Here is a 57,529-nt window from a genome sequence, read left to right on the forward strand (position 1 = left end):
AGCCGCCGTCAGGTAGTAATAAAAGGGGAGGGGTCAGTTGGCCAGGGCGTGGGCCACGGACACGGCTTCGTAGCCGAACGCCTCGGCGACGTTGTCGTTCGTGACATGCCCATTGTGGATGTTGAGGCCGCGAGCCAGGGCCGCATCGTTCGACAGCGCCTTATGCCACCCCTGATCGGCGATCTTCACGGCAAACGGCAGAGTCGCATTCGTCAGCGCCGCCGTGGCCGTGTTCGGCACGGCACCGGGCATGTTCGCCACGCAGTAGTAGACCGAATTATGGACGGTGAAGGTCGGATCATCGTGCGTCGTCGGTCGCGAGTTCTCGAAGCAGCCGCCCTGATCGATGGCGATATCAACGAGGACGGAGCCCGGCTTCATCCCGGAAACCATGTCATCGGTGACGAGCTTCGGCGCCTTTTTGCCCGGGATCAGCACAGAACCGATCACGAGATCGGCCGAAGCCAGAGACTTCGTGATCTCGTACTTGTTCGACACCTTCGTGCCGATGGCACCGGCGAAGGTCTCATCGATCTGCCGCAGACGCGGAATGTTGATGTCGATGACCTCGACGCTCGCGCCGAGACCGAGGGCCATGCGGGCGGCATTCGTCCCGGCCACACCGGCACCGATGACGACGACATTGGCCCGCTCGACGCCGGGGACGCCGGAGAGCAGAATGCCGCGACCACCATTGGCCTTGAGCAGGCTGTGCGCGCCGACCTGAGTCGACAGGCGACCGGCGATCTCACTCATCGGCGCCAGCAGCGGAAGACCGCCGCTGTCGGGCTGGACGGTCTCGTAGGCGATGGCGGTGGTCCCGGCCTCCATCAGAGCCTTCGTGAGTGCCTCATCGGCGGCGAGGTGGAGGTAGGTGAAGAGGATGAGATCCTTGCGCAGGAACCCGTATTCCTGGGCGATCGGCTCCTTGACCTTGAGCACGAGATCGCCGGCGGCCCAAGTGGAGGCCGCGTCGGGGGCGATCGTCGCTCCGGCTGCTTCGTATTCGGCGTCGATGATGAAGGAGCCTTCGCCGGCTCCCGCCTGGACGGTGACCTCATGGCCGTGGGCGACGAGTTCGTTGACACCGGCAGCGGTGATGGCGACTCGGAATTCGTTGTTCTTGACCTCGGTGGGCACTGAAATGCGCATGGTGTGTCCTTCTCTCCTGGTGATGAGCCGCAACGGCGGAGGCGGCCGACCACTCCGTCGACCGTCGATGGTGCCAACTCTATTCCTTTGAAGGTTTGGAGAGCAAACCTTTAAGTCTGTTTCCGTCCTCCCAATTGCGAAATCAGTGTGTGTGAGTGCCAGATGCCGCGGAAACCATGGTTCCAGACGGTGAAGGAGTGCACCGGAGGTATCAGGAGCCGCAGTTCCTGGCATTGAGCGGCAGGTGCCGCCAGTTCTCCTCGTGAAACGGTAAGCTGAAAGTGTCAATGCAGAACCCCGCCGAGGAGAGAGGGCTCGCTATGGGACTCTACGAAGATATCGACGACCCGAACTCGAAGTACTACTTCAACCTCGAGACGAACACCGTCGAAAAGGGCCTGGTCAGCGATTGGACCCATCGCATGGGGCCATACGAGACCGAGGAAGTCGCCCGCGCCGCGCTGGAGAAGGCACGTGAGCGCAATCAGAAGTGGGACGAAGACGACGAGAAGTGGAACGGCTGAACCGATGTCGCGTCAGGAGGAATTCGTTCTCAGGACAGTCGAGGATCGTGAAGTGCGATTCATCCGACTCTGGTTCACCGATGTCCTCGGACAGCTGAAGTCCGTGGCCATCGTTCCCGCCGAACTCGAAGGCGCCTTCTCCGAAGGCATCGGGTTCGACGGTTCGGCAGTCGAGGGGCTGTCACGGGTCTTCGAGGCCGATATGGTCCTCAAGCCCGATCCTTCGACGTTCTCCCTGCTGCCCTGGCGCGGGGAGATCGAGCCGACCGGGAGGATGTTCTGCGACGTCCACGTCCCCGGGGGAGAACCGGCGCCGGCTGACCCGCGCAACGTCCTCAAGCGCACCTTGGCCAAAGCCGCCGAACGCGGCTTCACCTTCTACGTGCATCCGGAGATTGAGTTCTATCTGTTCAAGACCGACAACCTCGATCCCGTCTCCGGGATCAGCGATGGCACAGCGCCGAAGCCCGTCGACACGGCAGGCTACTTCGACCATGTCAACGGCGGAACGGCCAACGACTTCCGGCGGGAAGCCGTCACCATGCTCGAAGCCATGGGCCTGTCGGTGGAATTCTCCCACCATGAGGCCGGACCCGGTCAGAACGAGATCGATCTGCGCTATGCCGACGCGCTGACGATGGCCGACAACGTCATGACGTTCCGGTCTGTGATCAAAGAGGTCGCGATCTCTCAGGGTGTCTACGCCTCATTCATGCCCAAGCCGATGGCCGAGCACCCGGGCAATGGGATGCACACGCATGTCTCCCTGTTCGAGGGCGAGAACAATGCCTTCTTCGAACCGGGTGCTGAGTACCAGCTGTCGAAGACCGGTCGCCAGTTCATCGCTGGACTGCTCACCCACGCCGCTGAGATCTCCGCGGTGACCAACCAGCACGTGAACTCGTACAAACGCCTGTGGACCGGGCACGAAGCCCCGTCGTACATCTCGTGGGGCCATCGCAACCGTTCGGCGCTCGTGCGAGTCCCGCAGTACAACTCAGGGAAGTCCTCATCCGCACGGGTCGAATACCGTGCTCTCGACTCCTCGGCCAACCCATACCTGTCCTATGCGCTTATGCTCGCAGCGGGGCTCAAGGGAATCGAGGAGGGGTACGAACTGCCTGACGAGGCCGAGGACAACGTCTGGCTGCTCTCATCCACTGAACGTCGAGCGATGGGCATCGAAGCGCTGCCGCGCAGCCTCTCCCACGCCCTGGAGCTGATGGAAGGCTCGGACCTCGTCGCAGAGACGCTGGGCGAGGAAGTGTTCGACTTCTTCCTGCGCAACAAACGGCAGGAATGGACCGACTACCGTGCACAGGTGACTCCGTACGAAATCGCCAAGCACTTCACCTCGATGTGATGGCCGCAGTCACTTCACGCACCACCAGCATCCCGGATGCCACTGCCCGCTTCCTCCGCGAGCTCGATGAACTGCTCGGTGCGCCTCTGGCCACTGACTCGCGGTTCGTCGATCTGCTCATGGCCGCACCGGATCCGCACGGGGCGGCGCTCGGTCTGCTGCGCGTAGTCGAGGCCGCAGAAGAGGATTCCGGGGCGCTGCTGGACGCGGTGAGGTCGGGGACGAAGAGCGACCTGGCCGAGGACGAACTCAATCGTCCGCTCCTGGCTCGACTGCTCGCGGTCGTCGGCACGTCGGAGGCGATGGTCGATCACCTCGTCCGACATCCCGACTCCCTGCCGTTGCTGCTCGCCCCGGACCCGTTCCTGCTGATCTCCACGCCTGCCGCCTCGGCGGCGTCCCTGCGCGCCGAGATGCTCTCGGCCCTCGGCGCTGACCCCGGCGATCCGGCTCCGCGTGCGAAGGTGACCGGAGACGAAGGAATCAAGGCACTGCGACGAAACTACCGTGATGCTGTGCTTCGCCTCGTCGCCGACGACCTGTCGGCGGAGTCCCCGGGCGAGATCGTCGACCAGGTCATGGCCGTCCTGTCGGATCTGGCGGCGGCCGCACTCGACGCGGCCCTGGCCATTGCGCGTGCCGAGCTCGATGAGGCGGCCCACATCCGCCTGGCGGTCATCGCCCTGGGCAAGACCGGGGCCCGAGAGCTCAACTACGTCTCCGATGTCGACGTCGTCTTCGTCCTCGACTCCGCTGAGACCGAGGGGGCCAGGAACCTGGCCACCGATCTCGCCCAACGCATGCGCAGCATCCTCTCGGACGCCGGAGGAGAGCCTGCCCTGTGGGAGGTCGACACGGCGCTGCGTCCCGAAGGCAAAGCCGGAGCGCTCGTGCGGACGCTGTCGGAGTTCGAACACTATTACGCCGAGATCGCCGAGAACTGGGAATTCCAGGCCCTTCTCAAGGCCCGACCGGTGGCCGGCGACGTCGAGGTGGGGGAGGCGTTCTCCGCTTCGCTTCTGCCCCTGGTCTGGCAGGCGGCCAGCCGTCCAGGCTTCATCGATGGGATCCGGGCGATGCGTCGACGCGTCGTCGACCTCATCCCGGCAGTCGAAGCCCCACGCCAGATCAAACTGGGGCGCGGGGGACTGCGAGACGTCGAATTCTCCGCCCAGATGCTCCAGCTCGTCCACGGACGCAATGATGAGGACATCCGCACCCCGAACACCCTCGTCGCACTCGAAGAGCTCGGAGAGCATGGATACATCGGCCAACAGGACGCGTCCGTGTTCTCGACCGCATACCGGTTCATGCGGGTCGTCGAACACCGAGTCCAGATCCCGAGGATGATGCGCAACGCGCTCATCCCCGACGATGAGACCAAGCTGCGAATGCTGGCCCGCTCCGTCTTCCGCTCCGGGTCACGGACCGGGGACCGCCTCGAAGAGGTCCGCCGTGACTATGCGAAACAGGTCACCCGCCTTCATGAGCAGATCTTCTATCGGCCCATCCTCGAGGCGGCCGTCGGAGTCCACGGTGCCGTCGTGGATGCTCAGAAGCGAGGCACGAGCCTGCAGGCGGCCGCCGATCGCCTCCAGGCCTTCGGATATGTCGACCCGCAGGGAGCATTGAGCCACATCAAGGCCCTGACCACAGGCATGTCGCGGACCGCATTGGTCATCAAACAGGTGCTTCCGGCCCTGCTCGACTGGTTCTCCGATGGTGTCGAACCCGACCGAGCTCTGCTGGCCTTCCGACGGCTCAGCGAATCGCTGGCATCGTCGGGGTGGTTCCTCAAGATGCTCCGGGACTCCGGTCTGGCCGCCAAATCGGTGGCCGAGGTGCTTTCCCTGTCCGGGTATGCGACGGAACTTCTGCAGCGCCAGCCTGCTGCTGTCGCCTGGCTGGATCGCTATGAGAACCTCGAGGCCCGTGACCTGGAGATCCTCAACGCCGAGGTGGACGGACTGCTCCGTCGCCACGGGGCCGACGCGGTCACTCCGATCCGTGAGACCTACAGCCGTGAGCTGCTGCGCATCGCTCTGCGCGACGTCCTCGACGTCGGAGACCGGGCCGAGATACCCGGCGATCTCTCCGATCTCATGGACCTGGCGGTCCGCGGTGCCCTGGAGGCGGTCCGAACCGACTTGGACGGGCCAGAGACTCCGGACTACGAATTCGGGATCATCGCGATGGGCCGCTGGGGCGGACGGGAGATCGGCTACTTCTCCGACGCCGATGCGATGTTCGTCTACCGGCCCTTGAGCGACGATCTCGACGCCGAAACGCGTGGGAAGCTGAGCAAACATGTGACGAAGGTGGCCCTCCAACTGTCAACGCGCCTCAAGGCGAGCGAAGGTGCTCAGGGCGTCGACCTCGACGCGGATCTGCGTCCGGAGGGCAAGAACGGACCGTTGGTGCGCAGCTTCTCGTCCTACCAGGCCTACTATGCGAAGTGGTCCCAACCGTGGGAGGCACAGGCACTCCTCCGGGCACGTCCGGTGGCCGGCGACGAGGGACTCATCGCCGATTACCTGGCACTCATCGATCCGCTGCGCTACCCCGTGGAGATGCCGCAGAAGGCGCTGACGCAGGTGCGCACGCTCAAGGCCCGGATGGAAGATGAACGTCTGCCGCGCAGCGCCGATAAGCGTCGACATCTCAAACTCGGTCGAGGCAGCCTCTCCGATGTCGAATGGACCGTCCAGCTCCTCCAGCTCCAACACGGGCATCGCCTGGAAGGTCTGCGCACGACCTCGACTCTGCCGGCACTCAAAGTCGCCTCGAACGAAGATCTGCTGCCCGCCGAGGATGCCGAACAGCTGGCGGCGGCATGGCAGCTGGCCACCGATGTGCGTTCGGCCGTGATGCTCTTCCGCGGTCGCACCGCCGAATCGCTGCCGGCCGATCACACCGAACTCGAGGCCACGGCCCGTCTGCTCGGCTATCCGGCAGGGGCGGGCCATGACCTCGAAGACGATTACCTGCGCACCACCAGGCACGCACGGTCCGTGATGGAGCACCGCTTCTACGACTTCTGAGGCACTGGCTGCGGCAGATCGCCGAGGTGAGAATTCCCCCGGGCGCCAGCTGAGTCAGATTTCGGTCGACGGGTCAGTCGGCGAATTCGAGCCCGAGCAGGGCATTCTCGATCACCTCGGGCAGAGCCGGGTGGATCCAATACTGCCCGGTGGCCACCTCGTCGGCCTTCTGGCCGAAGGCCATAGCCTGGATGAGAGGTTGGATGAGTATCGAGGCCTCATGCCCGACGATATGCGCGCCGAGGATGTGCCGGGTTCGGCGATCGGCGATGATCTTCACGATTCCCGGATCATCGGCCATCGCCCAGCCGTAGGCGACGTCGGAGAACTTCTGAACCTTGACAGTGACGTCATGTCCGGCCTCCGTCGCCTGGTCCTCGGTCATGCCCACAAAGGCGACCTGAGGGGAGGAGAAGACGGCGCCGGGCACGGCATGATGGTTGACGGCAGTGAGGTCAGCGGTCCGTGCACTGCCCGGCGCTCCTGCCGCGACATCTGCATCCAGGTTGCGTCCGACGATCTTCGCCTCGTGGTTGGCGACGTGTTTGAGCTGGTGAGGCGAGGAGATGTCGCCGAGCGCGAACACTCCGGGTACCGGCAGACCTGAGGAGAGGACACGCTGGAACTCATCGACGGAGAGGCGCTTGCCGTCGGTGACGTCGAAACCGGCGGTCTCGACGTCGAGCTCGGCGGTGTTGGGGACCCGTCCCGTGGCCACGAGCACGCCGTCGGCGGTGATCGTCTCGGGCAGGTCCACCTCGGCGAGGCGCCCGCTGGGTTCGAGGGTCAGCGTGACCTCGCCGTCGGCGACGTCGATCTGCTTCGCCTGGGCCCCGTGGAGGACGGTGTGGGAGGAGTCGAAGATCCGGGTGAACTCGTCGGCGGCCTCCTCGTCGATATTGCTCAGGAGGCGGGGGCCGCGGGCCAGGACGGTCACCTCCGTGCCGAGAGCGGCGAAGACGTGGGCGAACTCCATGGCCACGATCCCGGAGCCGATGATGACCAGGCGACGCGGCTGTTCGGCGCGGCGCATCACCGTGTTCGAGGTGAACACCGGGTAGTCATCGGTGTCGATGCGGGCGATGTCGATCCCGGCGATGTCGGGGATGAACGGGTGGGCGCCGGCGGCGATGACGATGCGATCGGCGGTGATCTCCTCGCCGGAAGCAGTGCGCACGGTCTTCGCCCCGGTGAAATGAACGTGTTCGGGCACGACTGTGACGTTGGGTTGGCGGTCGCTGCTGCGGTATTCGCGTCCTCCGGACTCGATGGCGTCGATGCGGGAGAAGATGCGTTCCTGGAGGCCTGCCCAATCGACTTCGGGGCGGGTGGAGGTCAGATTGTAGCGATCGGCGTGGGCGGCCTGCTCGGCCAGAGTGGCGGGGTAGACGAACATCTTCGTCGGGATGCACCCGACGTTGAGGCAGGTGCCGCCGAAGTGCCATTCCTCGGCGATGGCGGTCTTCAGACCCGCGAATCGCTTGTCGAGGAACATATTTCCCGAACCGGTGCCGATGAGCAGCAGGTCATAATGCGTCAAAGTCCATCCCTCCGATGGTGCGTGATCCGACCGGCCGCGTGGGCGGCCGCAGAGCCGAAAGGGCGCCACGGGTGAAAACCCGTGACGCCCTCACTCTATTCCACTCGGCTGCGGGATCTCAGTTCGTCTGGGATCCGCTATCAACGCCGATCAGAGTGCGTAGTAGAGCTCGAACTCCGTCGGTGTCGGACGCAGGCGAGCGACATCGAGTTCGTTCTCACGCTTGATGCGGATCCATGTCTCGATGAGGTCGGGGGTGAATACGTCCCCGGCGGTGAGGAAGTCGTGGTCCTTCTCGAGCTCGATGAGAGCCTCGTCGAGGGTGCCGGGGACGAGCTTGATGTCCTTGGCCTCCTCCGGCGGGAGCTCGTAGAGGTCCTTGTCGATGGGCTCCGGGGGCTCGATGCGGTTGCGGATGCCGTCGAGTCCGGCCATGAGCTGCGCCGAGAACGCGAGGTAGGGGTTCGACGAGGGGTCGGGCACACGGAACTCGAGGCGCTTGGCCTTCGGCGAGGTACCGGTGACAGGAATGCGGATCGCGGCCGAACGGTTGCGGGCGGAGTAGACGAGGTTGACCGGTGCCTCATAGCCGGGCACGAGTCGACGGTAGGAGTTGATCGTCGGGTTCGTGAAGGCGAGCACGGCGCCGGCGTGCTCGATGAGGCCGCCGATGTACCAGCGGGCGAGGTCGGAGAGCCCGCCGTAGCCGTTCTCGTCATAGAACAGGGGCTCGCCGTTCTTCCACAGCGACTGGTGGCAGTGCATTCCCGAACCGTTGTCGTCGAACATCGGCTTGGGCATGAAGGTCGCAGACTTGCCGTTGGCGAACGCAGTGTTCTTGATGACGTACTTGAAGTCGAGCAGCTGGTCGGCGGCGTGCTGGAGGGTGTTGAACTTGTAGTTGATCTCCTGCTGGCCCGCGGTGCCGACCTCGTGGTGGGCCCGTTCCATCTCGAAGCCGATCTGCTCGAGCGTCAGCGACATCTCGTCTCGAATATCAGCGAAGTGGTCCTGCGGAGAGACGGGGAAGTACCCGCTCTTGTGCGGGGTCTTGTAGCCGAGATTGCCGCCGGCCTCATCGGCGCCGGTGTTCCACGCTGCTTCCTCGGAGTCGATGCGGTAGAAGCTGTTGCCGGGAGTGTTCTCGTACTGGATGGAGTCGAAGAGGTAGAACTCCGCCTCGGCGCCGTAGAAAGCGGTGTCGGCGATGCCGGTGCTCTGCAGGTAGGCCTCGGCTTTGGCCGCGACCTGCCGAGGATCGCGCGAGTACGGCTCGTCGGTGAACGGATCGACGATCGAATGCGTGACGACCAGAGTCTTCGCCTCACGGAATGGATCGATGTAGGCGGAGGTGACATCGGCGAGCAGTTTCATGTCGGACTCGTGGATGCCCTGGAAGCCTGTGATGGAGGACCCGTCGAAGAGCAGACCTTCGGTGATCTCCTCCGTGCCGTATGAGGCGGCGGGGAGGTTGAAGTGCTGGACCACACCGGGCAGGTCGCAGAACCGGACATCGACGAATTTGACGTCGTTGTCCGAAATGAAATTGACGAGTTCTTCAGCAGACGAGAACACTTAGGTCTCCTAGTTCGTGTACGGTGGCCGTTTGTCCTGACCGCAGTCGATTCTAGTCGCAGAAGAATGAAGTGGTGATGTCGGTCATGTTTCGGGCATGTTTCCTGAGGATCCATTCAGCTCGGATTCCGTAGGCTGGGGGAGTGATCAATCGTGACGACCTTGGTTCCTGGCTCGAAGGACCCCGGTTCGACAGGGAAGACGACGACTGGCCCGGAAAACGGCTCGGTCTGCCTGTCAACGGCTCGCATTCTCTGGCCCCCGCGTGGAAGCGCATCCTCGCCCTGCTCGTCGACTGGCTGATGTGTCTGGCGATCGCCAATCTCATCGATCCGGCGAATCCGGTCCTGGCTCCAGCCATCTTCGCACTCGAGAATTTTGTGCTCGTGGGAACTCTCGGCTACTCGGTGGGGCATCGCCTCTTCGGCATCGAGGTCCGCCGTCTCGACGGCCATGTGCCGGGATTGCTCAAGTCGCTCATCCGCGCGCTCCTCGTTGTGCTCGTCATCCCCGCCCTCATCTTCAACCGGGACAACCGCGGAGTCCACGACCTCGCTGCCGGAACCGTCATCCTCCGCCGCTGACCTCCTTGTTGCTACCTGACGGCGGCCCAGCAACCTCGCGCGAGGTTGCTGGGCCGCCGTCAGGTAGCAACAAGGGGTGGTGGGATGGGAGCGGCGCCGACTCGGATCGAGTCGGCGCCGCTGCTTCGTCTTTGCTGGGTATCTGCGGATCAGCGTCCGCGCATGGCCTTGTGGTTCGGGCGGGCCTTGTTCGGGTCGATTCCCTTCGGGATCGGCGGGCGCGAACCCTGAGTGCCGAGTGCGGCAAGACGGTTGCGCACGGCCAGCACCTCGGCGCGGTTGAGTTTGCGCGGCAGCTTCTGCACGGCCGGAACGACCTGCTTCATCGTCAGCTGGCCGTCTTCCTTGCCACCCTGGAAGGTGTGAACCGGGACGTTGGGGAGGATGCGCTCGTGACGTTTCTTCTCCTTGGCCAGCAGCTTCGCACTGCGACCCTTCGGCCCTTCGCTCAGCAGCACGACGCCGGCACGGCCGGTCGAGCGGAACACGAGATCGCGGCTCTTCGGGTCGACAGCGATGGGCTTCTCGTCCATGAGGTAGCCGCGACGAGCGGTGTTGAGGACGGCCCCGAAGGCTCCCGGCTGTCCGTCCATCTGAGCGAATGCGGCGGTCTCGGCGAAGCGCCCGAGCATGAACATGCCCAACAGCAGACCGACCATGAAGCCGAGGATCGTCGTGAAGATCGCGGTGGTGCCGCCGATGAGCAGACCGATCATGAGACCGATGAGCGTGCACCCGAGGATCGCCGCAGCCAACAGCCACGGTGTCGCTTTGTTGTGTTTGGCGGACAGCTCATAGACCTGACGCATCTGCGCCAGACGGCCGGGCTTCTTGTTCGGATCTTTGGGCTTGCGCCGGAAGAGTCCCTTACGCGGTTCTTCGCTCATTCTCTCACTTGCTCTTGAGGGGCGTTGCGGCGTCGCCTCCCGAAATCAGGGGAGGCCGACGCTCATTGCTCAGCAGTCAAGTCTACCTCTTCGCCGGGGCCGAAGGTATCCACAACCGCCTGCGCCTCCTGTTTGGCAGGCGTGTGCTTGTCCAGGTGCGCCAGATGCGACGGGATCTCCTCGCCACGGCGACGCATGGCGGTGGCCCACAGGCGACCGGCACGGTAGGACGAACGCACGAGCGGACCCGACATCACACCGAGGAAGCCGATCTCCTCGGCCGCATCGCGCAGCATCACGAAGTCGGCAGGCTTGACCCACCGGGTGACGGGGTGGTGGCGCGGGGAGGGACGCAGGTACTGCGTGATCGTGATGAGGTCGCATCCGGCATCGTGCAGGTCCTGCAGCGCGGAGATGATCTCGTCGTTCGTCTCACCCATGCCGAGGATGAGGTTCGACTTCGTCACCAGACCGGCTTCGCGGGCCTGCGTGATCACCGACAGGGAACGCTCGTAGCGGAACGCGGGGCGGATCCGCTTGAAGATGCGCGGCACCGTTTCGACATTGTGCGCGAGCACCTCGGGACGCGAGGAGAACACCTCGGCGAGCTGATCCGGTTTGGCATTGAAATCGGGGATGAGCAGTTCGACGCCGGTGCCGCGACCGTCGACGTAGGACAGGTCGTGGATCTGGCGCACGGTCTCCGCGTAGAGCCAGGCGCCGCCGTCGTCGAGGTCGTCACGGGCCACACCGGTGATCGTCGAGTAGCGCAGGCCCATCTCCGCCACCGAGGCGGCCACGCGGCGCGGCTCGTCAGCGTCGAATTCGGCCGGTCGGCCGGTGTCGATCTGGCAGAAGTCACAGCGTCGGGTGCACTGTTCGCCGCCGATGAGGAAGGTCGCTTCGCGATCTTCCCAGCATTCGAAGATGTTCGGGCATCCGGCCTCTTCGCAGACCGTGTGCAGCTCCTGCTTGCGCACGAGCGACTTCAGTGCCGTGTACTCGGGACCGATATGGGCCTTCGCCTTGATCCAGGCCGGCTTGTCCTCGATCGGGGTCTCGGAGTTGCGGGCCTCGACGCGGAGCATGCGGCGGCCCTCTGGTGCGATCGTCATCTGAGTTCTCCTATGCGGTGATGGTCTCGTGCAGGATCTCGTCGAGTCGCGATGCCACGTCCTCGGGAGTGACCGTGCGGCCGAGCTCGGCACTGATTGTCGTGGTGTCTGCGTCGGTGATCCCGCAGGGGATGATGGATTCGTAGGCGCCGAGGTCGTTGCTGCAGTTGAGCGCCAGACCGTGCATCGTCACGCCTTCGTGGATGCGGACGCCGATGGCGCCGATCTTGCGGTCGCGCCGGAGACCGTCGGCCGGCAGCCAGACGCCGGCACGTCCCTCGATCGTGGTCGCTTCGATCCCGTACTCGCAGAGCAGTCGGATCATCGCGTCCTCGAGCTGGGACACGAAGAGGCGGACTTCTTTGGGATCGTTGAGCTTGTAGATGCAGTAGGCGACCAACTGTCCGGGTCCGTGCCAGGTGATCTTCCCGCCGCGGTCGACGTCGATGACATCGGTGCCGTCGGTGGGCCGCTCGAAGTCCTCGGTGCGCTTGCCGGCCGTGTAGACCGGTGAATGCTCGAGGAGCAGGATCGTCGAAGGACGGTCACCTGCGAGCACGTCGTCGTGGTACTTCTTCTGCAATTCCCAAGTCTGCCGATAGTCCGAGAGGATTGGGGCGAACCCGAGCGTTTCTGTGGCCAGGGGCATGGCTCCACACTATGACTCTTGCCGTCGGTGTTCAATTTGTTCCCACTCGCATCTGCAGGCCGTCACCGAGGCTGTGGCCCTTGACACAGAATGACTTCACCGAGCATCATTAAACGACAATAAACTGCACCCAGATTCATCAACGGAGATGATGAACGATGACATGGGAGTTCCAAGCAACGATCGCGGACGATATCCATCGTGTCCGCGATTCCGACGGTCGCAGTGCGTGGGGCGTCGTGCACAGAGAATTCGATGCCGATCATCCCCGTGTTCTCGCCCTCGCCGAGGTGGCACTTCCGAACGGCCCCCGTTCCCTTCTCATCGTCCCCGCTTCACCCGGTGGGCTCGTCCTCGACGTCGTCCGCGCCTATCAGGGTCTGACCGAGCCCGAGCTGTGCACGCTGTTCCTCGGCATAGTCGAACAACTGCGGGTCTGCACGCGCCCGGAGGAGCGTCTGGCTCTGTCGTCCTTCGCCCTCGATGCCGAAGGCCGGCCGGTGATCATTCCCGGCGTCCGCGCGCCGAGAGCGACGACGCCGCGGCGGGCCGTGGGGGAGATGATCTACCATGCCGTCTTCGGGAGGCCATGGGCCGAGGCTCTGCTGCCGGTGGACCTGGCACTGGCCGAATCATCGTCGGCCCTGCGATCGCTCGTCGCCGGTCTCCTCGACGACGCGGCGTCCGATGTCGGGTTGGAAACCGCCCTCGCCGAGGCGGCCGAGTCGCTGCGTAGCCTCGACCGACCCGCTGCGCTGCCGCTGGTTCCGGCCGAGAGTGCAACGGCACCCGAATCGGCGCTCACGGCACGTCTGCGTGTGGCCTCCGGACTCAGGCCGAGTCGGGGTTCGACGGGGGATATCGAGTCGAACCTCGGGTCTCCGGCTCCGCCTCTGCGCGGCGGAGGAGTCTCACCGCTGCGTGCTGGGGCGAAGAGCTCGCGGCGTTCGAGGCGGAAGCGAGCGGAGGCACGAAGAAGACTGCTGACTCAGATCCTGGGTGCTCTGGATTCACTGCGGTCACGGCTGAGGGCCATGGCCCTGTCGCGAGTACTGGGACGCAGCACGCTGTTAATCGGCCTCGCCGTGTCTCTGACGCTGCTCGGCGGAATCGTCGTCTGGTCATCATGGTCGTCCAGCGTGTCCTCGATCCGGGAGGAAACGTCGTCCGGCCAGGGGTCCGGCCCGTCACCCGAGCAGGCGTCGTCTCTCGGCGTCGACGAGGTCACCGGTGTTCTCACGGATCTGTGTGAGTCCCGAGCAGCCGCGCTCAGCGACGGCGATAGCGAAGCTCTGCAGGCGCTGACGGTCCCCGAGTCCGCTGCCGCGGCGGCGGATGAGCTCATCGATCCATCGGCATATGCCGACTCGGACTATTCGATCGATATCGAGGACGTGACGATCGTTGCCGCCGACGATGACCGGGTGGTCGCCTCGGCGCTCATGCGTTCGAGCGCGGGCAGCGGTGACGCTCTGCAGGAGTTCGCCGCCCAGTCGGTCGAATTCGAGCTGGCGAAGGTCGAGGGAAGATGGCTCGTTGCAGAGGTCCGCGAGATCACCGAGCCGTGAATGCCCCGAGGGGCCGACCATGCGTGGTCGGCCCCTCGAAAGGTGTGTGGAAGAGGCAGGTTCAGAGGTCGAGATCGGCCTCGAAATTGCCTTCTTCCAGACGTGCCTTGATCGTCTGCAGGAAACGTCCCGCATCCGCACCGTCGACCAGCTGGTGGTTGTAAGTCAACGGCAGGTACACCATGTCACGGATGGCGATCGCCTCGTCGCCGTCGGCCGTCTTCACGGCGATGGGGCGACGCACGATCGCACCCGTGCCGATGATGCCCATCTGCGGCTGGTTGATGATCGGCGTGTCGAACAGCGCGCCGACGGAACCGATGTTGGTCACCGTGAACGTTCCGCCCGAGAGCTCATCCGGCATGATCTTGTTGCTGCGGGTCCGGTCAGCGACATCGTCGATGGCCTTGGACAGGCCCGCCACGCTGAGGTCACCGGCATCCTTGATCACGGGAACGAGCAGTCCGCGCGGAGTGTCGACCGCGACGGCCAGGTGCTCGTGATCGAAGTAGGTGATCTGCTGCGACTCGAGATCGTACTGCGCGTTGACCTTCGGGTGCACCTGAAGCGCCTCGACGATGGCCTTCGCGAAGAACGGCAGATAGGTCAGCTTCGAACCGTGCTTGGCCTGGAATGCCTCCTTGTTGGCCTTGCGCAGCTTCACGACGCGAGACATATCCACTTCGATGACCTGCGTAAGCTGAGCAGAGACATCGAGGGACTCGCTCATGCGCTTGGCGATGGTCTGGCGGATGCGCGAAGCCTTCTCCGTGGTGCCGCGCAGCTTCGCGACCTCCTCGGGGATCTCGACCTTGAACGGAGCCTTGGACGCTGCGGCCGGTGCGCCGGACTGTGCAGCGGGGGCCGCGGCGGGAGCGCTCTTCGCGGCCGCCTCGACATCCTGCTTGCGGATGCGTCCGCCCACTCCGGTGCCGGTGACCTGCGAGAGGTCGACACCCTTCTCGCGGGCCAGGCGGCGCACGAGCGGTGTGACGTAGGCGGCGTTCTCGCCCACGGTGTCGGCGGCGGCAGGGGCCTGAGCCGCGGCGTCGACAGGCTCTTCGGCCTGAGCGGCGGAAGCCGACTGCGCCGATGCGGCTGCGGCCGGCTTGGGAGCCGACTCCTGCTTCGGGGCCTCCTCCTTGGGGGCTTCCTGCTTCGGTGCCTCGTCGGCAGGAGCGTCCTCCTTGGGAGCCTCCTGCTTCGGGGCAGCCTCGGCGGGAGCTTCGTCCTTGGGGGCTTCCTCGGCCGGCGCGGATTCGGACGGGGCACCGGAACCGATGCGAGCCAGAGGCGCGCCGACCTCGACGGTGTCGTCCTCGTCCGCGAGGTGAGCCTGGACGACTCCGGCGACGGGGGAGGGGACCTCGGTGTCGACCTTGTCGGTGGAGACCTCGAGCAGAGGTTCGTCGACCTCGACCTCTTCGCCGACTTCCTTGAGCCAACGGGTCACGGTGCCTTCGGTGACGGACTCGCCGAGCGCGGGCATCGTGATCTCGGTGCCTTCGGAGGAACCGGAATCAGAAGCGGCAGGAGCGGATTCCTCCGTCGGTGCCTCATCCGCTGCCGGTGCTTCGTCAGCGGGAGCCTCTTCAGCAGGGGCTTCTTCGGCAGGTGCCTCAGCAGGCTCCTCGGCCGGTGCTTCCTCGTCGGAGGACGTACCGCTGCCGTCGCCGATGTAGGCGAGGTCGCCGCCGACCTCGACCACGTCATCTTCTTCGGCGAGGATCTTCTCGAGGGTGCCGGCATACGGGCTGGGGATCTCCGTGTCGACCTTGTCGGTCGACACTTCGAGCAACGGCTCGTCTACCTCGACCTCTTCGCCCACTTCCTTGAGCCAGCGAGTGACAGTGCCCTCGGTGACCGACTCTCCGAGAGCCGGCATCTGAACGGAATTCGACATGAGTTTTCGTCTCCTCGGATCTTATGAGTGGAAGTGCAGGGGTTTTCCGGCCAGGGCCAGGTGGGCCTCGCCGAGCGCTTCGTTCTGCGTGGGGTGCGCGTGGATGAGCTGCGCGACTTCCTCGGGGAATGCTTCCCAATTGACGATGAGCTGTGCCTCACCGGCCTGCTCGGACAGACGCGCGCCGATGCCGTGCACGCCCACTACCGGACCGTCCTTTTCGCGGATGACCTTGATCAGGCCGGTCGTGTTCAGGATCACGGACTTGCCGTTGCCGCCGAGGTTGTACTCGAGGGCTTCGACCTGATCCTTGCCGTACTTCTCTTCGGCCTGAGCCGACGAGAGCCCGACGGAGAAGATCTCGGGTTCGCAGTAGGTCACGCGCGGGATGCCGGATTCGACGACCGGTGCCGGGTTGAGGCCGGCGATCTCCTCGGCGATGAAGATGCCCTGACCGAAGGCGCGGTGGGCCAGCTGGAGTCCGGGGACGATATCGCCGCAGGCGTAGATGTTCCCGACGCCGGTGTGGAGACGTTCGTTGGCCAGGACGAATCCGCGATCCATCGGGATGCCCTGCTCTTCGAAGCCGAAGCCCTCGGTGACCGGACCGCGGCCGACGGCCACGAGGAGGTACTCGGCTTCGAGCGTCGAACCGTCTTCGAGGGTGACCTTGACACCGTCAGCGGTCTCTTCGACGCCCTTGAACATGACTCCGAGCTTGAAGTTGATCTTGCGCTTCTTGAAGGCGCGCTCGAGGTTCTTCGAGATGGTCTCGTCCTCGTTGGCGACGAGGTGCTTGAGGCCTTCGACGATTGTGACGTCGGCTCCGAAGGAGTTCCAGACGCTGGCGAACTCGACGCCGATGACGCCGCCGCCGAGCACGATGGCGGAGTTCGGGACCTTGTCGAGTTCGAGAGCCTCGGTGCTCGTGATCACGCGGTCGGTGATCTCGAGTCCGATGGTCTTCGACGTCGAACCGGTCGAGAGCAGAACATTCGTTCCCTTGACGGTGTGGTTGCCGTCTTCGCCGGTAACCTCGACGGTGTCCTTGCCGACGAGCTTGCCGGTGCCGAAGTACGTGTCGATTCCGCGAGCCTTGACCAGACCCTGCAGACCCTTGTAGTTGCGGGTGATGACGCCGTCTTTGTACTCGAGCACCTTGGCGATGTCGATCCCCTTGAACTCGGCTTCGATGCCGAAGGTCTCGGACTGCTTGGCGGAGTCGGCGACTTCTGCGGCGTGCAGAAGAGCCTTCGTCGGCACGCAGCCGCGGTGCAGGCAGGTGCCTCCCACCTTGTCGCGTTCGATCAAAGCGACCTTCATGTCGAGCTCCGCGGCTCGCAGAGCAGCGGCATAGCCACCGGTTCCGCCGCCCAGAACGACAAGGTCGTAGGTCAATTCGTCACTCACGGATTTCTCCTCGTAGCTGTGAATAAGCCTGCAGTACGCAGCTTTCAGTCATATCTTTCCACTTTTCTTTGCCGGGGCGAAGAAAAACGCTGTCTGATTGGACACAGGTGGGCATCATCACGTTGCCCTCGACAGCGTGTAGAACCATTGTGCTCAGGCCTGTGCCTTCGCGATTTCGATGAGGGTGCGCACCGCGGCTCCGGTTGCGGCCTTCGGCGTGTAGCCGAAGGGTGCGGACCCGTTGAAGCTCGGTCCGGCGATATCGATATGCGCCCAGTTCGCATCCTCACCGACGAACTCCCGCAGGAACGCGGCTGCGGCGAGCATGCCGCCGGGGCGCGGTCCGGAGTTCGTGAGATCGGCGGCGGTGGAGTCGAACCCGGAGAGCATCTCCTCGGGGATCGGCATCGCCCACATCTGCTCACCGGCCACGGACGCCGAGGCGATGACCTCCGCCCGTGCGGTTTCGGAGCCCATGACGCCGGAGGTGCGTTCGCCGAGTGCGACGATCTGCGCACCGGTGAGGGTGGCCACGTCGATGAGCAGGTCCGGGTTCTCCTCCCCGGCGTCGGTGAGTGCATCGGCGAGGACGAGTCGGCCCTCGGCATCGGTGTTCGTGACCTCGACGGTCTTGCCGCTGCGCATTTTCAGCACATCGCTGGGACGCTGCGCCGAGGATCCGGGCATGTTCTCGGCCAGCGGCAGCCACGCGGTGACCCGCACGGGCAGTTTGAGGTCGGCGATGCCGAAGAGCGCCTGCACGACGGCCGCGGAACCGGCCATATCGGACTTCATGTCCTCCATGCTCTTCGCGGGCTTGAGCGAGATTCCGCCGGAGTCGAAGGTGATGCCCTTGCCGACGAAGCTGAGATGGCGCTTCGCCCCACGCGGGGCGTATTCGACCTTGACGAGTCGAGGCCCGCGGGTCGAACCCTGGCCGACGCCGATGATTCCGCCGTAGCCTCCGGCCCTGAGTTCCTTCTCACCGAGGACGGTGACCTTGAGCTTGCGGTCCTTGGCCTGGTCCTTGACGATCTCTGCGTAGGACTCGGGGTAGAGATCCAGCGGGGGAGTGTTGACGAGGTCGCGTGCCCTGTTCGTCGCTGCGGCGATGACTTCGCCGGCGTCATGGGCCGCGGCGAAGGTCTTGCCCTTCGGGCCGATGACGGTGATGGCTCCCGGCGTCCTGTCTTCGCTGCGGTAGTCGAGGAAGCGGTAGGCGCCGAGTCCGGCGCCGACTGTGACCGCTTCGACTTCGGCCGGAGTGGCGGCGGGCAGGGCCAGCGCGATCGACTCGACTCCATCCAGCGCACGCAGTGCGGCACCCGCGCCTCGGCGCAGCGATTCGGCCGTGGCGGCGACATCGGAGTCGTCGGCATCGTAATCGCCGAGTCCCACGAGCAGCACGGAGTCCGCGGCGATACCCTTCGGAGCGGGAACCCGAGCGGTGGATCCGGCCTTTCCGCTGAACCCGATGGCCTGCGCGGCGTCGTCGAGGGCGGTCTTCGCCGCCTTCGCGCCTGCGAGCCCGAGGACCGTCGAATCTGCTGCCGCCAACACCAGCACGGAGGCGGTGGCCTTCGCCGGTGAGGTCGTGGAGTAGCTGCTGAGGGTGGATGCACCAGCCATGAGTTCCCTTTCAGTCGTCGTTGAACGTTGGTTCGATCCTAATGCCTAACACGCCGACTTGCTGAAGCGGTGCGGCACGCGCCTGCTGATGCTGTGAGGGACTCTGACATATTCTGGAGTGCGTGTACTCATTGATCTTCAGACTCCTCTTCGTCCCGATGGATGCCGAACGGGCCCATCACCTCTCGTTCTCCGCTCTGCGGCTCCTGGACTCCGTTCCTCTGCTCGGGCGTCTGCTCCGGTTCGTCTGCGCCCGCGGCACCGTCCGGCCCATCGAGGTGATGGGACTGCCCTTCGCCAACCGCGTCGGCCTGGCCGCCGGTTTCGACAAGAACGGGGTGGGAGTCCGCGCGTTGTCGGCGTTGGGCTTCGGCCATATCGAGGTGGGAACGATCACCGCGCATGCTCAGCCGGGCAATGATCGTCCGCGGCTGTTCCGTCTGCGGCAGAACCTCGCCCTGCTCAATCGGATGGGGTTCAACAACGACGGAGCCCGGCAGGCATCGTTCAACATCGCCGCCGAACGGGCGAAGATCGAATCCCTCCCGCAGCGCCTGCGTCCCATCGTGGGCATCAACATCGGCAAGACGAAGGTCGTCGAGGCGGCCGACGCGGTGTCCGACTACGCCGCTTCGACCCGGGCACTGGCTCCATTGGCCGACTACCTCGTGATCAATGTCAGTTCGCCGAACACCCCAGGTCTGCGCGACCTGCAGTCCGTGGGCAGCCTGGAGCCGATCATCACCGCTGTCCGAGACACCGCCGCCGAGGTGGTGGGCAGTCCGCGCTCATCGCTGGGTCATGTGCCGCTGCTGGTCAAGATCGCCCCGGATCTCGCCGATGAGGATGTCGCTGAGATCTGCGACCTCGCCCTGCGCACCGGCGTCGACGGGCTCATCACGACCAATACGACGATCGACCGGTCCGTGCTGACCGGTGCCGAGGCGGAATTCGCCGAAGGTCAGGCCGGCGGCATCTCCGGACGTCCGGTGGCCGCACGCTCACTCGAGGTGCTGCGTCTGGTGAAGAGGCATGTGGGCGATGAGCTCACCGTCATCTCCGTCGGGGGAGTCGCGGATGCGAAAGACGCCCGGGCACGACTGGCCGCGGGCGCCGATCTGGTTCAGGTCTATTCGGAGATGATCTACTCCGGTCCGTCCTTCCCCGGCCGCATCGTCCGCGGCCTCGAGCCGAGCAGACTGCTCACTCGGGGTACTGACGGCGCTTGACCTGCGGTTTGGGCATGCGCAGCGGGCGCAGCTGGATGCTGCGCATGACCGCATAGAAGGTGATTCCCCGTTCGACTTCTCCGAACTTGTTGCGCAGTCGGTTCTTGAGGATGTAGTTGAGCACGAACCCGTCGAGGATGATCAGTGCGATGAGGCCCCAGACGGCATACGTGAAGTACTGCTGAATCTGCACCGGCAGCGTGAACGCGATGACGAGGATGAGGATCGCGGCGGGGATGAAGATCTCCCCGACCGAGAAGCGGGCATCGATGTAGTCACGGATGTACCGGCGCTGAGGTCCCTTGTCGCGGCGGGTGAGATACTTCTCCTCACCGTTCATCATTCCGATGCGCGCGCGATCACGCTCCTGCCTCTGCTGCTCCTTGGCTCGTCTGTTCGCAACCTTGCGATCCTTGTTCACCAATGGCTGGCGGCGTGCAGACTCCTGTTGGCTGCGCTTGGGCGTGGGCCGTCCCTTCTTCGCTTCCGCTTCGCGACGGGCGTCGGCTTCTGCGGAGAGGTCGTCATGGACTGGCTGAGAGGCGGAGGTTTCGTCCTCCGCGCGAGATTTTTTGCTTCCGAACACGAGATGAATACTACCTTTGGAGAATGAGCGAATCGACTTCAGCACTTGACAGTGCACAATTGCATGCCGAACTGGACACCATTTTCGAGGAGGTCCTCGGCAATCTCACGGATCTCGTCGCCATTCCCTCGGTCGCCTGGCCGAGCTTCGACGCCGCCAATGTCACCGCGAGCGCCGAGGCGGTCGCGAACTTGGCGCGCGAGCTCGGCCTCGACGTGGACATCCTCAGCGCCGATCAGCCCGACGGAACACCGGGCTACCCGGCAGTCGTCGCCTCGGTGCCGGCCCCCGAGGGTGCCCCGACGGTCCTTCTGTATGCCCATCACGATGTGCAGCCGCCCGGACGCGCCGAGGATTGGGACACCGAACCGTTCGTCGCCACTCGCCGGGGCGATCGTCTCTTCGGACGCGGAGCCGCCGACGACAAAGCCGGGATCATGGTCCATCTCACGGCTCTGCGGCTGTTGGCCGACCGCCTCGGTGTGGGTGTGACGCTCTTCTTCGAAGGCGAGGAGGAAGCCGGCAGCCCGAGCTTCCGCAATTTCCTCGAGACCTACCGGGACCGTCTGCGTGCGGATGTCATCGTCGTCGCCGATTCGGGCAACTGGGCCGCGGGCACTCCGGCCCTGACGACGAGTCTGCGCGGAATGTGCGCCGTCGAATTCGAGGTCTCCACGCTCGACCACGCCGTGCACTCGGGAATGTACGGGGGAGTGGCGCCGGATGCGATGCTCGCGATGACGAAGCTGCTGGCCACTCTCCATGACGACGACGGCTCCGTCGCGGTCGCCGGTCTGCACGCGGACACGGAGACGGCCATCGACTACGACGAGGCGACCCTGCGCACCGACTCCGGAGTGCTCCCGGACACCGATCTCATCGGCACGGGCACCCTGGCCTCCCGCCTGTGGACCCAGCCGTCGATCACGGTCATCGGCCTCGACATCCCCGATGTGGCGGTCTCGTCGAACACCCTGCAGTCCTCGCTCAAGGCCAAGCTCTCGATCCGACTCGCGCCTGGGGACACCCCCGCCTCTGCGGTCAAGGCCGTCGAAGAGCATCTGCGGGCGAACCTGCCCTTCGGCGCACAGCTGCGCATCGGTGAGACCGAGGGCGGCAGCCCCTGGCGGGCCGATGAGGACGACCCCGTCGTGCGGACCGCGCGTCAGGCGCTCACCGATGCCTGGGGCACCGAATCGGTGACGATGGGCATCGGCGGATCGATTCCCTTCATCGCAGACCTGCTCGACGTGTTCCCCGGCGCGTCGATCCTCGTCACGGGCGTCGAGGACCCGGACGCCCGGGCACACAGCGCCAACGAATCGCTCTACCTGCCCGATTTCAAGGCCGCGATCGTCGCCGAAGCACTGCTGCTGCAGCGCCTCGGCGACCGATCATGACAGATGTGGGGAATAGGTTCCCGAGCACCGATGTTGTCCCCGGTGTAGCCTGGGGACAGGAACGCGAGAAGGAGAAACCATGACTGTGACCGAAAAAGCCGAAGCCACCCACGAGGTGGAGCTGTCGTCGACCGCTGCCGACAAGGTCCGCAGCCTGCTCGAGCAGGAAGGTCGTGACGACCTGCGCCTGCGCGTGGCTGTCCAGCCCGGCGGATGCTCCGGGCTGATCTACCAGCTGTACTTCGATGAGCGCTTCCTCGACGGGGACGCCGTCCGCGACTTCGACGGTGTCGAGGTCATCGTCGACCGGATGAGCGTTCCCTACCTGAGCGGGTCGACCATCGACTTCTCCGACACCATCGAGAAGCAGGGCTTCACCATCGACAATCCCAACGCCGGCGGATCCTGCGCCTGCGGAGATTCGTTCCACTGATCAGCCTCGGCTGAGGAGGACCGCTTCTCATGGACCTGGAAGATCTGCGTGCCGTGTCTTACACGGCCACGCAGTCCCAGGTCCTTTTGTCGTATCGGGCCGGACTCTTCCCGATGGGAGTCGGCCACGGCGGCACCGGGCGGATGGGATGGTGGGCGCCGCGACGCCGCGGTGTCCTGTTTCCCGGTGACCTGCGCGTGACGAAGAGCCTGCGCAAGTCGATGAAGCACTTCACCTTCACCACCGACCGAGCCTTCATGCACGTCATCCGCTCGTGCGCCGACCCACGACGGACGGGCAGCTGGATCACCGAGGAGATGATCCAGCTGTATATGGGCCTCCACGAAGACGGATGGGCCCATTCCGTCGAGGTCTGGAAGGACGATGAGCTCGTGGGCGGGCTCTACGGAGTCGCCATCGGCTCATTCTTCGCCGGCGAATCGATGTTCCACACTCAGCGGGATGCATCGAAGGCGGCGTTGGCCCACCTCGTCGGGCTTTTCGACGGCGTCGCCGACGTCACCGGGACAGGTCGGGCCACCTCGGCGGATGAGGAAGCGGGACAGAGGGACTGGCTCATCGACACCCAGTGGCAGACATCACATCTCGCGAGCCTCGGCGTGTCGGAGATCAGCGGCCTCGAATACTCCGCGCACCTAGAATCCGCGCTCACGGGCAGTCTCTGTCAGGATATTCTCAACAAATGAACATCTGCAGATGAATTTCTACCGCGTGTAGCGGTAGTCTTATGACTGACAGAGTAAATACACGTCTCTCGGCCTGACCTGGAGACGCAGAACGTTGTGAAAGGCTGCACGTGGATTCTCCGAATCAGTCAGGACCGCAGCGGTCCTGGGCGAAGCGGCTCGGCATTCTGAGCGCCGTGTTGATACCGGCGTTGCTATCGGGTTGCACGAAAGAGCAGATCGCCACAGGATTTTATCCCGTCGAGTCGCAAGGCGCGACGAACCACACGGATGCCTATACAGCGCTGTGGAACGGCGGCTGGATCGCCCTTCTCATTGTCGGCCTCATCGTGTGGGGCCTCATCCTGTGGGCCATGGTCGCCTACCGCCGCCGCAAGAACGATCGCGGACTGCCGGTGCAGATGCGCTACAGCATGCCGATCGAAATCCTCTTCACGGTGACTCCGGTCGTCCTCGTCCTCGGGTTCTTCTTCCAGAACGTCCAGGTCATGGAGAAGACGACAGACGACACGACCCCCGGTGAGCAGGTCATCGAAGTCGGTGCCAAACAGTGGGCCTGGGACTTCAACTACGAGACCGAAGACGTCTACTACGCCGGCACTCAGGTCGCGCTCGACGGCACCCCGGAGCCCGAGAAGACCGCGCCGACTCTCTACCTTCCGGTCGACACCGACCTGGAGATCCGCCTGCACTCCCGTGACGTCATCCACTCCTTCTGGGTCCCCGCCTTCCTCGAGAAGCGCGACATGATCCCCGGCCACGACCAGAGCCTGCATCTGCGTGCCGAGAAGGAAGGCGAGTACGTCGGCAAGTGTGCCGAGCTGTGCGGCGAATACCACTCGGAGATGCTGTTCAACGTCAAGGTCGTGTCCAAGGAAGAATTCCAGGATTACACGCAGTCGCTTGCCGATCAGGGCAACACAGGCCAGCTGGGACCGGAGTACGATCGCAACTGGTACCCGAAAGAAGGTGCTGAGAAATGACCGCCACGATGGATCAGGCGGCTCTTGATGCCCCGGTAGTTCCACGGAGCAAGGGCAAGATCATCGTCGACTGGATCACGTCGACGGACCACAAGACGATCGGGTACATGTACCTCATCGGTTCGTTCTTCTTCTTCTGCGTCGGCGGTGTGATGGCGCTCATCATCCGCCTCGAGCTCTTCGAGCCCGGAATGCAGATCGTGGAGACCAAGGAACAGTACAACCAGCTGTTCACCATGCACGGCACACTGATGCTGCTGATGTTCGCCACCCCGCTGTTCGCCGGCTTCGCCAACGTCATCATGCCGTTGCAGATCGGAGCTCCGGATGTGGCGTTCCCCCGCCTGAACGCCTTCGCGTTCTGGATGTACCTCTTCGGCAGCCTTGTGGCCATCTCCGGCTTCCTCACCCCGCAGGGTGCGGCATCGTTCGGTTGGACCGCCTATGCGCCATTGAGCAATACGACGTTCACACCGGGAGCCGGCGGCAACTTGTGGGTTCTCGGACTTGCGTTGCAAGGGTTCGGAACGATCCTCGGATCGGTCAACTTCATCGCCACTATCATTACGATGCGTGCTCCGGGTATGACGATGTTCCGCATGCCGATTTTCTGCTGGAACGTACTCATCACCGCGATTCTCGTGCTCATGGCTTTCCAGCCCCTGGCAGCCGCGTTGCTGGTGCTCGCTTCAGACAGGATTCTGGGATCGAATGTCTTCAGTCCCGGAAACGGTGGGCCGATACTTTGGCAGCACCTGTTCTGGTTCTTCGGCCACCCGGAGGTATACGTCATCGCGTTGCCGTTCTTCGGTATCGTGACCGAAATCTTCCCGGTGTTCAGCCGAAAGCCGGTCTTCGGGTACAAGGAGCTCGTCTTCGCGACCATCACCATCGCGGCTCTTTCTGTGACAGTCTGGGCTCACCATATGTATGTCACAGGTGTTGTCGCATTGCCGTTCTTCGCCTTTATGACAATGCTTATCGCTATCCCGACAGGGGTGAAGTTCTTCAACTGGATCGGCACAATGTGGCGGGGTTCGATCACATTCGAAACTCCGATCGTGTGGTCTATCGGCTTCATGGCTACCTTCCTCTTCGGCGGACTCACCGGCGTCATTCTGGCGAGTCCTGCGCTCGACCAGCAGGTCTCCGACACCTATTTCGTCGTTGCTCACTTCCACTACGTCGTATTCGGCACCGTCGTGTTCGCGATGTTCGCCGGATTCTACTTCTGGTGGCCGAAGTGGACGGGCAAGATGCTCAACGAGAAGCTGGGACACATCCACTTCTGGATGCTGTTCATCGGCTTCCACGGAACGTTCCTCGTCCAGCACTGGCTGGGTGTCGACGGAATGCCGCGTCGCTACGCGGACTACCTGCCGCAGGACGGCTTCACCTGGATGAACCAGGTATCGACGGTCGGATCGCTGCTGCTGGGTCTGTCCATGGTTCCGTTCTTCTGGAACGTGTGGATCACCCACCGCAATGCACCCAAGGTGACGGTCGACGACCCCTGGGGCTACGGAGGATCGCTCGAATGGGCCACCTCCTGCCCGCCCCCGCGTCACAACTTCACCTCGCTGCCGCGGATCCGCTCCGAACGTCCTGCCTTCGACCTCAACCACCCCGAGCTGCTTGAGTACAGCGGTCACGGTCAGGCAGAACCCCAGCTCACAGGAGACAACGCCAAATGAAGTCATCGATCTACGTCTTCAACATCTGCGGTCTGTTCTTCATCGCGGTCGGTATCTTCTACGGCTTCTTCACCGACTTCAGCGAACTCGTCGGATTCCCGGCACTCCTCCTTGTCGGGCTGATGGCCCTGATGATCGGCGTCTATCTTTGGCTGACAGATCGTCGCGTCGGGCGCCAACCTCAGGACAACGACGACGCGGAGATCTCCGACGCCGACGCTGACTACGGATTCTTCAGTCCGTGGAGCTGGTGGCCGATCGTCAGCGCGGGTGCGGCTGCAGTGTCGTTTTACGGATTCGCTATGGGCTGGTGGATCGTTCCGTTCGGTGTTGTGCTCGGTATCGTCGCACTCGTCGGCCTTATCTATGAACATGACCGCGGTGACTTCGCTCACTGAAGTTGTCGCCGTGAACGGAAACAACTGACAATTGATTCGCCCACGTGGCCCGAACTTGCATAGAGTTCGGGCCACGGTGCCTTTCGCTCCGGAATCGACAGGCTTCTCGCTTCTTCAGGGGTTGAGACTAAGGCGCGCGGGCTGTACAGTCTTCGAGGTCCACGCTTTTGTGGAGGTGCCCCTATGCCTTGATTCATGAGGCATCGGTGTGATTCTTCGAAAGTTTCGAGTCGGACTCGATGGCAGGGGTAATCGGATCGGGGTCCTACTCCCGAATTGATCAGGTACCTCGCGACCGGACTGCTCAGGCAGCTGGCACCGCCTCGGGGGTGTGGAGGTAGACGCCGTCGACAACGGGTCATTCAGTGCCGCGAACGCGGACAGGAACAAGGCTCGTTTGGGGAACTTGTTGGTCCAGCGGGACGTATGGTCGCCGCGGCCCCTGACCGCTGCGAAGTCGGTGCCAGTCCGGCATACGATGATAGGTGTCCGGCTGATTCGAAGTCCTTACCCACGATCTCGGTCAGAATCCTCGCAGTAGCCCTGACGCCGTCCGCCGGCATCGACGTTTGGAGCTCGAAACGCGGATGCGACTGGACCAGTTCCTCGATGGATGCCAGGATTTCGCCCCGCGACTGCTACATCTGCGCCGACGAGTTTGTCTAGCCCCAGGTTTGATGGAGAGTCTTCTACTTGGAGTTCATGACTCTCACACGAGTTACGCGGTCCGTGGCATCGTGCTGTGAGGGTCAGCTCGGAACGCTGTGGGAGTCGCTGCTCCTAGCGCACCGTGTGGTCAATAGGTGGTGGACCAGTGCGCCCGCTCCGCCGTGGCGAGCCCGACATGATCAATGCCTTTCCACGGGTTGCTATTCCGTATCCACTCAGCCTATACAGCGAGTTCGAGGCTTCGCAAGACGCTATCGTCTGAATCGCCCCTCGATCCGGCAGACGCGACGGCGAGTTGTTCGGTCAGGGCATCGTCATGGCGGATTGCCCGATACTGGCCTCCGCGATCCGAGTGCTGTACCAGCCCGCACAGGTCGCCACTGGGACCTCGACTCTGATAGATCCCCTTCTGCAGGGCATCAGGAGCCGACTCGGTGTGCACTGACCTCGATTCCTGCCAGCCGACGATCTCGCGATCGAACATGTCGGTGACGAACGCGAAGTAGACCCACCCGGCGGATGCGTGCACATAGGTGATGTCAGGCTCCTACCACCGGTCAGTAGCGAAAGTGGCGAAGTACCGATCAATGCAATCGGTCACACTGCTCTGACCTCTCGGTGTTCGAAGCCGTGGACGGCCCTATACGGTGCAGTCCGAGGTCTCTCGACAGTCGTTCGATCGGCACCGGAGAACAATTCCGGGATCGTGTAGAGAGCTGTTCGTCGATATGGCAGACGCTGCCGCGTCGGGCAACAGGGTCGGTTTCGAGAAGGACCATGCTGCGGTCTGCTCTCTTACGAAGCCTTATGGGTACTTCTTTTGGGGCATGACAGATAAGTCCTTTTCGTGGCTTCACTGTGTCGGCTATGTTTCTGTACCTGATTTCTGAGTTCGACTTGGTTGAGCCTATACTGGCATCACCAGGGCCAATTGAAAGACGAGGAACAGTGAACGACGCTGCTGACTTGGTGCAACAGGTGCCGCTTTGGCTCCGTTTCGACTTCACTTCTGCGTCATGGATCATCGCTGCTCTTTCCGCGGTTCTGTGTGCGCTCTATCTGGCAGGTACATTCAGGCTGTGGTCTCAACGTCGATTTTGGAATCCGGCCCGCGTGCTTTCCTTTGTCTTGGGTTGCGTTATCGCATTCCTAGTAGCGACTTTGGGAGTGAACGCAGCTGCGCCGCATTCGCTGACCGCACTGATGTTTCAGCAGATCACCTTAATGACTATGGTCCCCCCGCTTCTGCTTACCGGAGCTCCCGGTGTGCTGCTCCTTCGGTCGATGCCACACGGTAGATTCGGCAGTTTCATCCTCCGGGTGGGGATCGGCGGCCTACGTTCGAAATGGACAAGCAGTTTGCTCCATCCCGCAGTGCCAATCGTTATAGCGCTTCTGGCATTTCCCGCTCTGTACCTGAGCGACGCGGTCAGCACATTCGTGTCGACGCGCGCTGGAATGGACGCTCTTCTGGCGATGTTCCTTTTCGGCGGAATCCTCGCCGCTGTTCCACTTTGGTCGGTTGATCCGCTGCCTCGAGTGCAATCCTTCCCCTCTCGATTCATTGACATTGCAATCGAACTTCAGATTCACGCCGTACTCGGACTGACCTTCCTGCGAATCGGACGGCCCATATTCGATCAGTATGCAGTGGCGACTAATGGAATCGATCCCGTGTACGACCAAGCAGTTGCTGGTGCGCTTCTGTGGACTTACGCCGAAATGCCATTGTTCCTTGTGCTGATTATCTGCCTGGCTCGCTGGTTTGCGCAGGAACAGAAATCACACAAAATCAAACAGTCCAGCGAGGACGCGGCAATGGATTCTTACAATGAGTATCTCTTGAGTCTGAACGATCATGACAGATTGCACAAGCAACACTGAATCGGTTGACTTCTGAAGCTCACACGCAGCGGCGGCAAGCCGATACGGTCTCTCGGCAGCAAGCTGACTGATCGGCAGTAACTCGCAGTCATCGTCGACCGCTACGTCCGCGCGGATTGCCTAGCCTCCGCGGTCGATGGCGTCTTTTCCACCTGAAGTACATCGGTCCGCGCTCGCGTTGCGAAGCCCGTGGCATCGAAATGACATAGTCCTACTCGAAAGTCATAGGGATTGGCCCCGCCGAGTGCTCTTTGTGAACTGTACGAGGTGAGACTGTCCATCTACAACGCTTTGGCGATCTCGATAGCATCAATGCCAATACACGAAACTCTGCTCCGGATCTGGTCGACTTTGTAAAGTGAGTTCAGTATCTCGGCGAAAACGTTACCGTTTGAATCACCCCTGGACCCGGCAGTCGTGACGGAATCTTAGTCGGCCGAGGCCCCGTAATTCGAATCACCCGATATTGGACCAAGCCATTCGAGCGATGCTCCGGTCCGGACAGGCCGCTGCCGGTTCTTCGACGCTGGCAGACCCGCGTGTGCAGGGTGCCAAGAGTCACCTCGGCATGCAATGGCTTCGATATCTGCCAGCCTCGATTATCTCCGGGGTGACTCATCAGCTTACCCGAATCGGTCGTGTTGAGAGCAGAGAACCGTAGGTTGCGGACCGAGTTGGGCGGCGCTGAGATAGCTGCCGAAGCTCTGAAGCGAGGTTCGGAATGTCTTCTGCGGAGGAACTCGACCGAATCTCGAAATAGGCACCTTCCACAGATTCGTCCATTCCTGAACCATAATGAAATCGGAACAGAAGATAGGTTGAGTTCTTCCAGACAGATCAGGATCTCCGAGGCCGGACCGATCGTGAGGGCTATGAAGAACCGAGGACATAGACGCGGCGGAGCACATGGCATGTCTCTGCGCGTTCCTCAGAATGCATTGACAGGGTGGGCAGCCGTTAGGCACCAAGTCTGAGGAACCTAACGTTGCAGATTGTGGAATGCAGCGAGCGGAGCGGGAATTGAGTTGGGCACGAGCACTGTTGGTGCGCCTATCATGTACCGAACAGACTGTGACTGGCCTACTGCAGGCGAGACAGAATAGCCGGGTAGCGCCCTTCTGGGGGTAAAGCCGGAGCACGGAATGCCCTGGTTCAACGAAGGAACGAATAGAGAAAGGGGCTCAGCAGTTGAACCGCTGAGCCCCTGAAACACTGATCAAAGGACCGATCAGTGTCCGAGCTGTTTGTTGTCCGAACCCTCGAGGGCAGCGTTGTTGTGGTGAGGAGCTTCGAGCTCCTGCTTCGTCACCGGAGCCACACGGTCTTCAAAGAAGAACCGAGAGAGTCGCGCACGCAGCTTCTCTGTTCCAGTGATCTTGCCCTCTGCATTCGGCTCCGCAGGGATGTAACTCGGAGATTCGAACGCCGTAAGCTTCCACAGTTTATGCGGAGGAAGAGCCTCGTGGCGTTCAAGGAACTCACCGTGGGGCAGACGAATGATCTGGGCTGTCTCCCGTCCGTGCAGAGCGATCTCACGGTCCTTGCGCTGAAGCGCGAGACACATACGTTTGGTAATGATGTAACCGATGATCGGTCCGAAGAAGAATAGGAATCGGAAGATGTAGATCATGTCGTTGAGCGACATCTGAAAGAACACTGCAATGATGTCACCCGATGCAGCCGCCCACATGTTGCAGTAGAAGATGATTCCTGCAACGCCGATGGCGGTACGAGTCGGATTGTTACGGGGACGATCGAGGATGTGGTGTTCCCGATGATCCTTCTGCAGCCATGCCTCGAAGAACGGGTAGATGAACATGACTGCGAACACGCCGCCCATGACGATCACGGCGCTGTTGATGTTGAGCGAGATCGGCCATCCGAAGATATAGAACTCGAACCAGCCCGGAACGATACGAAGGAATCCGTCCGCCCAACCGATGTACCAGTCAGGTTGGGTGCCGGCCGAGACCGGTGAAGGGTCGTAGGGACCGTAGTTCCAGATCGGGTTGATCGTGAACAGAGCCGAGATAAGCGAGAGCAGTCCGAAGATGAGGAAGAAGAATCCTCCGCCCTTGGCCGCGAAGGTCGGGAGAACGGGTTCTCCGACGACGTTCTTCTCGGTGTTGCCGGCACCCGGGTACTGGGTGTGCTTGTGGACGACGACGAACATCAGGTGGATACCGATGAGCGCGATGAGCAGGGCCGGCACGATCATGATGTGCAGGGTGTACAGACGGGCCACGATGTCGATGCCCGGGAACTCGCCGCCGAAGAGGAAGAACGAGATGTAGGTTCCGACGAGCGGCAGCGACTTGAGGATGCCGTCGATGATTCGCAGTCCGTTGCCGGAGAGCAGATCGTCAGGCAGCGAGTAGCCGGTGAAGCCGGCTGCCATGCCCATGATGACGAGCAGGACGCCGACGACCCAGTTCAGCTCACGTGGGCGACGGAAGGCGCCGGTGAAGAACACGCGCAGCATGTGCACGCTCAGTGCTGCGACGAAGAGCAGGGCGCCCCAGTGGTGCATCTGTCGGATGAACAGACCGCCGCGGATCTCGAGGGAGATCGCCAGGGTGGAGTCGTACGCCTCGGAGATCTCGACGCCGCGCAGGGGCAGCCACGGTCCATCGTAGTGCAGTTCGCCCATGGCGGGCTGGAAGAAGAACGTGAGGAACGTTCCGGACAGAACGACGATGATGAAGCTGTAGAGAGCAACCTCGCCGAGCATGAACGACCAGTGGGAGGGGAAGATCTTGCGACCGAACTCGCGGACGAGGACGGATGCCCCGACGCGGGTTTCGGCGAAGTTCGCCGCCTTCCCGATGGTGGTGGTTGGCTGTGTAGTACTCATGGGTGGTTGATCTCCCAGAACGTAGGTCCGACAGGCTCAGGGAAGTCCGACTGGGCAACCAGGTAGCCTTCGCTGTCCACGGTGATGGGCAGCTGAGGAAGCGGTCGTTTGGCCGGGCCGAAGATGACCTTGCAGTGTTCTGTCACGTCGAAGGTCGACTGGTGGCAGGGGCACAGCAGGTGATGCGTCTGGTGCTCGTACAGAGCGACCGGGCAGCCCACGTGGGTGCAGATCTTCGAGTAGGCGACGATTCCGTCGTGCGACCAGTCCTTGCGGTCCGGATCCTCTTTGAGTTCCTTGGGATCGATGCGCATGAGGAGCACGGCCGCTTTCGCCTTCTCGTTCAGCGGATGCTCACTGGCCTCTTCGTCGCCGATGCCCGAGGGCAGGACGTGGTAGGCCGACCCGATCGTGACTTCATCAGCCTTGATCGGACGCTCGGACTCGACCGAGGGGATGCCGCCGACATCGCGGATGAGGCGAGTGCCCTTCTGCCACAGCGTGTTGAACATCTTGTCACCCGGCAGCGGACCGAGATCGCGGAAGACGAGGACAGCCGGCAGGGGTGCGATCGCAAGCGCGGCGATGAGAGTGTTGCGAAGCAGGGGACGACGAGCGATGCCCGACTCCTCCTTGGCCTGATGAAGGATCTCGAGCGCAATCGCCTGATCCTCTTCGCTGCCGCCGATGTCATGACGTTCATCAATGCCCTCATGGTCGCTCATGAGATTCTTGGCCCAGAGCACAGCACCGAAGCCGATGGAGAACATCGCGACAGCGGCACCGAGGCCGACGAACATGTTGTGGAGGCGGATGCTCTGCATCGATTCGCCCGGAGTGAACAGGAAGTAGGCCACAATGAACCAGATGGTTCCGATCATCGAGAGGATGAACCAGGCGGCCACCTGTCGTTCGGCGACCTTTTCGGCGCGTGGGTCGGAGTCGGCCAGGCGCGGTTTGTGCTCGGGCAGGCCCGGGTTCGTGAACCCGTTCAACTCCTCGAGCTGGCTGCCGCCGCCGGAGTGCTCTTTCGAGGTCATTGAATTCCCCGTCTTTTCTCGTAATTGATGGTGAACGACACAGTCGGACTCACTTGGCCCTCGAAGACAGCCACACTGTCAGACCGATGACGGCAGCAAGACCGAAGAACCAGATGAACAGACCCTCAGCCACTGGTCCCAGGGATCCGAGCTTGAATCCGCCGGGGGAGGGATTGTCCGAGACTTCCTTGACGTAGGCGATGACATCGCGCTTGTCGTCGGGAGTCAGGTTCGCGTCGTTGAAGATCGGCATGTTCTGCGGGCCGGTCTGCATCGCTTCGTAGAGGTGCTTCTCCGAGACCTCGGACAGGTTCGGTGCGTACTTGCCGCGGGTCAGAGCACCACCGGAGCCGACCACATTGTGGCACATGGCGCAGTTGGTGCGGAACAGACCGCCGCCGGCAGCGGGGTCGCCCTTCGAAGCATCGAGGTACTCGTCCTCGGGGATTGCCGGTCCTGGGCCGAGCGAAGCAACATAGGCAGCGAGCTGAGCAGTCTGCTCATCATCGAACTGAGGTTCCTTGACACGAGCCTGCGGGCCGTTGGCCTGTAGCGGCATGCGACCGGTGCCGACCTGGAAGTCAACAGCAGCGGCGCCGACTCCGATGAGCCCGGGGCCGGCCTTCGAGCCTTCGGCGTTCATGCCGTGACAGGTGGCGCAGTTGGCCGCGAAGAGTTTCTTGCCTTCTTCGATGTCAGAGGCGCTGGCTGTGTCCGCCTTGGCGCTCGAAGTCTGCGTGAAGAGTGCATAGGCTCCGCCGGTCAGCAGCAGTCCCACCAGAAGCAGCGCGACCAGCGCCATGGGATGTCTGCGGCGATCTGCTAGAAGCTTCACTTGATCGTCCTTTGCTTGAAGTGTTGTGAGTCCTGGGGGCCGAGCATCTCAGTCCGCCTATTGGAGGAGGTAGATGATGCCGAACAGACCGATCCAGACGACATCGACGAAGTGCCAGTAGTAGGACACGCAGATTGCGAATGTGGCTTCATGCTGACCGAACTTCTTGGCTCCGTAGGCACGTCCGATGACGAGCAGGAAGCAGATGAGTCCGATGGTCACGTGAATGCCGTGGAAGCCCGTGGTGAGGTAGAAGACGGAACCATAACCGTCAGAGCTGATTGAGATGCCTTCGCTGACAAGGGTCGCGTACTCCATGACCTGTCCCGAGACGAAGATCGCACCCAGAGCGAAGGTGAGGTAGAACCACTCGATCATTCCCCATTTGGCGATATTGAACAGGGACCCGGTTCGTCGAGGGCGGAACCGCTCGGCTGCGAACACACCTATCTGACAGGTGAACGATGACGAGACCAGGATCAACGTGTTGCCGAGAGCATAGGGAATGTTGAGGACGGGAGTCCTCGCTTCCCACAGCTCCGGAACGACTGACCGGAGGGTGAAGTACATGGCGAAGAGCGCGGCAAAGAACATCAGGTCGCTCGCGAGGAACACGATGAAGCCCACCGTGGTCACATTCGGACGATTGACAACCGGATGTGCTGGCGCTGTTTGAGATGCAGTGGCAGTTGACACACCCCCATTATTACCCGTCTCGGGGTGAGTTTTCATCTTTTACCCAGGTTTCGAGAAAGAAATTTCTACACGACGTAGCAAAATCCGCGATCTGGTGCCGAAATCTCAATTCGGAGACCGCTTCCGCCCGCGTGTCGCAGACGCGATAGTATGCCGCAGGTAAGGTCCGCCCCATGGTTCGGGGCGACGGAAACACCTAGTGAGAGTTCAGACGGATGACCGATTCCAAGCCCATGACCACCTCGGCAGTCCAGGCTTCCGAGGCCCGCACCACGGTTTCTGCGGCCGCTGAGAACTGGCCGGATCTGCTCATGGCTCTCATGCATCAACAGGACCTCGAAGGTGACCAGGCAGCGTGGGCGATGGATCAGATCATGTCGGGCAAGACCCCTGATGTGACAATGGCCGCATTTCTCGCCGCGCACCACACGAAGGGCGAGACGGTCGAAGAGATCGCCGGCCTCGTGGCGGCGATGATGGACCACGCTGTTCCCCTGCCCGGGCTCGAAGACTCCGTCGATATCGTCGGCACCGGCGGCGACCGAGCGAAGACGGCGAACATCTCGTCGACGGCGGCGATGATCATCTCCGCGACGGGGCAGCGAGTCGTCAAACACGGCAACCGTGCGACATCCTCGGCGTCGGGATCGGCCGATGTGCTCGAGGCCCTCGGGGTGCGATTCGACATCACCCCCGAACAGACCGGTCAGATCGCCCAAGAGGTCGGATTGGCCTTCTGCTTCGCCAACGTCTTCCACCCGTCGATGCAGTTCGTCGCCGCGGTGCGGCGCCAGATCAACGTCCCCACCGCGTTCAACATCCTCGGCCCCCTGACGAACCCGGCACGGGCTCGGCACACGGCCATCGGCGTCGCCGATGCCCAGATGGCTCCGCTCGTCGTCGGCACCCTGGCCAAGCGCGGGCACCAAGCGGTGGTGTTCCGGTCACGTGACGGTCTCGACGAGTTGAGCAACACCGCAGTCAACGATGTCTGGGAAGTCCGGCACGGAGAGATCGAACACACATCGTTCGACGCTCTCGACCTCGGCATCGAGCGGGCGACGAAAGAGGATCTGCGCGGCGGCGGCCCGAATGAGAACGCTGCTATCACTCGCGCAGTCCTCGACGGCGAGCGATCCGCCGTGCGCGACATCGTGGCCATCAACGCCGCGGCGGCTCTCGTGGCCGCCGACGACTCGGCTGTGGGCTCCTTCACCGAGCGTTTGGCTCAGAAACTCGAGACTGCGGTGGCAACGATCGACAACGGGGGCGGTGCGGACAAGCTCCAGCAGCTCATCGACGTCTCACACAGGGTCGCTGAGACGAACCGCTCCTGAGCTGTGAGCGTGGCTGGTCGCTCCCTGCCGGGGCAGCGACCAGCCATGACCGTCTGAGGGAGTCACGGAGACGAGCTCGGCGGTCTCCAGCCAGCCGGCCAGCAGTCGCGACTCCTCCGCTAGCGAGTCCGTCTCCTGCGGCAGCGCTCCGGGGGCAGGGACCCATTCGGCCGTCGAATGCAGCGCCGACAGGGAATCTCCCATGGCCTGCCTGGTCGACACATGGCCGGCACCGGCGAGTTTCCCGTGGCGGATGATCGCCAGGTCCCAGCCGGAGTCGAAACCGGGGGCCGCCGCAATCAGTTCGGGAACTCTCCGCAGGGCTGTGACCTGTTCGGCCCGTGCCGCGATGGACACCGCCGAACGCATTGCGTCACGGACCTCGGCGGCCGTTTCGAACCGGGCCTCTCCGGACAGTCGCTGCATCCGCTCAGCGGCCAAGCGCTGGAGTGAGGACAGGTCCCCACCGAGCAGGGCGAAGAGTTCGCGGATCGAACTCCGATAGTCATCGACATCGGTGATCCCAGCGCAGGGACCGCCGCACTGACCCACCTGCGCACTCACACAGGGACGATGTTCGCCGAGGCTGCGCTGCGTGATCGTCGCCGTGCACCTCTTGACCGGGTAGAGGGTGTCGAGGAGTTCCTTGACGGCCTGCGCCGACTTCCGTGACCGGAACGGTCCCAGCGGCGGGGCGGGTGAGCGTTCGAGCGCCGAGTTCGCCCGAACCACCGACAGTCGGGGGAAGAGCTCATCGCTCAGCACGATCCACGAATTGCGTTCCGGGTTCTTCGACCGTCGGTTGTACGGCGGCGCCAGCTCTCCGATGAGACGAATCTCGCGGACTTCGGCTTCCAGCGCGTGGGCGCAGGGCAGACAGCTGACCTCCTGTGCCGCGGTGATCATCTCGGCCATGCGGCCACGGTTCTCCGAGGCGTTGAAGTACCCGCGCACCCGCCTGGCCATATTTCCGGACTTGCCGATGTAGAGCACCCGGCGAGTGCCATCGAGGAACATGTAGACGCCGGGCTCCGGGGGAACGTCCTTGGCCAAATGGGATTTCGCCTGACGCTTCGCCCACCCCGACTGTCTGACGGTCGACAGCTCCTCCAGCGTCGTCACACCGTAGCCGCCGAATCGTTCGAACAGGTGGTGGAGGAGCTCGCCGGTGGCACGAGCATCGGAGAGCGCACGGTGATCGGGCTCGACCTGGGTGCCGAAATGAGCGGCGAGCGTCGAGAGTTTGTGGTTGCGCACTTCGTCGCGGCCGACGACGCGCCGGGCCAGCGTGACGGTATCGAGGACCGTGGGCGCCGGCCAGTGGTAGTCGAGGCGTTCGCAGGCCGAGCGGAGGAATCCGATGTCGAAGGGCGCATTGTGTGCCACCAGCACCGCACCGACGGAGAATTCCAGGAAACTCGGCAGAACCGAGCTGATCGGGGGTGCGTCATCGACCATCGCATGAGTGATGCCGGTGAGCCGGGCCACGAACGGGCTGATCACGGAGTGTTCCGGCTTGATTAGGGACTGGAACTCGCCGATGACCTCGCCGCCGCGAGTCTTGACCGCGCCGATCTCGGTGATCTCCGACTGCCCGGCTCGGGTGCCTGTCGTTTCGAGGTCGACGATGACGAAGGTGACGTCGGACAGGGGAGTTCCGAGGCTGTCGAAGGACAGCTGAGTGTTGTGCAGTGCGCTGGGTGCGCGGTCGAAGGGGACGGTCATGATGCCCAGTCTCTCAGGTGACGCTGACACGAAGCGGTCAGCATCGCTCACACCGAGGATCCGTCGCCGTCGTCGGCGGAACGATGGCTCGGCAGATGGAAGAACAGACCGACCGCTCCGCCGATGCCGACAGCCAGACCGATGAGCAGGTACCACCCGGGCAGCGGCCTGAAGAAGATGATGCCGATGAGCAGGAGAACGACCGCGCCGAGAGCCGCGGCCCAGGACAGCACCAGGGTGGGCGAAGCGGTGCGCCACCCGATCGGCTCCGCCGGTTCGCGCTCCCAATGCTCGGTGTCTTCGAGGGCGTCGCGAACATCCTCGGCGGGCATATCACCCGTCGTCGCCGAGGGTTCTGCGATCTGCCGGACGAGGTCGTCCCAGTCCTCGTCGCTGATGCGCGAGCGGTCGTGCCCGATCCTCTCCGGATCGGGAACGTCTCGTCGCCAGTCCTCCCGGCCCTCGTCGTCGGGGGTCGAAGCGGTGCCCTCGTCGTTCATACCTCAATCAGCAATTCCATGGCCTCAGCTATTCCCCGGCCTCGGACTGACAGGGCACGGTCGTTTCGGTGGAGACCGCCTGCAGGACCGCCTCTGCGATGGTGTTCGCATCGAAATCAAGGGTCGCCACATGGCGGGACCGGCGGAGGGCGACGATCCTCGGCGGGCGCGGAAGGTCCGATCGCAGCGCACGCAGCGTCCGCGGACTCACGACATTGTCCTCACCGGAGATCATTGCGGTCACGGGGCGGTCGACCTTCCACAGATCGTCGCGCAGCGTCTTCAGCGCACGATGGAACGTCGCCAGGGGGGCCACAGGGGTCCGCTCGTAAGCGCACTCGTCGCGGTCCGGGTGGGCGATGTCGCCGCCGATCGACGGAATCGTCCGCACGACATGCCGGAGGACCGGCAGCAGGGGAGCGAAGGGGGAGTCGACGAAGAGAGCCGGATTGACGACGATGATCTCATCGGGGCCTCCCTCCGTTGCGCCGAGCGCCAATGCCAGGGACCCGCCCATCGACAGCCCGGCGACGATGACCCTGTCATGGTCGGCCTGCAGACGACCCAGCTCGGTGCGCGCCGCGCCGAACCAGTCGGACCACCCGGTGGCGTCCATGTCCTGCCATGAGGTGCCGTGACCGGGCAGCAGGGGAACGCTGACGTCGATGCCCCGACCCTCGACCGCACGGGCGATCGGCACCCAGGAGACCGGCGAGCCGGTGAGTCCGTGCAGGAACAGGACCGCGGTGGACGAGCCGTTGCCGCGGCTGCGGTAGGCGGCCGTCGGATCCGCTCTGAGTGTGAAATCGATCTCCATGGTCCCAGCATGGCACGGATGTGTCGCAGCGGACTTCGCTGTTCACCGTTCGTGTCGATATATGATTGCCGAGGACGACAAAGAGTCGTAGTCGGAAGGGTGCGCGTGTTCTACTGGTTTCTCAAGCGAATTCTCGCCGGACCCATCCTGCGTATTCTCTTCCGTCCGTGGGTGCGCGGCCTGGACAATCTTCCTGCCGAGGGCCCGGCGATCATCGCGGGAAACCACAACCACTTCATGGACTCGATCTTCGTTCCTCTGCTCGCTCCGCGCCCCTTCGTCTACCTGGCGAAGAAGGACTACTTCACCGGTCGCGGAATCAAGGGCGCGGTGACGCGCTGGTTCTTCAAGCTCAACAACCAGCTGCCCATGGACCGCGGCGGCGGATCGGGATCGCAGGCCTCTCTCGAATCCGGGCTGAAGGTCCTCCGCGAAGGCAATTCCCTGGGCATCTACCCCGAAGGCACCCGCTCGCCCGACGGCAAGCTCTACCGCGGACGCACCGGCATCGCACGCCTCGTCCTCGAGTCGGGGGCTCCCGTGGTTCCGGTGGCGATCATCGGCACGGACAAGCTGCAGCCGGCCGGTCGCCTCGTCCCCAAGCTCGGGCGTGTCGGCGTCGTCTTCGGCGCACCGATGGACTTCTCGAAGTATGCGGGTCTTCCCGTCGACCGTTTCATGCTGCGGTCGGTCACCGACGAGATCATGTACGAGATCATGCGCCTGTCCGGGCAGGAATACGTCGACACCTATGCGTCGACGGTCAAGACCAAGCTGCTGACGAGCGCGAAGCCGAAGAAGTCGGAATCCGATAAGGACGCAGCCACGGGCGCGTCCAAGGACGGCGATGCCGCGACAGGCAATGGAGAGGCGAAGACGCAGGGCTCCTCCGGCCGGGGCGCGCCCGAATCCGACAGCGACGAGCCGTCGCCGTCGGCCTGATTCCCTGATTCCTCGCCTCGGCCCACCCTCAGCCGCCTGAATGACATCCATGTGACATGTTCGAATACTGCGGTAACAGCGACACGCGGAAATTGTTACCTCGGGGTGTTTGTCCTGGCCGGGACGGCAGAATAACTTGGAGTTGTTGAATCCCACTGTAGGTTCGCTGGGAAGAGGGCTAGAATGACTATGTTCTCGGTCCTTCCAAGCGACCTTCGCTTCCCCCAGGGACTTAAAGGAGGAGTCGGTGTGAACCGCTCAAGTCATGAAAGCGTCGACATGACGCCGATGCCGTCAGCGGCCCAGGGCCTGCTGTTCGATGATGATCTGCCCGTGCTCGATGAAGAGGCCGGCTACCGCGGTCCCACCGTCTGCAAGGTCGTCGGCATCAGCTATCGTCGTCTCGATTACTGGGCGCGCACCGATCTGGTGACCCCGTCGATCCGCAATGCGACCGGATCCGGCAGCCAGCGGCTCTACAGCTTCCGTGACATCCTCGTCCTCAAGATCGTCAAGCGACTCCTCGACACCGGCGTCGGGCTGCAGTCGATCCGCACGGCGGTTGAGCACCTGCGCTCCCGCGGCGTCGAGGATCTCTCCCAGATCACTCTCATGTCCGACGGCGCGAGCGTCTTCGAATGCACGTCACCCGACGAGGTCGTCGACCTCCTCCAGGGTGGTCAGGGCGTCTTCGGGATCGCCGTGGGGCGCGTCTGGAACGAAGTCGAGGGAACGCTCTCCGAATTCCCGAGCGAACGCATTCCCGAAGACGATGCGGCGCTCGAAGCCATGGACGAACTCGCAGCACGACGCGCACGCAAGTCCGGCTGACAGCCGACAGAGTTTCTGCACCATCACCGAGGCGGCCCGCTCAGATCGAGCGGGCCGCCTCGGTTCTTGGCTGGGTCGTTCCGAACGCGGTCGCTCCGAACGCGACCTGAGAGTTCTCATCGACTGCAGAACTGCCGCCGCGAACCTGGGTTCGGGGCGGCAGTCGACGATCTGCTGGGGGAGCAGCGGCTCAAGCGCTCACTTCTTCTCGGTCTGCTGAGCGCCGTTCTTGGCCGGGGCCGCACCGCGTCGGCCCCGGATGTTCTCCGAGCGCAGCGCACGCTCCAGAAGAGCGTCGAACGAGCCGGCGACCTCTTCAGCCGGTTTGCCGGGCCAGGAGTGGATCGGTCGCGCCGAACCCTGAGCCTGCTGCATGACCGCGCGTTCGGCCAGAGGGGGATTGAGCACGAGCGGACCGAACATCTCACGCATCTCCTGGATGCGGTAGTCGTGTTCGGTCGAACCGGCCCGCACCCGGTTGACGACGAGTCCGAGAGGCTGCAGGTCGGAGGCACCGCGCTGCCGCAGCTCATCGGTCGCACGCAGGGCCCGATCGGCGGCCGCGACGGAGAACAGACTGGGCTCGGTCACGACCGCGACGCGATTGCTCGCCGTCCACGCCGTGCGGGTCAGGCCGTTGAGGCTGGGCGGACAGTCGATGAGGACGAGCCGGTAGCCTTTGGCGATCCGCGTCAGGGCGTCTTCGAGTCGGCGCAGATAGCGCTCGGACAGTGAAGGCCGATCGAATTCCGCAGCGCGCGGAGAACCGGAGATCACGTCGAGGTGGCCGAGCCGGTCTCCGACCCACCCGGAGGGGATGATCGCCTCGGACAGGATCTTCTGGGACTTCGGAGCTGCGAGCACATCGGCGATGTCGACACGCGTCGAGGTCGGCACATCGAGGCCGGTCGACGAGTCCGCCTGCGGGTCCATGTCGACGACCAGAGTGGGAATTCCTCTGTTGTAGGCCGCCGAGGCCAGACCGAGCGTCACGGATGTCTTACCGACTCCGCCTTTGAGGCTGCTGATACTGAGGACAAGCACGCTCCTACGTTAACGTATCGGCGGCTGCCGAGCCGTGCCGACCACGCCGAGACTCACGTCTCAGTCCAAAGTCGACCCCCGGGCGCAGGGGTGTTCCAGGTCACTTGTAGAGTATGTTTCCGACAGCTTGTCGACCAGTCGCCCAGTGCGGCCGATACAGAAGTGAGAGACACCTATGTTCTCCAAAGTCCTCGTGGCCAACCGCGGAGAGATCGCCGTCCGCGCTTTCCGTGCCGCCTATGAGCTCGGAGCCTCCACCGTCGCAGTCTTCCCGTATGAGGATCGCAACTCCGAACACCGGATGAAGGCCGACGAAGCCTACATGATCGGCGAGGAGGGCCACCCCGTCCGCGCGTACCTCAGTGTCGAAGAGATGCTGCGGGTGGCGAAGGAGAGCGGCGCCGACGCCATCTACCCCGGGTACGGATTCCTCTCCGAGAACCCCGATCTGGCACGTGCCTGCGCTGACGCGGGCATCACCTTCATCGGGCCCAAAGCCGATGTGCTCGAACTGGCGGGAAACAAGGTCCAGGCCCTGGCAGCCGCACGCAATGCGGGCATTCCGGTGCTCGACTCGACACGACCCTCGGCCGATATCGCGCAGCTGCTCGCCGATGCCGAATCGATGGAATACCCGCTCTTCGTCAAGGCCGTCGCAGGCGGCGGCGGCCGCGGAATGCGTCGCGTGGCTCAGGCGACCGAGCTCGAGGATGCGCTGAAGGCCGCCATGCGCGAGGCCGAAGGCGCCTTCGGCGACCCCACGGTCTTCATCGAGCAGGCCGTGCAGCGCCCCCGACACATCGAGGTCCAGGTGCTGGCCGACAACGATTCGAACGCCATCCACCTCTTCGAACGCGACTGCTCCGTGCAGCGCCGCCACCAGAAGGTCGTCGAGATCGCTCCGGCGCCGAACCTCGACCCCGAGATCGCGGCCGCCCTGCACGCCGATGCCCTGAAGTTCGCAAAGGCGCTGGGCTATCAGAACGCCGGCACCGTGGAGTTCCTCCTCGAGACCGACGGACCGCGCGCAGGCAAGCATGTGTTCATCGAGATGAACCCGCGCGTCCAGGTCGAACACACCGTGACCGAAGAGATCACCGATGTCGACATCGTCGCATCTCAGATGCGCATCGCCGCCGGAGCCGGCCTCGAAGAGATCGGCCTGCGACAAGAAGAGATGCGCATCAAGGGTGCCGCCCTCCAGTGCCGCATCACCACCGAGGATCCTGCCAACTCGTTCCGTCCCGACACCGGAACGATCACTGCCTACCGCTCGGCCGGCGGTGCCGGCGTGCGCCTCGACGGTGGAACCGTCCACGCCGGTGCCGCCGTCAGCCCCCACTTCGACTCGATGCTCGTGAAGCTCTCCTGCCGCGGCCGGGACTTCGCTCAGGCCGTCGGCCGAGCCAAGCGGGCGCTGGCGGAGTTCCGCATCCGCGGCGTGTCGTCGAACATCGGCTTCCTGCAGGCCGTTCTCGACGATCCCGCATTCGTCGCCGGCGACCTCTCCACGTCCTTCATCGAAGAGCGCCCGCAGCTCTTCGACGCACGCGTGAGCGCCGACCGCGGGTCGAAGCTGCTCGACTACCTCGCCGACGTCACCGTCAATCGGCCCCATGGCGAACCGGGGCTGCGCATCCGCCCGGGCGACAAGCTCCCGAACATCGACCTCTCGCAGGCTCCCGCCCCCGGCAGCCGCGACCGCCTCGCCGAGCTCGGTCCGGAGGGCTTCGCGCGTGCCCTGCGCGAGCAGACCGCGCTGGGCGTCACCGATACGACGTTCCGTGACGCTCACCAGTCACTGCTCGCCACCCGCGTGCGCACCCGCGATCTGCTGGCCGTGGCCTCACACGTGTCCCGGATGACGCCCGAGCTGCTGAGCATCGAGGCCTGGGGCGGTGCCACCTATGATGTGGCTCTGCGCTTCCTCGGTGAGGATCCCTGGGAACGCCTCGAGGCTCTGCGCGCCGCGGTGCCCAACATCAATCTGCAGATGCTGCTGCGCGGCCGCAACACCGTCGGCTACACCCCGTACCCGACCGAGGTCACCGACGCCTTCGTCGACGAGGCCGCTCGCACGGGCATCGACATCTTCCGCATCTTCGATGCGCTCAACGACGTCGAGCAGATGCGCCCGGCGATCGAAGCCGTGCGCGGAACGAACTCGGCGCTGGCCGAGGTGGCTCTGTGCTACACCTCGGACATCCTCGACCCGACCGAAGAGCTCTACACGCTCGACTACTACCTGCGCCTGGCCGAGCAGATCGTCGAGGCCGGAGCCCATGTTCTCGCCATCAAGGACATGGCCGGTCTGCTGCGCCCTGCTGCCACGGCCAAGCTGGTGACGGCTCTGCGGGAGAACTTCGATCTGCCCGTCCACGTCCACACCCACGACACCGCCGGCGGCCAGCTGGCCACCCTCTATGCTGCGGCCGCTGCCGGGGCCGATGCCGTCGATGCCGCTTCGGCGGCCATGGCCGGAACGACCAGCCAGCCGAGTCTCTCCGCCCTCGTCGCCGCGTTCGAGAACACCGACCGCGACACAGGCATCAGTCTCGACGCCGTCAGCGATCTCGAGCCCTACTGGGAGTCGGTGCGCAAACTCTACGCACCCTTCGAATCCGGTCTCGCCGGACCGACCGGTCGCGTCTACCGCCACGAGATCCCCGGCGGTCAGCTGTCGAACCTGCGGCAGCAGGCCGTGGCGCTCGGACTGGGGGAGCGGTTCGAAGACATCGAACACATGTACGCGGCCGCCGATTCGATCCTCGGCCACCTCGTCAAGGTCACCCCGTCGTCGAAGGTCGTCGGCGATCTGGCGCTCCATCTCGTCGGTGCCGGCGTCTCACCGGAGGAATTCGCTGAGAACCCGGACAAGTTCGATATCCCGGATTCGGTGATCGGCTTCCTCAGCGGCGACCTCGGTGACCCTCCGGGCGGATGGCCCGAGCCGTTCCGCACGAAGGCTCTCGCCGGCCGCTCCGCCAAGCCGCTCGTCGAACACCTCGAACCCGCGGATGCCCAAGCCCTGCAGTCACCGGGCCGGGAGCGGAAGGACAAGCTCAACGAGCTGCTGTTCCCCGGACCGACGAAGGAATTCCGGACGATGCGCTCGAACTACGGGGACCTGTCCGTCGTCGAGACCTCCGAATACCTCTACGGCCTCACCGGCGGCGAAGAACACGCCGTCGAACTGGCGAAGGGCAAGAACCTGCTCATCGGCGTCCAGGCCATCGGCGGAACCGACGAACGCGGAATGCGTTCGGTCATGTTCACCCTCAACGGACAGCTGCGTCCGCTGCAGGTGCGCGACCGGTCCGTCGAAAGCGAAGTCAAGACGGCGGAGAAGGCCGACCCGAACAACCGCGGTCATGTCGGCAGCCCGTTCGCCGGCGTCGTGACCATGCAGGTCCACGAGGGTGACACGGTCGCTGTCGGAGACACCATTGCCACGATCGAAGCCATGAAGATGGAAGCGACGATCACCACGCAGACGGCCGGAACCGTCTCCCGCGTGGCCATCGCTGATGTCCAGCAGCTCGAAGGCGGAGACCTCGTCGTGGTGATCGATGCCTGAACGCGAGATCCGGCTATGGGGCGACCCCGTGCTGCGCAGCAGGTGTGAGACGGTGACCGTCTTCGACGATCACGTCGAAGCCCTGGCCGCCGACCTCGTCGACACCGCACGGCCCGAGGGCCGTGCGGCCGTGGCCGCCCCGCAGATCGGGGTCGGCCTGCGGGCTTTCGGCTACGACCTCGACGGTCGCACCGGCTATGTCATCAACCCGGAGATCGTCGAGCTCGGCGGGCAGCTGCGTGACATCGAAGAAGGCTGCCTGTCCGTGCCCGGACTGTTCTTCCCCACCCCGCGCTACGAGTTCGCTCGGGTGCGCGGGGTGGATGCGCAGAATCAGCCGATCGAGATCGAGGGCACGGAGGTCTTCGCCCAGATGCTCCAGCACGAGGTGGGTCACCTCGACGGGCAGGTCTACATCCAGACTCTGCCCGGTCAGCGCCGGCGGGAAGCCATGAAGGCCATCCGCTCGGCCGACTGGTTCCTCGCGCGGATGTCCTGAGCACATCGATAAGTACACCATCGACCACAATGACCTGAGAAGGAGAAGTTCTTGAGCATTCAGCGCACAGCCGTCATCGGCAGCGGACTCATGGGAGCCGGAATCGCCGAGGTGCTGGCGAAGTCCGGTCTCGACGTCATCGTCCGTGAGATCAACGAGGAGGCATCGGCCGCCGGTCGGGCCCGCATCGAGAAGTCCCTGGCCCGCGCCGTGGACAAGGGAAAGCTCGATGCCGCTGCCCGCGACGAGACCCTCGGCCGCCTGCGGTTCACCACCGACATCGGCGATCTCGCCGACCGTCAGCTTGTCATCGAAGCAGCCAGCGAGAACGAAGACATCAAGAAGTCGATCTTCGCCGAACTCGACCAGGTCGTCACCGACCCGGAGGCCATTCTCGCGTCGAACACCTCGTCGATGCCGATCATCCGCTTCGCGCAGTCGACGGCGCGTCCCGAACGCGTACTCGGCGTCCACTTCTTCAACCCGGCACCCGTGCAGCCGCTGGTGGAGATCGTCTCCTCGGTCCTCACCGCCGACGACGTCCGTGACACCGTGACCTCGTTCGTCGCCGAGGTGCTCGGGAAGAACCCGATCCAGGCTGATGACCGCCCCGGGTTCATCGTCAATGCCCTGCTCATCCCATACCTGCTCAGCGCGGTGAGGATGCTCGAATCCGGGTTCGCGACGAAGGAGGACATCGACGCAGGCATGGTCGGCGGCTGTGCCCACCCGATGGGCCCGATCAAGCTCGCCGACCTCGTCGGTCTCGACACCTGCCTCTACGCTGCCCAGAGCATGTATGAGGAGACCGGTGATCCGGCCGCGAAACCGCCGATCCTGCTGTCGCGTATGGTCGATGCCGGTCTGCTCGGTGTGAAGTCCGGACGCGGCTTCTACGACTACTGAGCCGGCGACCATGGACCAGACAGGTCCGCCCCGAACCATTCGGTTCGGGGCGGACCTGTTTTAAGTCTGCAGGCAGCGTAGGTCTTTCAGCCGGCCAGCAGCTTCTCATAGCTGGCCAGTCGCACGCATGCCACGAGACCCTGAGCCGCGAGTTCGACCTCATCGAGTGTCGGCATCGTCGGGGCGATGCGGATAGTGTTGTTGTGCGGGTCGAGTCCGTACGGGTGAGTGGCTCCGGCCGGCGTCAGTTTCACACCCGCCTCCCCGGCGAGTTTGACCACTCGATCCGCGATGCCCTCCATCGTCGTCAGAGTGATGAAGTAGCCCCCGTCCGGAGAGGTCCACTGTGCCAGTTCATCTGATCCGAGGCCGTCTTCCAGCGCCGCAAGTACGGCGTCGAACTTCGGGGCGACGATTTCGGCATGCCTGCGCATATGCTCTTCGACCCCGGCGGGTTCGGAGAAGAACCGGACATGGCGCAGCTGGTTGATCTTGTCGGGGCCGATCGCGACCTTCCCGAGGTTCGCTCGCATCCAGTCGACCGTGGCCGGGCCGCCTGCGAAGAACGACACACCGGCACCGGCATGCGTGATCTTCGATGTCGAAGCGAAGATCCATGCTCGTTCGGGATTGCCTGCCTCGGCGCACAGAGAGAGGATGTCGAGATTGTCCGGATGGTCCTCACGCAGATGGTGCACCCCATAGGCGTTGTCCCACAGCAGAGCGAAATCGTCCGCCGCGGTCGGCATGGCCGCGAGCTCCCGTGCCCGCGCCTCGGTGATGGTGATTCCGGTCGGATTGGAATACATCGGCACCAACCACATGCCTTTGACCGCCGGGTCCTCGGCCAGACGCTGCGCCTCGGAGATGACCGGTCCCTCGTCGTCCATCGGGATGGTCAGAAGCTCGAATCCGAGGGATTCGGCCAGGGTGAAATGACGGTCGTAGCCGGGCACGGGGCACAGCAGTTTGTGCGGTCCCCGACCCCACGGGCGGTCGTCGACTGCTGTGCCGTGCATGAGTGCGAAGGTCAGGGCCTGGGCCATGAAGGTCAGCGACGCATTGCCTCCGGCCAGCAGCTGATTCGCCGGCACCTTGAGCAGCGGGGCGAAGATCTCACGCAGTTCGATGAGCCCGTCGAGCCCACCGTAGTTGCGAGCGTCGACACCACCTGGGGTGAACACGTCGTCACCGCTGACCGCGGTGAGCAGATCGGCGGCGAGGTCGAGCTGCTCGGGTGCGGGCTTGCCGCGGGTGATGTCGAGGTCGAGGCCGCGTGAGGCGAATTCCTCATAGGCAGCGGAGGCCTCATCCAGTCGGGACTGGAGATCGGACGGTGCGGACATGCTGACTCCTCAGGGCTGGGAACGGGCCGTTGACTCCATCCTATCGACTCGCTGGCTGACAACGACGCTAGAGTGGTCTGCAGCGGTCGCTAGAACGACCGACATAAGTTCGGTGAAAGGCAGGGGCAGATGGTGCGACCACGCGCGCAGGCCGCACACGGGCGCCGTTTCGGTGCTCAGGCCGGAGTCTATGACGAGGTGCGCCCCGGCTATCCGCAGACGGCTCTGGATCTGGCGCTGACCGGCTGGGACCGGAGTTGGTCCGATCTGCAGGTCTGCGACCTCGGTGCGGGCACCGGGATCCTCAGCCGTCGGCTGCTTGCCCTCGGCACCGATCTCATCGCCGTCGATCCCGACACGGCCGCGCTCGAGCGCAATCCTGCGCCCACCATGGTCGGCACGGCCGAGGCCACGGGCCTGGAAGCCGAGAGCTTCGACCTCGTCACGGTCGCACAGGCCTGGCATTGGTTCGACGAGTCGAGAGCCGCCGCCGAGGTGGCCCGCATCCTCCGTCCGGGAGGCCGACTGCTCATCCTCATCAACCAGCTCGATGTCCGTGTCGACTGGGTGCTGCGCCTGAGCCGGATCATGCACGCAGGAGACGTGTACCGGCCCCAGTACCGGCCTCAGCCCGGCAGCGGTCTGACTCTCAACGAGAACAGACTCGTCGAATTCGCCACGGAGGTCTCCGTCGATGGAATCGTCGACCTCGCTCGCACACGCTCCTATTGGCTGCGCTCGGACGAGAAGACCCGGAACAGAGTCGAATCGAATCTGCGCGAATATCTCCGTGTCGAACATCCGATCCCGGACAGGGCGGAGCTGCCGTACATGTGTCTGGCCTACCTCCTTCAGCGCCGCTGAATGCACGAAGCGGGCCCCACCCGCGTTCGGGTGGGGCCCGCGCTCACGGAGTCAGCTGCCGGCGCCGGGGGAGCGGGGTTCGTCCGCCGAGGACGATTCGACCACTTCGGGGGCGGTCTGTCCGGAAGCGTGCGAAACCGAGATCTTCCGCGGACGGGCCTCCTCGGCGACGGGGATCGTCAGTGTGAGGACGCCGTCGCTGTAGTCGGCGCGGATGCGATCCAGGGCCACCCGGTTGCCGAGCGTGAGCTGGCGGGCGTAGGTGCCGTTGGTGCGTTCTCTGGTCAGCCACTTCACGTCCTTGTCGGCGACCTCGGATTCGCGGCGGGCGCGGACCGTGAGCGTGCGGTCTTCGACGTCGACGTCGATGCTGCTCGGATCGACTCCGGGCATGTCGATGCGGGCGATGAAGACTTCGCCGTCACGGTAGAGGTCCATCGGCAGAGTGGTGGCATTCGGGGTGCGGGTGACCTCGGAGAAGAATCGGTCGAGGTCGCGGATGGGGTCGAAACGTGTAGCCATGTGCTTCCTTTCGTTCGGGTCCGACATTGAGTCAAACACACTCAACTTTGAATTGATTCCGAACTCATGAAATTCTCAGTCTGTGAGCCTGGTTCCCATACTCCTCGCCCTCCTTCCCGTCACGGTGCTCATCGCCTTCGGCCTGGTGCTGAAGAGACTGCCGGGTTTTCGGAGTCCCGAGTTCTGGTCGGGCGCGGAGAAGCTCGCGTACTACTGTCTGCTTCCGGTGCTGCTCTTCACCTCCGTCGCCGAGGTGGATGTGGCCCATGTCCCGCTCGTGCGGTTGGCGGCGGCGCTCGTCGTTCCCACCGCGGTCGTCTCCGTGGGCATCATTGTGACCCGTCGGGTCATCGCTCGTGATCTTCCCGCCTTCACCTCTGTTCTGCAGGGAGGCATCCGCTTCAACACCTATATCGGGCTGTCCTTGGCGGGCAGCCTGTTCGGCTCCGAGGGCAGCGCCGTTGCCGCGATCGTCGCAGCGATCCTCGTCCCCACGGTCAACGTCGTCTCGAGTCTCGGTTTCGAGTTCCTCCGCACCGGGCCGAGCTCGCTGTTCGCGCTGCTGAGGGCGATCGTGACGAATCCTCTCGTGCTCGGCTGCGTCGCCGGAGCTGCTGCCAACGTCAGCGGGCTGGGCCTGCCCGACGTGGCGTCCACGGTTCTCGATCCGCTGGCGTCGGCCTCGCTGCCCATCGGTCTGCTGTGCGTCGGTGCCGGCTTGCAGACATTCTCGCTGCGCTCCCATACCCGGGCCATCATCGCCTCCACGGCGATCAAGCTGCTTCTGCTGCCGGGCCTGTCGCTGGCAGCCCTGGCCCTCTTCGGCGTCCCGACGGTGCCTGCACTGGTCGGATTGGTCTTCCAGTCGATTGCGACGGCGAGCTCGGGCTACGTCATGGCGAGGCAGCTCGGGGGAGACGCGAAGCTCATGGCCGCACTCATCGCCGGACAGACCGTCATCATGCTCGTCACTCTGCCGGTCGTCCTCCTCATCGGCCAGTCGGTGCTCGGCTGAGTACGGAGTCCGGTGCCGACGTCACAGGGGCCGACAGCACAGCGGCCGACCCCGCACTGGGATCGGCCGCTGAGTACTCGATTCGAGCCCACCCTCGACTCACGCGACTCGAGATGAGCGCTGAGCCTCAAGTGGTCGGTCTGCAAATATCACTCGCCGTCGGCGGTGATATCGGGGTGGCGTGAGCCGAGTTCGGAATCGATGCGCAGGACACCGGCACCGTCGGTGCCGACACGCTCGAGGCGACCGATGATCTCCGAGATGCTCGACTCCTCCTCGACCTGCTCGTCGATGAACCAGTGGAGCAGCGGCAGCACGTCGAGGTCGGCTTCGTCCTGGGCGGTGCGGTAGAGATTGCGGATGGATTCCGAGACCTTCTCCTCGTGCGCCAGAGCGGCCTTGAAGAAGTCGATCGGCTGCGAGCCGGAGACCTTCGGAGCGGCGATATCACCGATCTGAGGGGCGAATCCGCGGTCGAGGCAGTGCTGGGTGAACTTCGCGGCGTGCACCTGCTCTTCTTCGGACTGGGCGCGCATCCAGCGCGTCATTCCGGGCAGATCCTGATCGTCGAGCTGGATGGAGAGCTGGAGGTAGACCAACGAGGCTTCGAGTTCGAGGGTGACCTGCTCGTTGAGGACCTTCTGCATAGCGGGGCTCAGGTGCATCTGTTACTCCTTTGCTGTTCGAGGCGGATCCATTCCGCCTGCTTAGAGAATATCCTGACACCTTTTCTAGAACCGTTCCAGTGTGGAAAGGCTCGGCAAACTCTGCCCAGGTTTGCCATACCTGTCCCCGTCCGTCCCGCGCTGCGCCGACTCCGGCGCGACGTTCCGCTCAGAGCTCCGGCCGCCGACGGTGGTGACCGGTCGCCGATTCGAAGGCATGAGCGACTCGGAGCAGTTCGACGTCAGCGCCCGGTTTCGCCACGATCTGCACACCCACCGGCAGGCCGGAGGCCGAGAATCCTGCCGGCACCGAGATCGCGGGGCACCCGGTCGCCGAGATCAGGCACAGGGCCCGCATCCAATCGAGGTAGTTCTCCAACTGCACACCGTTGATCTGCGTCGGATATTCGATGTCGGCATCGAACGGCAGGACCTGGCAGGTAGTGAGCACGAGGACATCGTGTCCGGCGAAGTATCGGTCGATCTCACCGTGGAGGCGGGTGCGTGCGGATTCGGCCGCAACCACCTCGGCGCCGGTGAGATCGAGGCCCATGCGGATATTCCACCTGACCGATTCCTTGATGTGCTCCGGGTGCGCTTCATACAGCCCGCCCCAGGACCCGACGAAGTCGAGGGCACGGCGCACATTGAATACCTCATCGGCGTCCGTGAGATTCGGAATCTCCGCGTCCACCTGCGCGCCGAGACCGCTGAACACCTGAGCCGTGGAGGCGACGATGTCCTTCACCTCGGCCTCGACAGGCAGCAGTCCGTCCAGGTCGGGGCTGAATCCGACCCGAAGACCGGTGAGGTCGGGGGAGTGGTCGGCGGCACGAGCGAATTCCGGGAGGTCGAAGACTCTGCCCGATTCCAGGATCGATGCCGGCGCCGAGGGGTGCGGCCCTGAGGCCACCGACATCAGTAGTGCGACATCCGAGACCGTGCGTGCCATGAACCCGCTCTGCCCAAGCCACGCATAGGGGTTGCCCGGGGCAGTGTGCGGGATGCGGCCGTTGCTCGGTCGCAACCCGACGACGTTGTTGAACGATGCGGGCGAACGCAGTGATCCGCCCATGTCCGATCCGTCCCCGGAGGCTTGGATCCCGGCCGCGAGCACCGCCCCCACTCCGCCGGAGGACCCCGATGCCGATTTCGTTCGGTCGTAGGGGTTCACCGTCGTGCCGAACACCTCGTTGAAGGTGTGCGAACCGGCGGCGAACTCGGGGACATTCGTCTTGCCCGTCGTCGTGATCCCGGCGGCTTTGAGTCGGGCGATGATGAGCGCATCCGATTCGGGAACCCGATCGGCCATGAGCGGCGATCCCCAAGTCGTGCGCATTCCCGCAGTGTCGTGAGTGTCCTTGTGCGTCATCGGCACCCCGTGCAGGGGCCCGAAGCTCTCACCGCGAGCGGTCGCTGAGTCCGCCGCCTCGGCCTGGGCGAACGCGGCCTCGTCGTCACGGGTGACGACGGCATTGAGGACGGGGTTGACTGCGTCGATGCGGTCGAGGTGGACCTGCAGTGCTTCACGGGCGGAGACCTCTTTGGCGGCGATCCGGGCGGCCAGTTCACGGGTCGACCACCACAGCATCTCCTCACTCATGCGCGGTCCTTTCCGACCTTGCTCAGCACTGCTGACAGCGCGGCTCGGATGCCCGTCTCGAGCGTGGTTTCGACATCGTCAGGAGCGAAGAACGGGGAGTGGTTGCCGGCCGGGGTCTGTCCGCCTTCGAATTTCGCAGGGGAGTAGCCGCCGAAGAACCAGTAGACGTACGGCACACCGATGTCATCTCCGAACGCTCCGACATCCTCGCTGCCGGTGGCAGGCTCGGTCAGGTGGACCTGCTCGGCACCGAGCTCGGCTCCGACGTGAGTGAGGAACGACTCGGTTTCGTCGGGGTCGTTGAAGCAGCGCGGGAACCGATACATCTCCTCGATCTCCGGTTCCGGGGCGCCGGAAGCCTGCGCCTCGGCGAGAATGATGCGGCGGACCCGGTCGAGGACGACTGCGCGGACCTCCTCTGTGAAGGTGCGGATATTGAGTTTGAACTCGGCGGAGTCCGGGATGATGTTCTCCTTGAGCCCGCCGTGGAACGTGCCGACGGTGACGACGGACATGTCGCGGCCGGAGATCTCACGGGACACGACCGACTGGAGCCGGGTGATCATATAGGCGCCGAGGACGATCGGGTCGATCGCATTCTCCGGTTGGGATCCGTGCGCCTGTTTGCCCTTGACGATCACGCGCAGGCAGTCGGACATTGCCATGGCGGTGCCGCTGCTGGCGTAGATGTGGCCGGCCGTTCCGGGCCACACATGCTGACCGAAGATGACTTCGGGGCGCACGATCTCATCCCAGAGTCCGTCGTCGAGCATGGCCCGCGCACCTTGGCCGGTCTCTTCCCCCGGCTGGAAGATCATGACGACCGTGCCCGACCACAGGTCCTTGTGTGTGACGAGGTGCTTGGCGAGGTAGAGCCCGACGGTGATGTGCGTGTCGTGGCCGCAGCCGTGCATGACCTTCGTGGTCTCCCCGTCGGGCAGAGTGCCCTCTGCAGCGGAGGCGTAGTCGAGTCCGGTGTCCTCGCTGATCGGCAGGCCGTCGATGTCGGCGCGGTAGCCGATGACGGGCCCGTCGCCGTTGTCGATCACGGCGACGACGCCGGTTCCGCCAAAGGTGCGGGTGGTCAGTCCGAGGGCGTGGAGGCGGGAGGCGATCTCGGCGGCGGTGTTCGTCTCCTGCATCGACAGCTCGGGAGTGCGGTGGAAGTGTTTGTAGTCGGCAATCGTCTGGTCGAGATCGGCGCTGATCGACGCGCGGAGAGCGGGCTTGAGCGACATGATGTCCTTTCGGCAGTGGTGTGGTGCCATCTTGGCAGGAATTCTCGAATGCGGGGGTCAGTCTCGGAGACTGAGCGACAGGGGCATGGTGTCGTCAGTTGATGCCGACGGTATCGGTGCCGTCGCCGCCCGACCTCTTGTCCGTGACCGATTTGTTGCGGGTGAACCAGGTGATGAGGATGGTCAGGAACACGACGATCGCGACGTCGCCGGGCGCGAGCACGGGAACCAGTCGGACGAGGACGAGGATGACCAGAGCCGCCATACCGAGGGCGATGAGCGTCGACTTGAGCTGCTTGAGGGACGCGATGAGCTGGACGGTGACACCGCCGAGGATGGCCGGGAGGATGTAGAGCTTCGCGACGAGGGTGGCCGACTCGGGGATGAGGGTGACGAGCCACGTGCCGAGGATGCCGACGAAGATGACCATCGAGGTGACGTGGATGATCGCCGCCCCGCAGATGGCCATCGTCGCCGCATATTCGCCCTTGCGGGTGCCGGGCTTCGCCCCGATCGCGTCCTGAGCGACGATGGCCGAGGGCAGCAGCTTGTTCGAGACGTTGCCGATCATGAAGGCCTGGTACATTCCGGCGGGTCCGAGGATCGGGAAGTAGGTGAGAGGTTCGACGATGTAGAAGACGCCGTAGACGCCGAACACGGCGAGGAACCCCGTGAGGATCTCACCGAGGTCGATGTTCGCGTCTGCGACGAAGATCAGATAGAACGGCACCGAGGTGGCGATGAGGAATCCGATGAACAGCGTGATCGAGCCCCACCGGCTGGTGGTGCGCTCGAACGCCGCGTGCGAGGGTGATGTGATGATCGATGACATATTCTCTCCTCAGGCTTCGGGCAGTCCGAGCCCGGCATAGTGGGCGAAATACGCGGCGACGAGGCCGATGAGCAGGGAGAATCCCAGTCCCCATTCCTTCAGCCAGTTCTGTTTGAGTGTCTTGGCCAGCAGCAGGCAGATGCTCATCACGACTGCCGAGACGATGACGGCGATGACGTGCGCCGGCGATTTCGGCAGCTCACGGAAGGTCAGGGCCGCGAAGGCCGCGAGCAGTGCCGCGCCCGGGATGATCGACATGAGTGCCGGATTGACCTTCTCGAGTTTGTGGGAGCTGCGCTTGAAGATCGGGGTGAGGATGAGAGTGGAGATCATCCAGCCGGCTCCCGAGAGGCTCATCGCCATGAGAGCCACGATGAAGACCCCGCGGGTGAAGGTCTCATCACCGAGGTTGGCGCCCATGGTGCCTGCAGCCAGCGACGCAGAGGCCACCTCGGTGGCGGCGGAGCCGATGAGCCCGACCCTGACGATGACCGGGGGAGTGCCGAAGAGCGGCAGCAGGGCGATGGCGACGAGGACCACCGACAGTGACGGTCCGATTGCGGCGACACCACCGGCGCGGAAGGCCGACCTGACCTCCTGTTGGCTCATTCCCGCCGACTCGGCGTTCTTCTTCACGGCGGTCATGTAGATGAGCGATTGGACGACGACGACAGCCATCACCGCCAACGCGAGTATCCAGAGAATCGGTGCATTTGCGAGGCCGATGTAGTCGGCCGAACCGCTGGCCACTGTCATGGTCAGCTCCTCACTTCATTGTCGAGCAGCAGGGGCCCGAGTGGCAGGTCACATTGGTATACCATCACGCGGGACGCAGGGACAACATATACTGACCGGACGGGCAGGGCCACCGTTTGGCCGGAAGATCTCATTGTCCGAAACGCTGCGGCGAGTCCGTGCTTCCGATCTGAATCGGACGAGCGGTGCCGGAGAGTGGACGAATGCCGAGCTCATCAATCACCTGATCGGCGAGGGAGTCCGCTATACGCTGCTGCTGGGGCAGGCGAGCACTGCGAAGGTCGAAGCCACCAGGGGAGTCGATCACCTCGGCAACGACAGGCTCGAATCATTCTGGGCTCACGAGACAGCATTCAGAACGCTCGCTGAGGAGTGCGATCTGCAGGTGCCGGTCGCACATCGGATCGGGAACATTCCCGGCGCGCAGCTGGTGCAGATGCGCATCCTCGAGCTAGCCCAACATGCCGCAGATCTCTCACGCGGCACCGGTCACGATTGGCCGGTCGACGAGAGCCTCGCCGCGTTCATCGTCGAGGAACTCGGCGATCTCATCATCGCCCTCGGCGCCGAGGGCGGATACAGGCCGCCGCGCCCGCTCGACAAGGGCGCCTCGGCCGCTCAGCGAGTGCTGCTGTCGGGTCGGTGACCGGTTCAAACCCGTCACCGGATGGAGGCGGAATGGCTCAGCGCTTCTTCGGTGAGATGTACATGGTGATGCGTGCCGTGACGAATGCGGTGCCCTCAGCGTCGATGACGTCGACGGGGACGACCATGTCGAACTTCTCGTCGCCGAATTCAGGGATCGCCTCAAGGCGGGTGACGGCCGTAATCTCTCCCTTGCTGGCCTTGGCGTTGTACTCCACGGTCATTCCCGCAGGGATCCAGCGGTGTGTGGGCGGCACGGTCGCTTCGGTCATGACACCGGCGGCGACCTCGGCCATATTGCACGATGCGATCGCATGATAGGTGCCGATGTGGTTGTGCATTCCGCGACGGTTCGGTGCAGTGACGCGGCACAGGCCCGGGCGGAGCTCTCTGATCTGCGGTCGCACGGTGCGGAAATAGGGTGCCTTGAAGGAGATGGCCTGAGAGAACAGCCAGGAGCCCACGCGACCGCCCAGCGGCATCTCCTGCATCTTCTTCCAGAGCTTGAAGGTGGGTGCCGAGTCGGTGTTCTGCGCGGCTGCGGTGTCTGCGTTCATGGGTGCACCTCTGCTGTGAGCTGAGTTACTGTTCAGTACAGACTAGCATTCGCCCCATTCGGCCCGCGCTCTTCACAGTCGCCGGTGAGATAGATCGTGTGTTGGCGTGCAGCAGGGGAGTAGGCGAGCACCGGCATTGTGCCGCCATGTCCGGACTCATAGTGATACTCGACCTCACCGAACCCGATGTTGCGCGAAGCTCACACCACGGGTACTTCGCCGGAGATCTCTGCGCGGATCTCGCACAGGCGATCGGCCTCGGCGCGCCTGGGGCCGCCTGCATGGTCGAGCACCTCATCGACGGGTTCACCTGTCGTTCGCATCGCCGGCTGCCTCGTCGCCATTCTGTCTCCTTATGTCGGACTGACGGATCCCAACGCGAACCGTCGAATTCAACTGTATTCAGACACCCCGGGGAGTTGCTCCATATCTGTGCTTAACATAATGTATATTATCGGCGTTATACCCAGAGCCGGATCACCGACAGAAAATGCCCGTGAGCGACGCGTGGGTCACTCACGGGCATTTTCTGATCACGATCACAGCGCACGTGTCCGCGCCTGCAGATCGTTGATCATCAGATCATTGCGCGGGATCAGCTGCCGACGATGACATTTCCGCCGAGTCCGACCTTGCCGCTGTCGCTCGAACCGCCGTCGTCGCCGGACCCGTCGCCGTCATCGGCGGCACCGTTGGACTTCGTCAGTCCGGCCTTCTCGCCGCAGACCGGCCATGCGCCCGGACCCTGTTCCTCGAGCACCTTCTGAGCGATGTGGATCTGCCACTCCTTGCTGTGCTCGTCCGCAGTGCCCGAACCGCCGAAGGCATTCCAGGTCTGCTTGGAGAACTGCAGTCCGCCGTAGTATCCGTTTCCGGTGTTGATGTGCCAGTCACCGCCGGATTCGCATTCGGCGACCTTGTCCCAGACGCCCTTCTCAGATGCCTGTGCCGGCTGCGCTG

General features: G+C 63.8%; 51 protein-coding genes and 1 pseudogene (1 of these 52 cut by a window edge). 22 read left to right on the forward strand and 30 right to left on the reverse strand.

The genetic code is table 11. The features are described from left to right. Positions 1–33 precede the first annotated feature (33 nt). Complete coding sequence (gene ald, locus AD89_RS0109150; protein ID WP_025778299.1) at positions 34–1,152, reverse strand: alanine dehydrogenase; 1,119 nt, start codon at positions 1,150–1,152, stop codon at positions 34–36. Between the two features lie 320 nt (positions 1,153–1,472). On the opposite strand from ald, the gene AD89_RS0109155 reads away from it, so the two are divergent. Genes AD89_RS0109155 through AD89_RS0109165 form a run of 3 tightly spaced genes read left to right on the forward strand, consistent with a single transcriptional unit; the run spans position 1,473 to position 6,080 of the window. Beyond that, positions 1,473–1,676, forward strand: coding sequence for a hypothetical protein (locus AD89_RS0109155; protein WP_035320335.1), 204 nt, complete (start codon positions 1,473–1,475; stop codon positions 1,674–1,676). 4 nt (positions 1,677–1,680) lie between these two features. Then, the gene (gene glnA / locus AD89_RS0109160) at positions 1,681–3,039 is read left to right on the forward strand and encodes a type I glutamate--ammonia ligase (RefSeq protein WP_025778301.1); all 1,359 of its coding nucleotides are present in this window, start codon (positions 1,681–1,683) and stop codon (positions 3,037–3,039) included. Continuing rightward, a complete protein-coding gene (locus AD89_RS0109165; protein WP_025778302.1) occupies positions 3,039–6,080 on the forward strand; it encodes a bifunctional [glutamine synthetase] adenylyltransferase/[glutamine synthetase]-adenylyl-L-tyrosine phosphorylase in 3,042 nt (1,013 codons plus the stop codon). The genes glnA (AD89_RS0109160) and AD89_RS0109165 overlap by 1 nt, the downstream gene beginning before the upstream one ends. A gap of 73 nt (positions 6,081–6,153) precedes the next feature. Here AD89_RS0109165 and AD89_RS0109170 read toward each other — a convergent pair whose 3' ends face one another. Both AD89_RS0109170 and glnA (AD89_RS0109175) read right to left on the reverse strand, forming a co-directional pair. Then, positions 6,154–7,620, reverse strand: coding sequence for a mycothione reductase (locus AD89_RS0109170; RefSeq protein WP_025778303.1), 1,467 nt, complete (start codon positions 7,618–7,620; stop codon positions 6,154–6,156). A gap of 150 nt (positions 7,621–7,770) precedes the next feature. After that, entirely contained in the window at positions 7,771–9,195 is a 1,425-nt protein-coding gene (gene glnA, locus AD89_RS0109175) for a type I glutamate--ammonia ligase (RefSeq protein WP_025778304.1), read from the reverse strand. A 143-nt stretch (positions 9,196–9,338) separates the two neighbouring features. Between glnA (AD89_RS0109175) and AD89_RS0109180 the strand changes: the two genes are divergently transcribed. Next, positions 9,339–9,779 (forward strand): RDD family protein, encoded by a 441-nt coding sequence (locus tag AD89_RS0109180; protein WP_025778305.1) that lies wholly within the window; start codon positions 9,339–9,341, stop codon positions 9,777–9,779. A gap of 149 nt (positions 9,780–9,928) precedes the next feature. On the opposite strand, the gene AD89_RS0109185 is transcribed toward AD89_RS0109180, so the two are convergent. From AD89_RS0109185 to lipB, 3 genes are all read right to left on the reverse strand, one after another. Next, positions 9,929–10,666, reverse strand: a complete 738-nt coding sequence (locus AD89_RS0109185; RefSeq protein ID WP_025778306.1) for a DUF4191 domain-containing protein — start codon at positions 10,664–10,666, stop codon at positions 9,929–9,931. Between the two features lie 62 nt (positions 10,667–10,728). Further along, positions 10,729–11,781 carry a lipoyl synthase gene (lipA, locus tag AD89_RS0109190; RefSeq protein WP_025778307.1) on the reverse strand — a complete coding sequence of 351 codons (1,053 nt, stop codon included), beginning with the start codon at positions 11,779–11,781 and terminating at the stop codon, positions 10,729–10,731. Positions 11,782–11,791: 10 nt separating this feature from the next. Further along, complete coding sequence (gene lipB, locus AD89_RS0109195; protein WP_025778308.1) at positions 11,792–12,430, reverse strand: lipoyl(octanoyl) transferase LipB; 639 nt, start codon at positions 12,428–12,430, stop codon at positions 11,792–11,794. A gap of 158 nt (positions 12,431–12,588) precedes the next feature. Here lipB and AD89_RS0109200 point away from each other — a divergent pair, with 158 nt between their 5' ends. Next, positions 12,589–13,998: a hypothetical protein gene (locus tag AD89_RS0109200; protein WP_025778309.1), complete on the forward strand. Its 1,410-nt coding sequence runs from the start codon at positions 12,589–12,591 to the stop codon at positions 13,996–13,998. A gap of 61 nt (positions 13,999–14,059) precedes the next feature. Here the strand turns inward: AD89_RS0109200 and sucB are convergent, their stop codons facing one another. The 3 genes from sucB to AD89_RS0109215 form a co-directional block, all read right to left on the reverse strand. Then, positions 14,060–15,901 (reverse strand): 2-oxoglutarate dehydrogenase, E2 component, dihydrolipoamide succinyltransferase, encoded by a 1,842-nt coding sequence (gene sucB, locus AD89_RS0109205; RefSeq protein ID WP_025778310.1) that lies wholly within the window; start codon positions 15,899–15,901, stop codon positions 14,060–14,062. A 21-nt stretch (positions 15,902–15,922) separates the two neighbouring features. After that, entirely contained in the window at positions 15,923–17,311 is a 1,389-nt protein-coding gene (gene lpdA, locus AD89_RS0109210; protein WP_025778311.1) for a dihydrolipoyl dehydrogenase, read from the reverse strand. 153 nt (positions 17,312–17,464) lie between these two features. Continuing rightward, entirely contained in the window at positions 17,465–18,940 is a 1,476-nt protein-coding gene (locus tag AD89_RS0109215; protein WP_025778312.1) for a leucyl aminopeptidase, read from the reverse strand. Between the two features lie 122 nt (positions 18,941–19,062). Between AD89_RS0109215 and AD89_RS0109220 the strand changes: the two genes are divergently transcribed. Beyond that, positions 19,063–20,169, forward strand: coding sequence for a quinone-dependent dihydroorotate dehydrogenase (locus AD89_RS0109220; protein WP_025778313.1), 1,107 nt, complete (start codon positions 19,063–19,065; stop codon positions 20,167–20,169). Here the strand turns inward: AD89_RS0109220 and AD89_RS0109225 are convergent. Beyond that, positions 20,144–20,755, reverse strand: a complete 612-nt coding sequence (locus AD89_RS0109225) for a DUF3043 domain-containing protein (protein ID WP_025778314.1) — start codon at positions 20,753–20,755, stop codon at positions 20,144–20,146. The genes AD89_RS0109220 and AD89_RS0109225 overlap by 26 nt on opposite strands. Positions 20,756–20,778: 23 nt before the next feature. On the opposite strand from AD89_RS0109225, the gene AD89_RS0109230 reads away from it, so the two are divergent. The 6 genes from AD89_RS0109230 (at position 20,779) to AD89_RS0109255 (ending at position 26,370) form a co-directional block, all read left to right on the forward strand. Then, a complete protein-coding gene (locus AD89_RS0109230; RefSeq protein ID WP_025778315.1) occupies positions 20,779–22,155 on the forward strand; it encodes a dipeptidase in 1,377 nt (458 codons plus the stop codon). A gap of 79 nt (positions 22,156–22,234) precedes the next feature. Next, the gene (locus AD89_RS0109235; RefSeq protein ID WP_025778316.1) at positions 22,235–22,588 is read left to right on the forward strand and encodes a HesB/IscA family protein; all 354 of its coding nucleotides are present in this window, start codon (positions 22,235–22,237) and stop codon (positions 22,586–22,588) included. A gap of 29 nt (positions 22,589–22,617) precedes the next feature. After that, positions 22,618–23,295, forward strand: coding sequence for a leucyl/phenylalanyl-tRNA--protein transferase (gene aat, locus AD89_RS0109240; RefSeq protein WP_025778317.1), 678 nt, complete (start codon positions 22,618–22,620; stop codon positions 23,293–23,295). 110 nt (positions 23,296–23,405) lie between these two features. Continuing rightward, complete coding sequence (gene ctaC, locus AD89_RS0109245) at positions 23,406–24,278, forward strand: aa3-type cytochrome oxidase subunit II (protein ID WP_025778318.1); 873 nt, start codon at positions 23,406–23,408, stop codon at positions 24,276–24,278. Beyond that, positions 24,275–25,972, forward strand: a complete 1,698-nt coding sequence (gene ctaD, locus AD89_RS0109250) for an aa3-type cytochrome oxidase subunit I (RefSeq protein WP_025778319.1) — start codon at positions 24,275–24,277, stop codon at positions 25,970–25,972. Before ctaC ends, ctaD begins: the two co-directional genes overlap by 4 nt. Further along, positions 25,969–26,370 carry a cytochrome c oxidase subunit 4 gene (locus AD89_RS0109255; protein ID WP_025778320.1) on the forward strand — a complete coding sequence of 134 codons (402 nt, stop codon included), beginning with the start codon at positions 25,969–25,971 and terminating at the stop codon, positions 26,368–26,370. The genes ctaD and AD89_RS0109255 overlap by 4 nt, the downstream gene beginning before the upstream one ends. Positions 26,371–26,712: 342 nt before the next feature. Here AD89_RS0109255 and AD89_RS20650 read toward each other — a convergent pair. Continuing rightward, positions 26,713–26,978 (reverse strand): annotated as a pseudogene (locus AD89_RS20650) (transposase); the annotation flags it as partial. Positions 26,979–27,259: 281 nt separating this feature from the next. Then, entirely contained in the window at positions 27,260–27,568 is a 309-nt protein-coding gene (locus AD89_RS20655) for a DDE-type integrase/transposase/recombinase (protein ID WP_051505182.1), read from the reverse strand. 419 nt (positions 27,569–27,987) lie between these two features. Here AD89_RS20655 and AD89_RS0109265 point away from each other — a divergent pair, with 419 nt between their 5' ends. Further along, positions 27,988–28,923: a cytochrome c oxidase assembly protein gene (locus AD89_RS0109265; protein WP_025778321.1), complete on the forward strand. Its 936-nt coding sequence runs from the start codon at positions 27,988–27,990 to the stop codon at positions 28,921–28,923. A 1,228-nt stretch (positions 28,924–30,151) separates the two neighbouring features. Here the strand turns inward: AD89_RS0109265 and qcrB are convergent. Genes qcrB through ctaE form a run of 4 tightly spaced genes read right to left on the reverse strand, consistent with a single transcriptional unit; the run spans position 30,152 to position 34,384 of the window. Further along, complete coding sequence (qcrB, locus tag AD89_RS0109270) at positions 30,152–31,777, reverse strand: cytochrome bc1 complex cytochrome b subunit (protein WP_025778322.1); 1,626 nt, start codon at positions 31,775–31,777, stop codon at positions 30,152–30,154. Then, positions 31,774–32,817, reverse strand: a complete 1,044-nt coding sequence (gene qcrA, locus AD89_RS0109275; RefSeq protein WP_025778323.1) for a cytochrome bc1 complex Rieske iron-sulfur subunit — start codon at positions 32,815–32,817, stop codon at positions 31,774–31,776. The genes qcrB and qcrA overlap by 4 nt, the downstream gene beginning before the upstream one ends. A 49-nt stretch (positions 32,818–32,866) precedes the next feature. Further along, positions 32,867–33,652 carry a cytochrome bc1 complex diheme cytochrome c subunit gene (gene qcrC / locus AD89_RS0109280; protein ID WP_025778324.1) on the reverse strand — a complete coding sequence of 262 codons (786 nt, stop codon included), beginning with the start codon at positions 33,650–33,652 and terminating at the stop codon, positions 32,867–32,869. Positions 33,653–33,709: 57 nt separating this feature from the next. Beyond that, a complete protein-coding gene (gene ctaE, locus AD89_RS0109285) occupies positions 33,710–34,384 on the reverse strand; it encodes an aa3-type cytochrome oxidase subunit III (RefSeq protein WP_173152165.1) in 675 nt (224 codons plus the stop codon). A gap of 179 nt (positions 34,385–34,563) precedes the next feature. Here ctaE and trpD point away from each other — a divergent pair, with 179 nt between their 5' ends. Then, a complete protein-coding gene (gene trpD / locus AD89_RS0109290) occupies positions 34,564–35,685 on the forward strand; it encodes an anthranilate phosphoribosyltransferase (RefSeq protein WP_025778326.1) in 1,122 nt (373 codons plus the stop codon). Here trpD and AD89_RS0109295 read toward each other — a convergent pair. Genes AD89_RS0109295 through AD89_RS0109305 form a run of 3 tightly spaced genes read right to left on the reverse strand, consistent with a single transcriptional unit; the run spans position 35,653 to position 38,727 of the window. After that, the gene (locus AD89_RS0109295) at positions 35,653–37,410 is read right to left on the reverse strand and encodes a DEDD exonuclease domain-containing protein (protein ID WP_025778327.1); all 1,758 of its coding nucleotides are present in this window, start codon (positions 37,408–37,410) and stop codon (positions 35,653–35,655) included. The two genes, trpD and AD89_RS0109295, sit on opposite strands and share 33 nt — an antisense overlap. Before the next feature lie 47 nt (positions 37,411–37,457). Next, positions 37,458–37,910 carry a hypothetical protein gene (locus tag AD89_RS0109300; RefSeq protein ID WP_025778328.1) on the reverse strand — a complete coding sequence of 151 codons (453 nt, stop codon included), beginning with the start codon at positions 37,908–37,910 and terminating at the stop codon, positions 37,458–37,460. A 28-nt stretch (positions 37,911–37,938) separates the two neighbouring features. After that, positions 37,939–38,727, reverse strand: coding sequence for an alpha/beta hydrolase (locus tag AD89_RS0109305; RefSeq protein ID WP_025778329.1), 789 nt, complete (start codon positions 38,725–38,727; stop codon positions 37,939–37,941). 105 nt (positions 38,728–38,832) lie between these two features. On the opposite strand from AD89_RS0109305, the gene AD89_RS0109310 reads away from it, so the two are divergent. Next, positions 38,833–39,669: a lysophospholipid acyltransferase family protein gene (locus AD89_RS0109310; RefSeq protein WP_025778330.1), complete on the forward strand. Its 837-nt coding sequence runs from the start codon at positions 38,833–38,835 to the stop codon at positions 39,667–39,669. 249 nt (positions 39,670–39,918) lie between these two features. Further along, positions 39,919–40,500, forward strand: coding sequence for a MerR family transcriptional regulator (locus AD89_RS0109315; RefSeq protein ID WP_025778331.1), 582 nt, complete (start codon positions 39,919–39,921; stop codon positions 40,498–40,500). 198 nt (positions 40,501–40,698) lie between these two features. Here AD89_RS0109315 and AD89_RS0109320 read toward each other — a convergent pair whose 3' ends face one another. After that, positions 40,699–41,544 (reverse strand): ParA family protein, encoded by an 846-nt coding sequence (locus AD89_RS0109320; protein WP_025778332.1) that lies wholly within the window; start codon positions 41,542–41,544, stop codon positions 40,699–40,701. 175 nt (positions 41,545–41,719) lie between these two features. Between AD89_RS0109320 and AD89_RS0109325 the strand changes: the two genes are divergently transcribed. From AD89_RS0109325 to AD89_RS0109335, 3 genes are read left to right on the forward strand one after another with little or no spacing between them, the layout of a single operon-like run. Beyond that, complete coding sequence (locus AD89_RS0109325; protein ID WP_025778333.1) at positions 41,720–45,121, forward strand: pyruvate carboxylase; 3,402 nt, start codon at positions 41,720–41,722, stop codon at positions 45,119–45,121. Beyond that, positions 45,114–45,620, forward strand: a complete 507-nt coding sequence (locus AD89_RS0109330) for a peptide deformylase (RefSeq protein WP_025778334.1) — start codon at positions 45,114–45,116, stop codon at positions 45,618–45,620. The genes AD89_RS0109325 and AD89_RS0109330 overlap by 8 nt, the downstream gene beginning before the upstream one ends. Positions 45,621–45,671: 51 nt before the next feature. Beyond that, the gene (locus AD89_RS0109335; protein ID WP_025778335.1) at positions 45,672–46,526 is read left to right on the forward strand and encodes a 3-hydroxybutyryl-CoA dehydrogenase; all 855 of its coding nucleotides are present in this window, start codon (positions 45,672–45,674) and stop codon (positions 46,524–46,526) included. 86 nt (positions 46,527–46,612) lie between these two features. Here the strand turns inward: AD89_RS0109335 and AD89_RS0109340 are convergent, their stop codons facing one another. Further along, on the reverse strand, positions 46,613–47,872 hold the full coding sequence (locus AD89_RS0109340; RefSeq protein ID WP_025778336.1) for an aminotransferase class I/II-fold pyridoxal phosphate-dependent enzyme: 1,260 nt from the start codon (positions 47,870–47,872) through the stop codon (positions 46,613–46,615). A 129-nt stretch (positions 47,873–48,001) separates the two neighbouring features. On the opposite strand from AD89_RS0109340, the gene AD89_RS0109345 reads away from it, so the two are divergent. Then, the gene (locus AD89_RS0109345) at positions 48,002–48,736 is read left to right on the forward strand and encodes a class I SAM-dependent methyltransferase (protein WP_025778337.1); all 735 of its coding nucleotides are present in this window, start codon (positions 48,002–48,004) and stop codon (positions 48,734–48,736) included. Between the two features lie 51 nt (positions 48,737–48,787). Here the strand turns inward: AD89_RS0109345 and AD89_RS0109350 are convergent, their stop codons facing one another. Beyond that, positions 48,788–49,258, reverse strand: coding sequence for an Hsp20/alpha crystallin family protein (locus AD89_RS0109350; protein WP_025778338.1), 471 nt, complete (start codon positions 49,256–49,258; stop codon positions 48,788–48,790). 82 nt (positions 49,259–49,340) lie between these two features. On the opposite strand from AD89_RS0109350, the gene AD89_RS0109355 reads away from it, so the two are divergent. After that, positions 49,341–50,273: an AEC family transporter gene (locus AD89_RS0109355; protein WP_025778339.1), complete on the forward strand. Its 933-nt coding sequence runs from the start codon at positions 49,341–49,343 to the stop codon at positions 50,271–50,273. Positions 50,274–50,422: 149 nt separating this feature from the next. Here the strand turns inward: AD89_RS0109355 and AD89_RS0109360 are convergent, their stop codons facing one another. From AD89_RS0109360 to AD89_RS0109380, 5 genes are all read right to left on the reverse strand, one after another. After that, positions 50,423–50,938, reverse strand: a complete 516-nt coding sequence (locus AD89_RS0109360) for a ferritin (protein ID WP_025778340.1) — start codon at positions 50,936–50,938, stop codon at positions 50,423–50,425. 169 nt (positions 50,939–51,107) lie between these two features. Further along, the gene (locus AD89_RS0109365) at positions 51,108–52,541 is read right to left on the reverse strand and encodes an amidase (protein ID WP_025778341.1); all 1,434 of its coding nucleotides are present in this window, start codon (positions 52,539–52,541) and stop codon (positions 51,108–51,110) included. Beyond that, on the reverse strand, positions 52,538–53,779 hold the full coding sequence (locus AD89_RS0109370; RefSeq protein WP_025778342.1) for an amidohydrolase: 1,242 nt from the start codon (positions 53,777–53,779) through the stop codon (positions 52,538–52,540). Before AD89_RS0109370 ends, AD89_RS0109365 begins: the two co-directional genes overlap by 4 nt. A gap of 94 nt (positions 53,780–53,873) precedes the next feature. Next, positions 53,874–54,611, reverse strand: coding sequence for a hypothetical protein (locus AD89_RS0109375; protein ID WP_025778343.1), 738 nt, complete (start codon positions 54,609–54,611; stop codon positions 53,874–53,876). Positions 54,612–54,620: 9 nt separating this feature from the next. Next, entirely contained in the window at positions 54,621–55,367 is a 747-nt protein-coding gene (locus AD89_RS0109380; RefSeq protein WP_025778344.1) for a DUF5058 family protein, read from the reverse strand. Between the two features lie 133 nt (positions 55,368–55,500). On the opposite strand from AD89_RS0109380, the gene AD89_RS0109385 reads away from it, so the two are divergent. Continuing rightward, positions 55,501–56,013 carry a hypothetical protein gene (locus AD89_RS0109385; RefSeq protein ID WP_025778345.1) on the forward strand — a complete coding sequence of 171 codons (513 nt, stop codon included), beginning with the start codon at positions 55,501–55,503 and terminating at the stop codon, positions 56,011–56,013. A gap of 37 nt (positions 56,014–56,050) precedes the next feature. On the opposite strand, the gene AD89_RS0109390 is transcribed toward AD89_RS0109385, so the two are convergent. The 3 genes from AD89_RS0109390 to AD89_RS0109400 all read right to left on the reverse strand — a co-directional run. Beyond that, the gene (locus tag AD89_RS0109390; protein WP_025778346.1) at positions 56,051–56,569 is read right to left on the reverse strand and encodes a hotdog fold domain-containing protein; all 519 of its coding nucleotides are present in this window, start codon (positions 56,567–56,569) and stop codon (positions 56,051–56,053) included. A 200-nt stretch (positions 56,570–56,769) separates the two neighbouring features. Further along, entirely contained in the window at positions 56,770–56,913 is a 144-nt protein-coding gene (locus tag AD89_RS19915) for a hypothetical protein (RefSeq protein ID WP_155807403.1), read from the reverse strand. 251 nt (positions 56,914–57,164) lie between these two features. Beyond that, on the reverse strand, positions 57,165–57,529 hold the 3' portion of the coding sequence (locus AD89_RS0109400; protein ID WP_269320682.1) for a transglycosylase family protein. The gene runs 88 nt beyond the window's last position; the window shows 365 of its 453 coding nt (coding positions 89–453); its start codon lies beyond the right edge, outside the window; it ends in the stop codon at positions 57,165–57,167.

Source organism: Brevibacterium sp. VCM10 (assembly GCF_000583215.1).
GTDB classification, from domain to species: domain Bacteria; phylum Actinomycetota; class Actinomycetes; order Actinomycetales; family Brevibacteriaceae; genus Brevibacterium; species Brevibacterium linens.

What these genes read in the sequence shown, in the direction of transcription:
- AD89_RS0109255 (WP_025778320.1), top strand. Translation starts at nt 25,969, where the DNA reads ATGAAGTCATCGATCTACGTCTTCAACATCTGCGGTCTGTTCTTCATC.
- AD89_RS0109200 (WP_025778309.1), top strand. Translation starts at nt 12,589, where the DNA reads ATGACATGGGAGTTCCAAGCAACGATCGCGGACGATATCCATCGTGTC.
- AD89_RS0109325 (WP_025778333.1), top strand. Translation starts at nt 41,720, where the DNA reads ATGTTCTCCAAAGTCCTCGTGGCCAACCGCGGAGAGATCGCCGTCCGC.
- AD89_RS0109350 (WP_025778338.1), bottom strand. Translation starts at nt 49,258, where the DNA reads ATGGCTACACGTTTCGACCCCATCCGCGACCTCGACCGATTCTTCTCC.
- AD89_RS0109365 (WP_025778341.1), bottom strand. Translation starts at nt 52,541, where the DNA reads ATGAGTGAGGAGATGCTGTGGTGGTCGACCCGTGAACTGGCCGCCCGG.
- glnA (WP_025778301.1), top strand. Translation starts at nt 1,681, where the DNA reads ATGTCGCGTCAGGAGGAATTCGTTCTCAGGACAGTCGAGGATCGTGAA.
- AD89_RS0109380 (WP_025778344.1), bottom strand. Translation starts at nt 55,367, where the DNA reads ATGACAGTGGCCAGCGGTTCGGCCGACTACATCGGCCTCGCAAATGCA.
- AD89_RS0109235 (WP_025778316.1), top strand. Translation starts at nt 22,235, where the DNA reads ATGACTGTGACCGAAAAAGCCGAAGCCACCCACGAGGTGGAGCTGTCG.
- AD89_RS0109300 (WP_025778328.1), bottom strand. Translation starts at nt 37,910, where the DNA reads ATGAACGACGAGGGCACCGCTTCGACCCCCGACGACGAGGGCCGGGAG.
- qcrA (WP_025778323.1), bottom strand. Translation starts at nt 32,817, where the DNA reads ATGACCTCGAAAGAGCACTCCGGCGGCGGCAGCCAGCTCGAGGAGTTG.
- aat (WP_025778317.1), top strand. Translation starts at nt 22,618, where the DNA reads ATGGACCTGGAAGATCTGCGTGCCGTGTCTTACACGGCCACGCAGTCC.
- trpD (WP_025778326.1), top strand. Translation starts at nt 34,564, where the DNA reads ATGACCGATTCCAAGCCCATGACCACCTCGGCAGTCCAGGCTTCCGAG.
- AD89_RS0109165 (WP_025778302.1), top strand. Translation starts at nt 3,039, where the DNA reads ATGGCCGCAGTCACTTCACGCACCACCAGCATCCCGGATGCCACTGCC.
- lipB (WP_025778308.1), bottom strand. Translation starts at nt 12,430, where the DNA reads ATGCCCCTGGCCACAGAAACGCTCGGGTTCGCCCCAATCCTCTCGGAC.
- AD89_RS0109295 (WP_025778327.1), bottom strand. Translation starts at nt 37,410, where the DNA reads ATGACCGTCCCCTTCGACCGCGCACCCAGCGCACTGCACAACACTCAG.
- AD89_RS19915 (WP_155807403.1), bottom strand. Translation starts at nt 56,913, where the DNA reads ATGGCGACGAGGCAGCCGGCGATGCGAACGACAGGTGAACCCGTCGAT.
- AD89_RS0109345 (WP_025778337.1), top strand. Translation starts at nt 48,002, where the DNA reads ATGGTGCGACCACGCGCGCAGGCCGCACACGGGCGCCGTTTCGGTGCT.
- lipA (WP_025778307.1), bottom strand. Translation starts at nt 11,781, where the DNA reads ATGACGATCGCACCAGAGGGCCGCCGCATGCTCCGCGTCGAGGCCCGC.
- ctaE (WP_173152165.1), bottom strand. Translation starts at nt 34,384, where the DNA reads ATGAAAACTCACCCCGAGACGGGTAATAATGGGGGTGTGTCAACTGCC.
- AD89_RS0109375 (WP_025778343.1), bottom strand. Translation starts at nt 54,611, where the DNA reads ATGTCATCGATCATCACATCACCCTCGCACGCGGCGTTCGAGCGCACC.
- AD89_RS0109340 (WP_025778336.1), bottom strand. Translation starts at nt 47,872, where the DNA reads ATGTCCGCACCGTCCGATCTCCAGTCCCGACTGGATGAGGCCTCCGCT.
- ctaD (WP_025778319.1), top strand. Translation starts at nt 24,275, where the DNA reads ATGACCGCCACGATGGATCAGGCGGCTCTTGATGCCCCGGTAGTTCCA.
- AD89_RS0109305 (WP_025778329.1), bottom strand. Translation starts at nt 38,727, where the DNA reads ATGGAGATCGATTTCACACTCAGAGCGGATCCGACGGCCGCCTACCGC.
- AD89_RS0109155 (WP_035320335.1), top strand. Translation starts at nt 1,473, where the DNA reads ATGGGACTCTACGAAGATATCGACGACCCGAACTCGAAGTACTACTTC.
- AD89_RS0109370 (WP_025778342.1), bottom strand. Translation starts at nt 53,779, where the DNA reads ATGTCGCTCAAGCCCGCTCTCCGCGCGTCGATCAGCGCCGATCTCGAC.
- sucB (WP_025778310.1), bottom strand. Translation starts at nt 15,901, where the DNA reads ATGTCGAATTCCGTTCAGATGCCGGCTCTCGGAGAGTCGGTCACCGAG.
- AD89_RS0109185 (WP_025778306.1), bottom strand. Translation starts at nt 10,666, where the DNA reads ATGAGCGAAGAACCGCGTAAGGGACTCTTCCGGCGCAAGCCCAAAGAT.
- ald (WP_025778299.1), bottom strand. Translation starts at nt 1,152, where the DNA reads ATGCGCATTTCAGTGCCCACCGAGGTCAAGAACAACGAATTCCGAGTC.
- AD89_RS0109215 (WP_025778312.1), bottom strand. Translation starts at nt 18,940, where the DNA reads ATGGCTGGTGCATCCACCCTCAGCAGCTACTCCACGACCTCACCGGCG.
- AD89_RS0109330 (WP_025778334.1), top strand. Translation starts at nt 45,114, where the DNA reads ATGCCTGAACGCGAGATCCGGCTATGGGGCGACCCCGTGCTGCGCAGC.
- qcrB (WP_025778322.1), bottom strand. Translation starts at nt 31,777, where the DNA reads ATGAGTACTACACAGCCAACCACCACCATCGGGAAGGCGGCGAACTTC.
- AD89_RS0109360 (WP_025778340.1), bottom strand. Translation starts at nt 50,938, where the DNA reads ATGCACCTGAGCCCCGCTATGCAGAAGGTCCTCAACGAGCAGGTCACC.
- AD89_RS0109390 (WP_025778346.1), bottom strand. Translation starts at nt 56,569, where the DNA reads ATGAACGCAGACACCGCAGCCGCGCAGAACACCGACTCGGCACCCACC.
- AD89_RS0109230 (WP_025778315.1), top strand. Translation starts at nt 20,779, where the DNA reads ATGAGCGAATCGACTTCAGCACTTGACAGTGCACAATTGCATGCCGAA.